Genomic DNA, 53,598 nt, shown 5'->3' with positions numbered 1-53,598 from the left:
AGCCAGAACCACCACGCCACGATGCCGGACAGCTTGAGCTTGCCTACGTGCACGATGGCCGCCATGCGCCCGATGGTGGCCAGGTTGCCGAAGTCCTGGTACCGGAACGCGGCTGCCGCCTGGCCGCGCTGACGTGCACGGATCGCCTTGGCGATGTGCTTGCCCATCTGCTTGGCCGCCGGCGCCACGCCCGGCACCGGCCGTCCGTCCTGCTGCACCGAGGCGAGGTCGCCGCCGACGAAGATGTCCGGATGGCCGGGCACGCTCAGGTCCGGCTCCACCAGCACCCGGCCGGCGCGGTCCAGCGGCACGCCGAGCGTGCGCGCCAGCGGCGAGGCCGCCACGCCCGCGGCCCACACCACGGTGCGCGCGGGCACGAAGGTCTCGCCGAGCTGGTAGCCCAGCGCATCGATACGGGTGACCGGGGTGCCGGTGTGCACTTCCACGCCCAGGCGCTCCAACTGCTTGCGCGCCTTGGCGGTGAGGTCGTCCGGGAACGAGGGCAGCACGCGCGGTCCGGCTTCGACCAGGCGCACCCGCGCCTGGCGCGGGTCGATGTGGCGGAATTCGTTCTTGAGCGTGTGGCGGGCGATTTCGGCCAGGGTGCCGGCCAGTTCCACGCCGGTGGGGCCACCGCCGACCACCGCAAAGCTGAGCCATGCGGCGCGTGCGGCGGGATCGGTTTCGGCTTCGGCGCGCTCGAAGGCCAGTAGCAGCTTGCGGCGCAGCACCAGCGCGTCGTACAGCGTCTTCAACCCGGGCGCGTGCTCGGCCCACTGGTCGTTGCCGAAGTAGGCATGCGTGGCCCCGGTGGCGAGCAGCAGCAGGTCGTAACCGACCGTCTTGCCGTCGGCCAGAACCACCTCGCGGCGGCCGGGCGCGATTTCGACCACATCGCCGAGTTGTACTTCGACATTGCGCTGCTCGCGCAGGATGTGCCGCAACGGCGCGGCGATGTCCGGCGCCGACAGGCCGGCGGTGGCCACCTGGTACAGCAGCGGCTGGAACAGATGGTGGTTCTGGCGATCGATCAGGGTGATGCGGATGCCGGGATCGTCGAGCGCGCGGGTCGCCCACAAACCGGCAAAACCGCCACCTACCACGACCAGATGCAGCGGAGCGGGGGAGGGGGAAGAGGTCATCGTAGAAGTCCGATGGAACGCGACGCGGGCTCGACAGCATGCCAATGTGCCAATGAACATGACGCGTGGGCGCAGCGCGCCTGCGGCATCATGTCGCATCATCTTCGACGGTCTTCGCATGTCTTCGTTCCCACCGCCCCTGCTCCCGCTGCCAACTGCGCCAGCGCCTGCTGCAGCACCGATCGCCCCTGCGGCACCTGCGGCCCGGAAGCCGCTCAGCGGCGTGGCTATCGGCTTGATCGGCATCCTGGCCTGCGCGAGTCTGTTCGGGGTGGTGGTGCTGGCCGCGGCCATGTGGCTGGTCGACACGGGCTGGTCGGTATTTACCGGCCAGGCGCGCAGCGCGCTGCAGGACGATGCGGTGGTGCAGGAACATATCGGCCAGATCCGCAGCATGCGGGTGGATCTGCTGCGCACGGGAATGGCACCGGGCGGCGAAGAGTTCGTGTTCGATGTGGAAGGCGACCGGGGCGCCGGGCGCGTCAAGGCGACCTGGGTCAGTGCCGGCGCCGATCAGGAGATCCTGAGCGATGGGGTGCTGACCCTGCGCGATGGCACCGAGTCCACCTTGCCGGCTGCAGAGACGGCAGAAGAGGCCACGCTCGATGCCGATGCCGAAACAGATCCGGAAATGGACATCGAGACCGCAACCGAAATGGAAACCGTCACCGACGCTGCAGTGGAGCATTGAGCATGACCGACAATCCCGACAAGCGGATCGCCTTGCTGATCGACGCCGACAACGCGCCTGCCGGCAAGATCGATGTGGTGCTGGCGGAAGTGGCGCGCTACGGCGTGGCCAATGTGCGCCGCGCCTACGGCAACTGGAAGAGCCCGCACCTGAAGGGCTGGGAAGCGGCGCTGCACGATTATGCAATTCGGCCGATCCAGCAATTTGCCTATAGCTCGGGCAAGAACGCCTCGGACATGGCCATGGTGATCGACGCGATGGACCTGTTGTACGCGCGCAACCTCGACGGGTTTGCCATCGTCTCCAGCGATGCGGACTTCACCCCGTTGGTGATGCGCCTGCTGACCGATGGCATGAAGGTGTATGGCTTTGGCGAGAAAAAGACGCCGGCACCGTTCGTCAATGCCTGCTCCAAATTCACCTACGTGGAAGCGCTGGGCGAGCAGGCCGCCGCAGCCAGCGACACTGCCGCCGGGCGCAAGGACGCGACCGCATTGCGCAGCGACACGCGGCTGGTGCAGATGCTGCGCAATGCTATCGTCAGCGCCTGCGAAGACGATGGCTGGGCGCTGTTGAGCGCGGTGGGCAAGCAGGTGGCCAACCAGGCCTCGTTCGATCCGCGCAACTACGGCTATCGCAAGCTCAGCGATCTGGTGCGCGCGATTGGCTTGTTCGAGATCAAGCAGGACGAGCAGGCATTGTGGGTGCGCGACATGCCCAAGGGTGGGCGTGGCAAGCCGGCGCAGCCCACTGCTGCGACGACACGCCCCGCGGCTGCCAAGCGCTCGGCACGTGCGCCAGCCAAGCCTGCAGCAGGGAGCTGAGCATGACGCAAGACGCAAATGTGCCCATTACAGCAACGCCCGCCATCACGCTATGGGGCCGGCGCAATTCCAGCAATGTACGCAAGGTGTTGTGGTGCGCCGAAGAAGCCGGCGTGGCCTATGCCTCGATCGAGGTGGGGGGCGCGTTCGGTGGCAACACCACGCCGGACTATCGCGCGCTGAACCCGAACGGGCTGGTGCCGACGCTGCAGGATGGCGCGCTGGTGCTGTGGGAATCCAATGCGATTGTGCGGTATCTGGCTGCGCAGTACGCACCGGCGCTGTATCCGACATCGCCGGCCGAGCGCGCGCTGGGCGATCGCTGGATGGACTGGACCACATCGACGTTTGCCGGTGTCTTTCGCGATCTGTTCTGGGGCGTGCTGCGCACACCGGAGGCCGAGCGCGATCATGTACGCATTGCCGCTGCGCTGGCGCAGTCGGGCGAGCTGCTGGCACGCGTGGATGCGGCCTTGGCGCAGCAGCCGTATCTGTCCGGCGAGCAATTCGCGATGGGCGATGTTCCGCTCGGAAGTTTCATCTACGCCTGGTTCGAAATGCCGATCGACCGGCCCGGGCTGCCGCATTTGCACCAGTGGTATCAGCGCTTGTGCGCGCGGCCGGCGTACCGGCGTGGCGTGATGACGGCGCTGACCTGAGTGTCGTGCCTGCGCTGAGGCCTGCGTGATGCATTGCAGGCACATGCGCGCCGCGACTGCAAATCAATGGGCCAGCACACCGCGCGGCCCGATGGATCGCGTCTGCTGTAGGAGCGCACCCGGGCGCGAGGGCAGTGCCGGTAATGCCACGTCGCGCCCAGGTGCGCTCCTGCAAAACCCGGAGAGATCGCGCACCGTGGATCCGGCTGCTGCCGGTGCGCGAGACGCACCGGCCTTAATACAGATCGATCGGATCCACATCCAGCGACCAGCGCACGCGCCGCGCCTGCGGCAGCGCGTAGATGGCCGGCAGTTGGGTGTCGAGCAGGCGATGCAATGCCACGCGTTGTTGCGCCGACAACAGCAGTTGGGTGCGCTGGAAGCCGGCGCGGCGCGGCATCGGCGCCGGCATCGGGCCATAGCATTCGACTGCCGCCACGGCGTGCGTGGGCACGCCGTCGTCTGCGCTGGTCAGGCTGCGCACCGCCTGCAGGAACTGGTTGGCCGCCGCCACGTCCTTGGCCTCGGCGCGGAACAGTGCCAGGTGGGCGAACGGCGGGAAGCCGGCGGCCTGGCGTTGCTGCAACTCGGCATCGGCAAAGGCGTGATAGCCGCCGTTGACCAGGGTCTGCAGCAGGGGATGGTCGGGATGGTGCGTCTGCAGCCACACCTCGCCGGGGCGATCGGCGCGCCCGGCGCGTCCTGCCACCTGGATCAGCTGCTGGGAGAGTTTTTCGGCCGCGCGGAAGTCTGCAGAGAACAGGCCCTCGTCGATGCCCACCACCACCACCATGGTCAGCCGTGGCAGGTCGTGGCCCTTGGCCAGGATCTGGGTACCGACCAGGATGCCGGCCGCGTTGCCGAGCCGGGCGAGTTGGGTTTCCAGGGCGTCGCGGCGCTGGGTGGTGCTGCGGTCGATGCGCACCACCGGCACGTCCGGGAAGGCCTCGCTGAGGCGTTCTTCCAGCCGCTCGGTGCCGATGCCCTGCGGCTGCAGCGCCAGGCTGGCGCAGGCCGGGCAGGCCAACGGCGCGGGCTGGCGCGCGCCGCAGTGATGGCATTGCAGGCGGCGGCCGCCGGCATGCACGGTCATCGGGGTCTGGTGCAACGGCGTGCTGCAGCGTTGGCAGGCCGCGGTCCAGCCGCAGTCGTGGCACAGCAGCACCGGCGCGTAACCGCGGCGGTTCTTGAATACCAGCACCTGTTCGCCGCGGGCCAGGGTGGCGCCGATGCCGGCCAGCACCTCCGGCGAGAGCCCGTCCTTGAGCGGGCGCTTGCGCACGTCCAGCACGCGCACGCGCGGCGGGCGCGCTTCGCCGGCCCGGCGCGACAGGCGCAGGTGCCGGTAGCGACCGGCGTAGGCGTTGTGCAGGCTTTCCAGCGAGGGCGTGGCGCTGCCCAGGATCACCGGCACGTCCAGCGCCTTGCCGCGCACCAAGGCGAAGTCGCGGGCGTGATAGCGGATGCCGTCCTGTTGCTTGTAGCTGCCGTCGTGCTCCTCGTCGATCACGATCAGCCCGGCCCTGGGCAGCGGCGTGAACACCGCCGAGCGGGTGCCGACGATCAACTGGGCTTCGCCGCGCCAGGCCGCGGCCCAGACGCGGGCGCGCTCGCCATCGGACAGGCCCGAGTGCAGTGCATGCACCGGCACCCCCAGGCGCGCGCGGAAACGGCCCAATGTTTGCGGGGTTAGCCCGATCTCCGGGACCAGCACCAGCGCCTGGCGGCCGGCGGCCAGGCAGTCGGCGATCGCCTGCAGATAGACCTCGGTCTTGCCGCTGCCGGTGACGCCATCGAGCAGATAGGTGGCAAAGCCGCTGCGCGCACGAATCGCCACGGCTGCGGCCTGTTGCTCGTCGTTGAGCGCCGGGCCGCTGCCGGGACGGGGCGGGAGGGCATCGGCAGCCACCGCCACGCGTTCGGCATGGCCACGCTTGGTCAGGCTGCGCGCGGCCTGCCGCCACTGCGGCAGCAGCGGGTCCAACTGGTCTTCGCTCAGTGCGCCGGCCTGCAGCAGGCCAGCCAGCAAGGCGGGGCGGCTGCCGGCGCGCAGGCTGCTCGCACCGGTGTGCCCGGCCTCAGTGAGCTGCCAGGCCCAGGCGTGGGTGTCGGCCAGCGGCTCGCCGCGGCGCAGCGGGCCGGGCAGGGCGCTGGCCTGGGCCTCGCCCAGCGGCGCATGCGTGTAGCGGGCCAGCCATTGCAACGAGCGGGCCAGTTCATCCACCAGCAGCGGCGCCGCATCGCACCACTCCAGCGCCGGGCGCAGCCCGTCGGCCGACGGCAGCTGGCCGATCTCCACCACCACCCCGACCAGCTCGCGCGGGCCGAACGGCACCCGCACCCGGCAGCCCACCCGCCCTTGACCGGGCTGCGCGGCATCGGCGGGGGGCAGGTAATCGAACAATTGCGGCAGCGGCACCGGCAGGGCGACGCGCAGCGTGGTGACAGTCGAAGGCATTCGCCCAGTCTACCGATACTGTCCAGCGGGCCCGAGCAGGCCGGTTTGTGCGCGTGAAAGCGGTGTGATCAGTTGCAGCGCTTTTCTGTGACCGAAGTGATAAATACGACGTAAACCTATGTGAGGGCTCAGGAAACCGGTTTATCCACACTGCCTGTGGATAAACCTGTGAATTACGCGCGTGCTCCACGCCGTGAAGGCGGATTCACTTGCCTTGGCAACCTCTTGGACATTTTTTCGCCATCTGGTGAAAATGCTTATAGATCAATCGGTTGGGCGTGAAACACGAATGCAACAAAGAAAAAAAACCAGTTGACAGACGGGGGCGTATCGGTATGTCTGCCGCTGTGCACAACGTGCGCGGACAGCGGTCGGGAGCGGAGCAACGACGTGGCGATCTGTCAAGCGGTCGGCGCGGCCGATCTGCGTCGGTATCATGCCGGCCGATGCTGGAGTTCACATGACCGTAGTCCCCGACGCCCCCGTTACCCCCGCCGCGCTGTCAGCCTTCCTGCGGGGCGTCGAACGCCGGGGCCTGGTGCTCGCACAGCTGCAGGGCGGCGACGGGGCAGCGGCCGAGCGGGCCCTGGCGGCGGCGCTGCGTGCCTTCAGTAGCCAGGCGGCCGGGCGGCCGATGGCTGGCTGGCCGATGCGCTTCTGGAGCCTGCTGGCGGCGGCGCCGCCACTGCGGCGCGACCCCATGCCGGGCACCTGGTTGCCGCCCTTCACGGCACTGGGCCGGATGCAGACCTCCGACCGGCTGGCGCTGCTGCTGCGGATCGTGGCCGGGCTGGAGGAGGATGCCGCCAGCGAGGTCCAGGGCGTGGCCGTGGCGGATTATCGCCAGGCGCTGGCACGCGCCTGCCCACGCGATGCGGCAGGCAACCCGGACGCCCAGGCGTGGCGGGTGCTGGCCGAGGCGGCGCAGCAGGAGTTGCGCGACCTCAACCCGTCCCAGCTCAGCCGGTTGAGTCAGCTGCGCGATGCGGCGCTGGCCGGCATGCCGTTGCAGCCGGCCACCCCGGCAGAGCCCTCGCCGTCGCCGGTGCGGCAGCGTCCTGCGCGCGTGCGCAGCAGGCGGCAATGGCAATGGCCCCGGGTCGATCGCCGCCAGGCCGGCATCGCGCTGGGCGTGCTGGCACTGGCGATGGTGGTGGCGGTGTTGGCCTGGTGGTGGACGCATCGCCGGCCGGTATTGCCGCCGGAGCCGGTGTCGCAGGCCCCGGCGGGCGTGCTGCATGTGACCGATGCCGCCCCGGTCCTGGTGGAAGAACTGCCGGCGGCCGACCTGCCGGATCAGCCCGCCGCCCCCGCGCTGGATGCACGCGACCAGACGATGCTGGCCGACCCCGACCTGGAACTGGCGCGTTCGGCCGATTTCTACGCCTGGTATGCGGCCGGGCATCCGATCCCGGCCGACGAATCCGGCGCACACGCCACCGCAGCCGAACAGTCGTCGGCGCCACTGGAGACTGTCGATGACGAAAACTAACTGGGCAGCACTATTGCTGTGCGCCGTCATCGGCAGCGCCGGTGCGCAGGCCCTGCCGGCCGCGCTGGATGAAGGTGGCGCCACGGCGTCCGCTGCGACGTCGTCGGCCGCGCCCAGCGCCGCGCAGCAACGCGCGCGCTGGGCCGCACTGACGCCCGTGCAGCAGGCCGACCTGCGCGCCCGCTACGCCGCCTGGAAGGACCTGACCGCCACCGACCGGGTGGTGCTGCGCCAGGCTCGCGAGCGCCTGCAGGGGCTGCCCGAGGACCAGCAGCGCGCCCTGCGCACCCAGTTCACCGCACTGGATCGCCTGCACCGGGACGGTTGGCGCCTGGGCTCGCAGCTGGGCAACTTCTATCCGCAGCTGCAGCCGCTGGTTGGCTATGTGCCGGTGGCGCAGCGCGAGCAGGTGTTGGCCGTGCTGCGTAGCCTGGATGCCGGCCAGCTGGCGCAGCTGGCGGTCCTGGCGCAACGCACGCCGCCACAGGAGCGCGATGGTCTGCGTGAGGCACTGCTGGCGCAGGCGCCGGCCACGCGCGGCAGCTGGTTGAGCCGTCAGCTGGCGCGTTGATGGCCCGCGCCGCGGCGGTGGGTAAGCGCTGACACGCCGCACCTTCGATGGCAACTGCGCACACCGCCGCAACGCAAGCCTGATCGCAGCCAGCGCTGAAGCGGTGCTCCATGCCTGCTTGAATCTGCAAGGCCTGATTAAAGACGCGCCAGGCTGGCCACCATCAGCAGCGCAGCGGCCACGGTGACGACGACCAGATAGATGCCGCCCAGGCCAACGTACTTCAGCACCGTCAGCGGCCAGCCCTGCCCATACACACGCCGCTGCATCCACAGCAGGTACAGCGGCATCCACAGCGTCAGCCCGAACTGGACCAGCCCGATGCTCCAGGCGATCGGGCTGGCGATCTGCACCAGCGCCTCGGCCAGCAGCGACAACAGCAGCATGGCCAGCAGATTCAGGCACAGGAACGCGTGGCTGTAGAGCGCGACCACCAGATGTTCCAGATACACCCGGCCGCTGCGCAGGTAGAACACGCGCAACAGCAACGCAAACAGCGGTACCAGCACCAGCAACGTGGACGGCACCGCGGCGAAGAAGGCGTTGTAGAGCAGTTGCGGGTTGCTGCGCAGGCGCGGCAGGCTGTCGCGGATATGGCGGAGCTGCACGTTGAGCCAGCGGTTGGCGAACGCCGGCAGCGGCGCCCATGTCAGCGGATTGCTGACCGGATCCCAGGGCTTGCCGGCCACCGAAAAGAACGTGGCGTTGTCGGGTGCATCCACCGCCGGCGCGGCACTTTCCAGGCGCGCGCCCTGATGCAGTTGCGCCAGCCGTTCACGCGCTTCGTTCTCGGCGCGGGCGATGCCGGCATCCACGCCGTCGCGGGCAATGCCCGCCGGAACCACCTTGCGGGTCTGCAGCAGCGCGCCGACCAACTGCGCGCGAACCGCTTCCACCTGTGCCGGTGTGCGTGCATGCGCAAAGTCCTTGGGTACCGACGTCTGGGTGACGTCGGCCCCGGTGACCGCGTGCGCGTCGTCTGACGCATGCACCGCCAGCCGGGCGATGAAGAATGTCAGCAGGTTCAGCACCAGGAACAGCCGCATCGGCGCGACGTAGCGCACGCGATGGCCGCCCAGGAACCGCTGCGCCACGCGGCCGGGCACCAGCAGGTCGCGCAAGGTGCGGAGGATTCGTCCATCCAGGTGCCAGAACGATTCGAAGACCTCTTCCACCGCATGCGCAACGCTGCGCACCGGGTTGTGCGCGCTCTGGCCGCAGGCGTGGCAGAACGCGCCCTGCAGGGCAGTGGCGCAGTTCTCGCAGTCCGAAGGATGCGCGGTGGGCGGGTGCAGGAACATGGCCGGATCCGGTTGGCGGTGAGGGACGCTGCGTGCCGGGCCGAGCCGCCTCACGGCCGTGCCTGGCAGGCCATGCAGCGTATCGTGCGGCGCGGGCCCACACCATTGGCGATGACGGTGTGTGGCCACCGCAATCGCCGTGCGCTGCCGGGTGCCAGCCCCCTGTCGAGAAGTGCGGGTAAAATGGCGGCCCCGCGCGACCCGGTGCCAGCGCCTCCCGGCACGGCCGCAGTCCGCGCGGCGATCGGTGTGTCATGTCTGTCTCTGCTACACCCGCGTCCACGACGCCAGGCGTCGTCTCGGAAGTGCGCACCACCGGCCTGCTGGCCCTGCCGCTGGTACTCGGTCACGTCTCCACCGGCTTGATCGGCTTCGTCGATAACGTCATCGCCGGCCACCACGGCACTGCCACGCTGGCGGCGGTGACCATCGGCACCTCGCTGCTGTGGTTGCCGATGCTGGTGCCGATCGGCACCCTGATTTCGTTGACCGCCTCGGTGTCGCAACTGCTCGGCGCCGGGCGCGAGCGCGAGATCGGGCCGCTGTTCCGTCAGGCCCTGTGGTTGTCGCTGGGGCTGAGCGCGCTGATGTTCGCGTTCCTGAGCGTGGTGCCGCCACTGCTGCCGACCTTCGGCATTGCGCCGGACATCGTGCCCGGCGCCACCGACTTCCTGCATGCGGTGCGCTGGGGCGTGCCCGCGCTGACGTTCTACTTCTGCATGCGCTATCTCAGCGAGGGCATGCACTGGACGTTGCCGACCATGCTGCTGGGCTTCGGCGGGCTGCTGGTGCTGGCGCCACTGGGCTATGCGCTGACCTACGGCCGATTCGGGTTTGCCGAACATGGCGCGCAGGGGCTGGGCATGGCGTCGGCGATCACCATGTGGGTGCAGGCCAGCGTGTTTGCGCTGTACCTGTGGCGCGCGCGGCGGTTTGCGCATCTGGAGTTGTTCACTCACCTGGAAGGGCCGCGCTGGCGGGCGATCGGCGATCTGCTGCGCACGGGCCTTCCGATCGGCATCACCGTGTTGATGGAAGGTGGGTTGTTCATCGTCACCGCGCTGCTGATCGGCCGGCTGGGCGCGACCGAGGCGGCCGCGCACCAGATCGCCGTCAACGTCGCGCAGCTGTGCTTCATGATCCCGATGGGCGTGGCCGAGGCCACCACCGTGCGCGTGGGCCACGCGGTCGGCCGCGGCGACCCGCTGGCGATGCGTCGCGCCACCTGGGCCGGTTACGCCATCGTGCTGGGCACCCAGGCGCTGTCGGCCAGCGCGCTGTTGCTGGGGCACGACGTCATCGTGAGCGTGTATACCGACGATGCGGCGGTGGCCGCGCTGGCCTCGCTGCTGCTGCTGTTTGCCGCCACCTTCCAGTTTCCCGATGGCATCCAGGTGTTGTCGGCCGGCGCGCTGCGCGGGCTCAAGGACACGTGTGTGCCGATGTTTCTGGCCATGGTCTCGTATTGGGGCGTGGGCATGCCGATCGGCGCCGGGCTCGGACTGGGGCTTGGTTGGGGGCCGCAAGGCATGTGGGTTGGCCTGATCCTGGGCCTGACCGTGGCGTCGGTCCTGATGGGATTGCGCTTCCGTCAGACCAGCCGGCGGCTGACCGCCACTGCGGCACCCTGACTTTCAGCGCATGCCGCATGCACGGCGCAGCCGGTATGCTGGGCGCCACGATCTGTCCGCAACGTCTTTTCGACGGAGTTTTCCATGAATCACCCCGTGCGTCGCAGTCCCATCGCCAGCTTCTTCGTCGGCCTGTGGGATGTGATGAATTTCACCCGGCGCCTGATCTTCAACCTGGTGTTCTTCGGTGTTCTGTTCCTGTTGCTGCTGGTGTTGGTGGTGGCGATGGCGCGCGGCGACGGCACCAAGCCGCTGGCCGAGCGCACCACGCTGGTGATCAATCCCGAAGGCACGCTGGTGGAGCAATTCAGCGCCGACCCGGTGAGCCGGTCGCTGGCCAAGGCGGTGGGCGACAAGAGCGCCGAAGAAGTGCAGCTGCGCGACCTGGTGCGGGTGATCGAAGCCGCCGGCAAGGACCGCAAGATCGAGCGGGTGGTGTTGAACCTGGACAAGCTGCAGCCGTCCGGCTTCGCCTCGCAGCGCGAGGTGGCCGCTGCGCTGCAGAAGCTGCGCGCGTCCGGCAAGCAGATCGTGGCCTTCAGCGAGAGCATGAGCCAGGGTCAGTACCTGCTCGCCGCGCAGGCCAACGAGGTGTACCTGGATCCGATGGGCAGCGTGCTGCTGGAAGGGCTTGGCCGTTATCGCCAGTACTTCCGCGAAGGCCTGCAGGACAAGCTCGGCGTGGACGTGCACCTGTTCCGCGTCGGCGAGTACAAGTCCGCCGCCGAGCCGTACATCCTCGACGCGGCCTCGGCCGACGCCAAGGAAGCGGACCTGTTCTGGATGAACGACGTGTGGCAGCGCTACCTGGCCGACGTGGGCACCGCGCGCAAGCTCACGCCTGCGCAGCTGACCGCCGGCATCGATACCTTGCCCGAAGGCGTGGTGGCCGCCGGCGGCGACCTGGCCAAGTTCGCGCTGCAGCAGAAGCTGGTGGACGGGCTCAAGACCCGCGAAGAAGTCGATGCGCTGCTGACCAAGCGCGGCGTCGCCGACAGCGATGCCGACAGTGGCTTCCGCAATATCGGCTTCAACGATTACCTGAGCCAGTTGCAGGCGCAGCGCTCGCCGATGGACAGCCGCCCGCAGGTGGCCGTGATCGTGGCAGCCGGCGAGATCAGCGGTGGCGAGCAGCCGGCCGGCCGCATCGGTGGCGAGTCCACTGCCGCGCTGCTGCGTCAGGCGCGCGACGACGAGCAGGTCAAGGCGGTGGTGCTGCGGGTGGATTCGCCCGGCGGCGAAGTGTTCGCCTCGGAACTGATCCGGCGAGAAGTGGTCGCGCTCAAGCAGGCCGGCAAGCCGGTGGTGGTATCGATGGGCGACCTGGCCGCCTCGGGCGGGTACTGGATCAGCATGAATGCTGATCGCATCTACGCCGACCCGTCCACGATCAGCGGTTCGATCGGCATCTTCGGCATGGTGCCCAACCTGACCCGCGCGCTGGACAAGATCGGCGTGCATACCGACGGCGTGGGCACCACGCGCTTTGCCGGCGCCTTCGATATCACTCGCCCGCTGGATCCGGTCGCCGGCCAGGTGATCCAGTCGGTGATCAACAAGGGCTATGCCGATTTCACCGGCAAGGTGGCGCAGGCGCGGCACCAGTCGGTGGAGGCGATCGACAAGGTGGCGCGTGGTCGGGTGTGGAGCGGTGCGCAGGCCAGGCAGCACGGTCTGGTGGATGCCTTCGGCGGCATGCAGGAAGCGGTGGCCGACGCGGCCGACCGCGCCAAGCTGGGCCGCGGCAAGTTCCGCGTCCGCTATGTGGAAAAGCCGGCCACCCCGTTCTCGCAGTTCATGAGCGGCTTTGCCGGCAGCCGCATGGGCGCCTGGATGCTGGGCGATTCGGGCGTGGCCCGCGCAGTGCTGGCGCGCTCGCTGCCGGAAGTGGACACGCAGTTGCGCTTCGTCGAAGACGCCGTGCATGACGGCAAGGCCGGCGGCACGCCGGTGAAGGCGCTGGCGTACTGCTTCTGCGGGTTCTGACCCGGCAGGTGTGTCGATGTACTGCAGCGACGACGCCGGCCATGTGCCGGCGTTGTGGTTTTGCGGCATGAGGCGACGGCGCGTCCCTGCCGGGTGCCGACTGACAGCGGTGCCGCCGTGTTGGGTGCGGCTAGTCGGCGCCGCGCCGCTTACTGCGTGGCGGCATCGATGGCCTTGCGCTGATCTTCGGCCGCCTGGTCGCTGGCGGCCTGCACGGCGTGCGCCTGGTTCAGCGGCGCCTGGATGTGGTCGCGCAAGGCAGTTGCCTGCGGATCGGGCTTTTGATCGGTGGGCGCCGGTTGCGGGCGCTGGCAGGCCGCAACCGGCAACGCCAGAACGGCGGCAAGCATCCAGTGCAGTTTCATCGTCGTGACCTCGCTCGGTGTGGCGGTATCCTAACGCCGCTGCCGTCGCGCCGCGTCAACTGCGCTGCAGCGGCTGTTTCCCGCGTCTTGAAAGAGGATCACGCACGTGACAACGCACCGCTGGCGGCTGGACGGACAGACCGCGCTCATCACCGGCGCCAGCGCCGGTATTGGTCTGGCCATTGCCCGCGAACTGCTCGGCTTCGGTGCGGATCTGCTGCTGGTGGCGCGCGATGCCGATGCATTGGCGCAGGCGCGCGACGAGCTGGCCGAAGAGTTCCCGGAGCGCGAACTGCACGGCCTGGCCGCCGATGTCTCCGACGACGAGGAGCGCCGCGCGATCCTGGACTGGGTGGAAGACCATGCCGACGGCCTGCACCTGTTGATCAACAATGCCGGCGGCAACATTACCCGCGCCGCGATCGACTACACCGAAGACCAATGGCGCGGCATCTTCGAAACCAACGTGTTTTCCGCGTTCGAACTGTCGCGTTACGCGCACCCGCTGCTGACCCGGCACGCGGCCTCGGCCATCGTCAATGTCGGCAGCGTCTCGGGCATCACGCATGTGCGCAGCGGCGCGCCCTACGGCATGACCAAGGCCGCGCTGCAGCAGATGACGCGCAACCTGGCGGTGGAGTGGGCCGAAGACGGCATTCGCGTCAATGCGGTGGCGCCGTGGTACATCCGCACGCGGCGTACCTCCGGGCCGTTGTCGGATCCGGACTACTACGAGCAGGTGATCGAGCGCACCCCGATGCGCCGCATTGGCGAACCCGAAGAGGTTGCCGCCGCGGTCGGTTTTCTGTGCTTGCCGGCTGCCAGCTACATCACCGGCGAATGCATCGCGGTCGATGGCGGCTTCCTGCGTTACGGGTTCTGAGCACGACGCCACGGCAGGACGACGTCGCCGGTCATCGGACTGCCGGGCAAGGGCGCAGCGTTGTAGTGCTGCTTGCGTAACGCCTTGCAGCCGGTGATCAGGCCACGCGTTTACGGTGTGGCAGCGGGATTGGCGCAGCGGCTTTCCTCCAGCACACGCCGCATCTGGTCGTAGCGCTGTTTGCGTTCGGCCGATTGCGCTTCATCGGAGAAACGCCAGGTTGATTCGGCCTGCTCGGCGCGTTTGCGCCAGGCCTCGCACAGGCTCTGGTCCGGCACCGGTGCGCAACGGTCGGTGACCACTTCGCAGGCGCTGCCGCCACCGGTGGCCGGGCCGCCGCCCAGGTTGGTCGTCTGCATCGGCAGGCAGCGCGTGGCCGGTTCGCGGTCTTCGGTGAAGTAGCGGCCGTTGTCGTGCGCGGTGCACTCGAACAGCGGTGGTGGGGGCAGGGTGGAGGTCGATGTCAGTAGGGCCGGCGCTGCCACGGGCGCAGCGGCAGGCACCGGGGCAGGCGGCGCTGGCGCAACCGGTGCCGTGCGCACGGGCGCTGGCGCAGGGGGCGTGCCAGGCACAAATGGCACCGAGGCCGGTGCGGTCATCAACTTCTTCTGTTGCTGCATGCCCTTCGGGCACGGCATGTTCTGCACCGTGAGCGCGCCGCTGGGATCGGTGCAGCGATAGATGGCCACTTCCTGGGCATTGCTACCCGAGACCCAGCCCATCATCACCAAGGCGATCAGGCGCATGCGGCTCATACGCCGCCGCAATCGCGTTGCTGGCGCGCTTCGATGCCGCGCTGTTCGCGGCTGAGGTCCACCCGTTCGCTCTGCAGGGCGCTGTTGTAGCGACGGATCAGCTCCCAGCGCCGGTCGGCCAGGCGCGCGCACACTTCCTGCTCGGGCAGCGCATGGCATTCGTCGCGGATCTGCACATTGCCGTAGGGCACGATCACCGTGCCGCCGTAACCGCCCTGATAGTTGCCTTGATAGCGACCCTGGTAGGCGTCGGTGCCGAAGCTGGCGCTGCCGCGGATGCTGCCGCCCCGTCCGGAGGAGCCACCCTGCACCGCGATCGCGGGGCGCGGGCTGACCGGCAGCGGTGGGCGCAGGGTGCCGGCAGGTGGCGGAGGCGGAGCGATGGCATTGCCCACATAGGCCGGGCCCCAGGTCGGCACCCAGCGCGGATGTCCTTCCGGGCTGTCGCTGGTATAGCGGTTGCCGTCTTCGGTGGTGCACTCGTACATCGGCTGCGGAGGCTGCACGGTGACGATGCGGACCTCGTGCGCCGGCGGCGCGGCAGCCGGTGCCGGTGCATCCAGGCGCTGCGGACGCGCTGGCGGATCCTGCGGGCGCTGCATGTCCAGCACCTGCTGGCGACCGCTGCTGCACGGCGCGTCCTGCAGCGCAACCGTGCCGGTGCTGCTGACGCAGCGGTAGACCCGCACGTTCGGGTCGGGCTTGGTGGCCGTGTTCGCTGCCGAGGCGGGCAGCGCACAGGCCAGCAACAACAGAGTCGGGAAAGTGCGCATGGCTGGAGTGTGCGCGCTCGGCCGCCGCGCCGCAAAGTGGGGTGACTGGCTGCCAGGGCGCACTGCGGATGCCGGTCGTGTGCTGCGGGGCGGTGCCGCTTCAGCGTGTGGTGGCCTGGCTTGAACACCTGGACAGAACCTGGAACTTGGCGCGACAGTTGCATGACTGGTCGCCACAGAACGCGGACGTAAAAATGCGCCACCGAGACCGGCTGCACTCACTGCCTGTGGGGGAGATGGCGTGGATACCAGCTGGCCGCGCTAGCGGTGATCGGCCAGACGGATCGGGCGCGTTGACAGGACTGCCTGCAACGCTGACGGGAGGCGGCTACCGTTGAGTCTGCGAGAGAGGGGGGCACTTCATGCGTTGTCTTGCCCGCCAGGCCGTGCCAGAGGCGATTGGTCCTGGCAGCGCGTGCCCATCGTCATCCAGACACTGCAACGTGATTTGTCGCGTCGGCTTGGCCGGCGCGGCCTCAGTCGCGCAAGATCTGACCGGTACGCGCATCGCGGATGGTGGTGGGCTGGGCGTGGCCGCCGACGTCGCCGGCCAGCACGCCGTCGATGCTGGCCAGCAGGACCGGGTCCAGCGCCTCGCGGCAGCGCGCCGGCGGCTGCCCGGCCAGGTTGGCGCTGGTGGACACCAGCGGCGCACCCCAGGCCGTGCACAGCGCCGCCACGAGCGGATGGGCGCTGATGCGTACCGCCAACCCGTCATGCGTGCCGGTGACCCAGCGCGGCGCGCGGTCGGTGATCGGCAGGATCCAGGTGTTCGGGCCGGGCCAGCTGGCCAGCACGGCCTGTCTGCGGGCCGATTCCAGCACGTCCAGGTCGACCCAATCGCGCAGCAGCGCCACATCGGAGGCCACCACGATCACACCCTTGTCCACCGGCCGCCGCTTGATCTCCAGCAGCCGCAACACGGCCGCTTCCCGGGCCGGGTCGCAGCCCAAGCCCCACACTGCCTCGGTGGGGTAGGCGATCACGCCACCCTGGCGCAGGGCGGCGACAGCGCCATCCAGGCTGAGTGCGTGATCCATGGCGTGGCTCAGCCTGCGGCCTTGCTCGCGGTCTTCTTGACCACGCGCTTGGTCGCCTTCTTGGCGGCGGCCTTTTTGGCCGGTGCCTTCTTCGCGGCCGTCTTGGTGGCAGCGGTCTTGGTGGCGGTCTTGTTGACGGCTGTCTTCTTCGGCGCCGAATCCTTCACCGCATTCTTCTTGAGCGTGGCCTTCTTGGCACCGAAGCCCTTGCGCACCGGCTTGCCGGTGTCGGCCAGCAGTTGCTGCACTTCCTCGAAGGTCAGCGAGGCCGGCTCGCGGTCCTTGGGGATCTTGCCATTGAGCTTGCCATCGCTGATGTACGGGCCGAAGCGGCCGTTGAGCACCTGGATGTCGCTGCCGTCGAAGTCCTTGATGACGCGGTTACGCGCGATCTCTTCCTTCTCTTCGATCAGGAACACCGCCCGCGCCAGGTCGATGGTGTACGGATCGTCTTCTTTCTTCAGCGATGCATACACGCTGCCGCGGCGCGCAAACGGCCCGAAGCGGCCGATGCCGACGCTGACATCCTGGTCCTTGTCCTGGCCGAGCGCGCGCGGCATCTTGAACAGTTCCAGCGCGTCTTCGATCGAGATCGAATAGATGCTCTGGCCCGGACGCAACGAGGCGAAGGTCGGCTTTTCTTCGTCATCCACGGTGCCGATCTGCACCATCGGGCCGAAGCGCCCGATGCGCGCGCTCACTTCCTTGCCGCTCACCGGGTCGGTGCCGAGCACGCGCACGCTGCCGGCGTCGGTCTTGTCCAGCGAATCCTTCTTGTCCTCGACCAGTTCCTTGAACGGGCCCCAGAACTTCTCCATCAACGGGATCCACTCTTCCTCGCCACGCGAGACCGCATCCAGGTCGTCTTCGAGCTTGGCGGTGAAGTCGTAATCGACGTAGCGGGTGAAATGCCCGGACAGGAACTTGGAGACCGCACGGCCCACGTCGGTGGGACGGAAACTGCGGCCTTCCATTTCCACGTATTTGCGGAACTGCAGGGTCTGGATGATCGAGGCATAGGTGGACGGACGGCCGATGCCGTATTCCTCCAGCGCCTTGACCAGCGCCGCTTCGGTGAAGCGCGGCGGCGGCTGGGTGAAATGCTGATCGGTGACGATGCGGTCCAGCGGGACGTTGTCGCCGGCCTTCATCAGCGGCAGCTTGCGGCCTTCATCCTCGTCCTCGCTGCTCTTGGTGTCCTTGCCTTCCTCATAGACGGCCAGGAAGCCCGGGACCACCACGGTGGTGCCGCTGGCGCGGAATACATGTGCGCTGCCGGCCGACAGATCCACGCTGACGGTGTTGAGCGTGGCCGGAATCATCTGGCAGGCCACAGCGCGGCGCCAGATCAGCTCGTACAGCCGGCGCTCGTCGTCGGACAAAAAGCGTGCCACCTGTGCGGGGGTGCGCAGTGCCGAGGTCGGACGTACCGCCTCATGCGCTTCCTGCGCGTTCTTGGATTTGGTGGTGTAGGCGTTGGGCTGGTCCGGCAGCGAGGCCGTGCCGAAATCGCGCGCGATCACGTCGCGGATTTCCGCCAGGGCGTCCTGCGACAGGTTCACCGAGTCGGTACGCATGTAGCTGATCAAGCCGACCGAGCCTTCGTCGCCCAGCGCCACGCCTTCGTACAACTTCTGCGCCACCTGCATGGTCTTGCGGGTGGTGAAGCCGAGCTTGCGCGAGGCTTCCTGCTGCAGCGTGGAGGTGGTGAACGGTGGGGCCGGGCGGCGCTTGCGCTCCTTGCTGGCCACGTCGGTGACGTGCAGCACGCCTTGCGCGGCCTGCTGGATGCGCAACCGCGCCGCCTCGGCGGTATCGCCATCGGTGACGGTGAACTGCTCGAACTTCTGTCCGTCCAGCTTGATCAGCCGTGCATTGAAGGCCTGCGAGGGATGCCGGCAATGCGCATCGATGGACCAGTACTCGCGCGCGATGAAGGCTTCGATCTCTTCCTCGCGCTCGACGATCATGCGCAGCGCCGGCGACTGCACGCGGCCGGCCGACAACCCGCGCTGCACCTTGCGCCACAACACCGGCGACAGGTTGAAGCCGACCAGGTAGTCCAGCGCACGGCGCGCCTGCTGCGCATCCACCAGGTCGGCAGCGATCGCGCGCGGCTTGAGCATGGCTTCCTTGATCGCGCGCGGGGTGATTTCGGTGAATACCACCCGCTGCATCGGCTTGTCCTTGAGCAGGCCGCGCTCTTTCAGGATCTCGGCGATGTGCCAGCTGATCGCCTCGCCCTCGCGGTCCGGGTCGGTCGCCAGAAAGATGTCGTCGGCGCCCTTGGCCGCGCGCGCGATGGCTTCGACATGCTTCTCGTTCTTCTCGATCAGGTCGTAGCGCATCGTGAACCCGTTGTCCGGATCGACTGCGCCCTCCTTGGGGACCAAGTCGCGCACGTGCCCATACGAGGCCAGGACGGTGAAGTCCTTGCCGAGGTATTTATTGATCGTCTTGGCCTTGGCGGGCGATTCGACGATGAGCAGGTGCTTGGGCATGGTGGCAACTTCTTGGGGCGGAGCCCGGGGGGCGGGTAGCGTGGCCTAATTGGCCGGTCGAGGGAAGCAGATCGGCCGTTTCCCACACGTTAACGCCCGGGAAGTAGCCCGGGCGTTCAGTTCTCTTCAGAAAAATCACGGCGGACGCCGCCGTGTCAAGTGGCCAGCGCCGCGAACCGCTAGCTGTGGCGCATCCCGATCGCCGCCAGCATGAAGCCCACCACCACGATCGAGACCACCAGCAGCAGCCCGTAGAGGGCCAGGACCACGATCGAGACCGTGTCCAACCCCCTGGACTGCAGCTCCGGATGGTCGGTGAAGGCCCAGCGGTCCACCACCAGGGTGTTGCAGACCTTGTCGTGCGGGGCCTGCTTGCGCGCGCTCATGCCGGCCATGAAGGCGGCCACCACCACACCGATGCCCAGGGTGAGCACGCTGATCAGCATGTAGGCCAGGTAGCGCAGCAGGTTGCGCCAGAAGCCGACGCGCGCGCCATGGCTGTCGGCGCGGACCACCTTGATCCCGCAGGCGAGCTTGCCCAGGCTGGCCTGGAGCCGGCTGGACTGCATCCAGGCGAAATACAGGGTGGGGATGGCCAGCCCGATGCCGTAGGACAGCACCAGCAGCGCAATACCGAGCGCGCTGCCATCGTCCAGCGCGGAGCCGGCATCGCTCAGCCCGGCGCCGAACGCAAGCACGAACACCAGCGGGATCACGATCAGGTAGACCGCGAAGGTGGTCACCAGGCTGTCCAGGATGCTGGCCGCCACGCGGCGCCACAGACCGGCGTAGACGACCGGTGCGTCGGGCGCTGCGATGCCGGCGGCCGGTCCGGGCCCGGCCGGGGTGTCCCAGGCGGTCGGCAACGGCGTGGCGGGCGGAGGCGGTTGGAGTGGGGATGCGGCTGCTGCTGCAGGTGGCTGCACGGCGGCGTCCGCTGCGCTCGGTGAAGTGGGCCGCGACCGGTCGCCTTCCGGCGCGGCCAGCTCGCTGGCGGACGGGTAAGGCTGCGCCGCTGCCGGGTGCGAGCCCGCCTGCAGTGGGTCCTGCGCGGATGAGCCGGGCAGCGCCGATGCGGTTGCCGGCGCCGGCGGTGTGCTGGTGGCAGCTTGAGCGGGCTCGGCCGGCACATCCGGATCGGCGACGGCAGGGGCGGCCGGCCGCGACCACTCCTGAGCTGGGGCATCGGCAGCCGATGTGTCCGCTGGCGGTGCGGCCTGCTTCGTCAACGCGACTGCAGGCGCATCGGCGGCCGGCGCTGCTGGCGCCGGTATCGGCGTATCCAGGCCCAGTTCGGCCGCGACCTCGCCCAGCGTTACCCACTGCGGCAGACCCTCGCGCCAGACCAGGCTGCTACGGTCGATAAGCCTCTGCGACAGACGCGCGACCAGCGTGTCGGTGTCCACCGGCCCCTGGCGTTGCCGCTGTGCGTCGGCGTAGTACCACTGCGTCATTGATGTCCCCCTTGGTGGTGCGAAGTACGTTTGCGTGCAGCGGCGGCTCAGCCGCGGCACTGCTGCGGAAGTTGCTGGTCGTCGATCTCGGAACTGCAGTGCCAGCGGCCGGCATCGGCATCGAAGTCCAGCTATAGCGCCTTGCCGTCGATCCTGGGCGAATCCGGGGACCGCAGCAGCGCTTCGACACCGCAATCGGTGGTATCGAAGCGGCCGATCTGCACGCTGGCCAGCACATCGGTCGCGTAATGCTCCGGGGCCTGGAAGCCGGTGTCGCCATTGACCGGGCAGCGGCCTTCGCGGGCGAGAAATTCGGCAATCTGCGGCTTCAGCGGTGCCAGTGCGGCCACCGCTTCGGTGACCTTGGCGCGGCTCAGGTAGTCCTTGTAGGCGGGCACGGCGATCGCGGCCAGCATGCCGGCCACGGCCACGACAACAAAGCCGCCAATGATTGCAATCAACGTCAACACCAGCGGCCAGCCTGAGGCTCTCGACTGGTGGGGTGTCGTAGCAGCAGGGCGGGCATGCCAGGCATCAGGTGTCGCCATCGGTAGTGGCGGTGGCACTGGTGCAGCGTGCAGATCGGTGGACACCGGCGGGCCGAGTTCGTCGGCGCAGGCGGAGAGCGGCCGCCACTGGTGGTCCAGCCCTTCGCGCCAGACCAGCGTATCCAGGGCGATCTGGCGATCGCGATACAGGCCGCGCAGGACCTCGTCGGTCACCGGGCCACGCCGCTGGCGGTTGCCCTCGGCGTAATACCAACTGCTCATCCCCGTCCCCTCGCGCGCACGTCCGTGGCGGCTTCAGCCTTCAGTGTACGGGTTCGGGCTCGTCCAGGAACATCTGGGTCTCCATCCAGGCATAGGCCGCTTCTGCGCCCGGCTGGTTGAACAACACCATCAAGACCACCCATTTGAGGTCGTCCAGGTCCAGTTCGTCCTGATCCAGCGCCATGGCGCGATCTAGCACCAGTTCGCGCTGGTCGGCGTCGAGGATGCGGTGTTGCTCCAGGAACAGCAGGAATCCACGGCAATCCACATCGAGCTTGTCCAGCTCCGGGCCATGGTAGATCCGCACCGGCCCATCGACATGCGGGCGCGCCACGCTTGGCCGCTGCTCGGAGAGTGCGTCCAGCCAGTCGAAGGCCGTGCTGATTTCTGCGGGACTGAAGCCGGCCTGGATCAGGCCATTCTGAAGCGAGTCACGGTCACGGACCAGGTCCGCGTCTTCACTGAAATAATGTTCGAACAGGTACAGCAGTACATCGAGAATGCTCTCTTTCATTGCCCCTCGGCCTGCGTCGCGCGACGCTGTGGAGGTGAAGAAACTAGGGATTGCGGGTATAGCGACCGTGCTCGGTGACCACGTCTCCCTCCAGTTCCATGATGAGCAGCATGGAGGACAGCGCGGCGGCCGTCAATCCGGTGCGTTCGACCAGGCAATCCATAGGGGTTGGGTCGTGGCCCAGCGCCTGCCACAAGCGCTGGTAGTCGGGATCCGGACGGGTGGGCGTGGCGCGCCATGTCGTGCCCGACAATGGAGTGGGGGCGGCCAGGCGCTCGCGCAAGGCGGTGGCCAACTCGTCCGACAGCAGTTGCAGGCCCTCGATGACCTGGGCCGGGTCCTGCGCCAGCGTGGCGCCCTGGCGGATCAGGTGATGGCAGCCGCGCGCCAGCGGATTGTGCAGCGAGCCGGGCAGGGCGAACACCTCGCGTCCGGCCTCCGCGGCCAGTCGCGCGGTGATCAACGCGCCCGAGCGCATTGCTGCCTCGACCACCAGGGTGCCCAGCGCCAGCCCGGCAATGATGCGGTTGCGGGCCGGGAAGTGCGCGGCCACCGCGCCGGTGCCCGGCAGGTATTCGCTGACCACTGCGCCGCGTGCAGCGATGCAGTCGCGCAATGCCCGGTGATGCGCGGGGTAGGCCACGTCGGCCCCGGTGCCCACCACCGCCACCGTGATGCCGTCCGGCTGCGCAAGTGCGGTTTCATGCGCGATCGCGTCGACGCCGGCGGCCATCCCGCTGACGATGCCCAGCCCTGCAGCCGCCAGGCTCGATGCGAAGGCGCGGGTATGATCGCGTCCGCCGGCGGTGGCGGAGCGGCTGCCGACCACGGCCACGCCTGGATGCCACAGCGCATTGGGATTGCCGTCCACGAACAGCGCCAGCGGCGGGTTGACGATGTGGCGCAGCAGCGCCGGGTAGTCCGGCTCGTGCCAGCCGATCAGATGGTGATCTGAGTGTTCGCACCAGCACAGCGCGGCATCCAGCGCGTGCGGGTCAGGCGACTGCAGCCGTTCCGATTGCAGCGCGTCGCAGCCGGCCGCCCGCCAGGCGCCAGGCCCGGCAGCCAGGATGCCGGACGGGCTGGCATGGGCGCTCAGCAGTGCGCGACGGGGCGGGCTGCGGCCGCCGGCCAGCAGCAGGATCAGCAATGCGCGGAGGTCGGAATCGGTCTGGGCCATGCGCACAGCCTGGGCCGCAAACGACGACGGCGCCCTCAGGCGCCGTCGCGTTACCGCATCGGAATCGACGCTTACTGCGCGTCGGGATGCTTGACGAAATACCCCAGGCCGGTCGGCTTGACGCTTTCCATCACCAGCGCATAGCTGACCTTGTCATAGGTGCGGAACACCATCGCGTGCGAGGCGTACTCGTCCGGCAGGCCGACGGTGGAGCCGGCCGGGCCGCTGAAGTCGTCGTCGGTGCGCGAGAAGCGCGAGTGCTTGACGCGGTCGCTGACCGTGCGGCCCTTGCGCCAGATCGAGAACACCGTGCCGTTGTTGATGCCTTCGCGGGCGCCGCCGGAAATGGCGATCACATCGCGGGTACCGCCGACGATGAAGGCGTCGGAGATGGCCAGCACGCGCAGTTCGGTCTGCAGCGCCTGTTCGGACGGCGGGTGCGGAATGAACTGCAGGTCGTAGGGCTGCGCTTCCACCGCCACGATCCGGTCGCCGGCGCGCACCTCGCGGCCGCTGTCCTGCAATAGCAGAGTCGCCGCCTTGGAGTTGCCGCCCGCCGCGCTGCGGGTGATGGTGCCGACGTTGACCTGTGCCAGTTCGTAGCCCAGCGATTCACGGCGCGTGCTCGGCGCAATGAAGCTCTTCCAGATGTTGCCGGCGCCGGCGGTGGTGTTGCCGGCCGCATCCAGGTCTTCATTGTGCTTGGGCAGGCTGAACTTCACGGTCGGGCGGACCACCGCAAAGCGTTGGCCCGGCTGTGCGTCTTCCAGGCCAACCACGTAGGCCACCTGTCCGGTGGTGGCGCGCGAGCGACCGCCTTCCAGGCCGACCACGTAAGGCAGCGCGTCGAAGTCCTCGACCACGCGCAGGTTCTTCAGGAACGGCTCGACATCGGCCAGCGGAATGGCGTTGATCGGTGCGTCCTGGCGCGGGCCGGGTTGGATCGTGCCTTTGCCGACGCGGTCCAGGTAGGCCAGGCTGATCACGTCACCCGGGTAGATCAGGTGCGGATTCTGGATCTGTGGATTGGCTTGCCAGATTTCCGGCCACAGCCACGGTTTTTGCAGGAAACGCCCAGCGATGTCCCACAAGGTATCCCCCTTGCGGACCACATAGGTGTCTGGATGTTCGCCCGCCGCTTGCGCGGCAGCGTAGGTCGCGACGGTCAGCATCGCCGCAGCGACGACCGTACGAAGTCGGTTCAACATGAGTGCCTTCTTGCCTGATTCCCCAACAGGTCCGCGCACTATAGTCCAGAAACCGGGGCGCCACGCAAGCATTGCGCTAGAATGACACCGTCTTGCCGGCGCAGCGCCGGTATTCCCAGACGGGTAATCGCATGGCTTTGCTCCCTATTCTCGAATTTCCGGACCCGCGGCTGCGCACCAAGGCCGTGCCGGTCGACGCCGCCGACGTCGTCAGCCCGGCGTTCCAGACGTTGCTCGATGACATGTTCCAGACCATGTACGAGGCGCCCGGCATCGGCCTGGCCGCCAGTCAGGTGGACGTGCACAAGCGCTTCATGGTGATCGACGTCAGCGAGGAAAAGCACGCCCCGCAGGTGTTCATCAATCCCGAAATCGTCGCCAGGCAGGGCGAGCAGGTCTACCAGGAAGGCTGCCTGTCGGTGCCGGGCATCTTTGCCGACGTCAGCCGCGCCGACGCGATCACCGTGCGCTACCTCGACCGCCAGGGGAAGGCCCAGGAGCTGAACACCGACGGCCTGCTGGCGGTCTGCATCCAGCACGAGATGGACCACCTGGACGGCAAGCTGTTCGTGGATTACCTGTCGCCGCTCAAGCGCGAGATGGTGCGCAAGAAGCTGGCCAAGATGCGCAAGCATGTGGCTTGAGGGCGGGGATTGGGGAGTCGGGATTCGGGATTGGCAGACGCGGCTCAGCTTGCGCTGTTGAATGTCTGAGCCTGGCTCCGAGCTTGTCTGCGGTGCGGCGGCGGATGCGCGCGCCGTGGTGCCGCAGTGCTTTCCTGGTCGCCCGCCCGCCCGCCCGCGTGCAGCGGCGTTCGCCGGCGGGCGACCAAACGCGGCACTGGCTACTGGCTACCCCGCGTGCACCAAGGTGGTTTCCCGCCGCACCGGTATCCAGGCCGCGCGTCCGCGCATGGCCGCACCCGTTTTCCGCCCTTGATCCCGACTTCCGTATCCAATCCGCACCAGCACCCCGGCCCGGCCTCCGTCCGCGACCAACGCCGTTGCCAATCCCCACTCCCGAATCCCGAATCCCCTTATGAGAATCGTCTTCGCCGGTACGCCGGAGTTCGCTGTCGCCTCGTTGCGCGCCGCCGCGCAGCGGCATGAAGTGGTGGCGGTCTACACCCAGCCCGATCGCCCGGCCGGGCGCGGGCGCGGGCTGACGCCGTCGCCGGTCAAGCTGGAAGCGATCGCACGCGGCATTCCGGTCTACCAGCCTCAGACCCTGCGTTCGCCCGGGGCCCTGGCCACGCTGCGCGGTCTTGATGCCGACCTGATGGTGGTGGTGGCCTACGGGCTGATCCTGCCCAAGGCGGTGCTGGCCGCGCCCACCCATGGCTGCTGGAACGTGCATGCCTCGCTGCTGCCGCGCTGGCGTGGCGCCGCACCGATCCAGCGCGCGATCGAAGCCGGCGACCGCGACACCGGGGTGTGCCTGATGCAGATGGAAGCAGGGCTGGATACCGGCCCGGTGCTGCTGTCGCAGCGCATCGAGATCGGCGAGGAGCAGGAAACCGGCGGGCAGCTGCACGATCGCCTGGCCGCGCTGGGCGCGCAGGTGCTGTCCGATGGCCTGGGCCTGTTGCGCGCCGGCATCCGCCCGGTGGCGCAACCGCAGCCGGAACACGGCGTGACCTATGCGCACAAGCTGGACAAGGCGCAGGCGCGGCTGGACTGGGCGCAGCCGGCGCAGGCGCTGGCGCGGCGCGTGCGGGCGTTCAATCCGTGGCCGGTGGCCGAAGCGATCCTGGCCGGCGAGCGCGTGCGCCTGCATGGCGCCGTGGCGCTGGAACTGGCGCATCAACAGCCGCCAGGCACGCTGCTGGCTGCCAGCAAGCAGGGCATCGACATCGCCTGCGGCCAGGGCGCATTGCGGGTGCGCGTCCTGCAGCGTGAGGGCGGCAAGGCGATCACCGCTGCCGACTACCTCAACGCGCGTCGCGACCTGCCGGCGCTGCGCTGATGGCGACCGACACGGTGGCGGCCGGCGTCGCCTCGCGCCTGGTGGCGGCGCGGGTGCTGACGGCCGTGTTCGATCAGGGGCGTTCGCTGAAAGCCGAGCTGGCCACGGCGCTGCCCGGCCTGGCCGACCCGCGCGACCGCGCGTTGGTGGAGGCGATCTGTTTCGCGGTGCTGCGGCGCCGGCCTGCCTACGACGTGGCGCTGCGGCAATGGCTGGAGCGCCCGCTGCCGCCGCGCGACGCCGAACTCAAGGCCTTGCTGATGGCCGGCTTGGCCCAGCTCGATGTATTGCAATTGCCCGCGCACGCGGCGCTGTCGGCCACCGTGGATGCCTGCCGCGCGCTGGGCCGGCCGCGCCAGGCCGGCTTGGTCAACGCACTCCTGCGACGTGCGCAACGCGAAGGGTTCCCCGTGGTGGCCGACGATGCCGGCTGGCCGTCGTGGTTGCGCAAGCAGCTGCGCGCGGACTGGGGCGAGTGTGCCGAGGCCATCTTCGTGGCGAGCGCGCAGATGGCGCCGATGTGGTTGCGCGTGCATCGCGGGCAGACCGATCCGGCGGCCTACGCGGCGGGGCTGGCCGAGGCCGGTATCGCTGCACACACCGACCCGGTGTTGCCGGATGCGCTGCGGCTGGAGGGTGCCGTGCCGGTGAGCCAGCTGCCTGGCTTCGCCGACGGCGTGGTGTCGGTGCAGGACGGCGCTGCGCAGCAGGTGGCCGATGCACTGGTGCTGGACCCCTCGGCCCGCGTGCTCGATGCCTGCGCCGCGCCCGGCGGCAAGGCGGCGCATCTGCTGGAACGTCACCCCGCCGTGCAGCTCACCGCGCTGGATGTGGATGCGCGCCGCCTGGAGCGCGTGCAGCAGACCCTGCAGCGCACCGTGCCGACGGCGCAGGTCAGCCTGCATGCGGCCGATGCTGCCGACCCGGCGGCGTGGTGGGACGGCCAGCCCTTCGACGCAGTGCTGCTGGATGCACCGTGCTCGGCCACCGGCGTAGTGCGTCGGCAACCGGACGTGCTGCTGCACCGCCGGGCCGACGACATCGATGCGCTGTGTGCGCTGCAGGCGCGCCTGCTGGACGCGACCTGGCGCACCCTGCGTCCCGGCGGGCAGTTGCTCTACACCACCTGCTCGCTGCTGGCGCGCGAAAACCAGGCGCAGATCGCCGCATTCCTGCAGCGCACGCCCGATGCCCGGGCGCAGCCGCTGGGTGCGCCGTTCGGCCATGTGGCGGGCCCGGGGCGGCAGCGCTTCCCCGGTGAGCAGCACTGCGACGGGTTCTTCTACGCGCTTTTGCTAAAAGCCTCCTGACCGCACTCCCCTCTCGCGTCCCATTGCCGCCCGTCATGCTCAAAACCCGTGCCTCGAAGGATTTTTGGTTGCTGGCCATCACCGCGCTACTGGTGATCGGTGCCGGGCTGGGGTTGCGCGACCCGTGGCCGTCGGACGAGCCGCGCTTTGCGCTGGTGGCCAAGCAGATGGTACTGAGCGGGGACTGGCTGTTCCCGCATCGCGGCAACGAGCTGTATTCGGACAAGCCGCCGATGCTGATGTGGTTGCAGGCGCTGTTCTACACGCTGCTGGGCAACTGGCGGGTGGCGTTCCTGCTGCCGTCGCTGCTGGCAGCGCTGGGGACGCTGGCCTGCGTCTACGACCTGGGACGGCGGCTGTGGACCCGGCGCGTTGGCGCCTATGCGGCGTGGATGCTGCTGTTCACGCTGCACTTCACCTTCCAGGCCAAGAAGGCGCAGATCGACCCGCTGGTGGTGTTCTGGATCACCCTGGCCAACTACGGGCTGCTGCGTCACCTGTTACTGGGGCCGGCCTGGCGCTGGTGGGCACTGGGCTGGTTCGCTGCCGGGCTCGGCGTGATCACCAAGGGCGTGGGCATCATCGCGTTGTTGATGCTGATCCCGGCCGGCATTGCCGCGGCGCGCGGCTGGCCGGGCGTGCGCGTGCATGTGCGCGACCGGCGCTTCTGGTTGGGACCGCTGTTCTTCTTCGTGGCGATCGCGTTGTGGTTCGTGCCGATGATGGTGACCGCGCTGACTGCCGGCCAGCCTGAATACCGCGTCTACCTCAACGACATCCTGCTGCGCCAGACCGCCAAGCGCTACGCCAGTTCGTGGGATCACGCGCAGCCGGTGTGGTACCACCTGCAAAGCATGGCGACGATGTGGTTGCCGACCATCCTGCTGCTGCCGTGGGCGATTCCGGCGTGGCGTCGGCGGCTGCGACGGCGCGATGCACGCTACCTGCTGCCGCTGGCCTGGTGGCTGCTGGTGCTGGTGTTCTTCACCATTCCCAGCGGCAAGCGCGATGTCTACATCCTGCCGGCGTTGCCGATGTTCTGCCTGGCGTTGGCGCCACTGGCCGCGGGTCTGCTGCGCCGGGCCGGAGTGCAGCGGCTGCTGTTCGGCTTCGTGCTGCTGCTGACGGTGGCCTTCGCCGCCGGCGGGGCCGCGATGCTGATCGGACATCCGGGCTTCGAGCAGAAGATCATGGATAGCCGCGGGGTCGGCAGCGAGGCAACCGACCCGCTGGGCTGGGTGCTGCTGGCGGTGGGCAGCTGGGGTGTGGCCAGCCTGCTGTGGTTGCGGGTCCGGCGCTCGCCGCTGGCCGTGGTCTCGCTGCTGGGCGCCTGGTGGGTGGCGTTCGGCCTGATCTGCTACCCGATCTTCAACGATTCCAGCTCGGCCGGCGCAGTGATGCGCGAAGCCGGGCGCCGCATCGGCCCGGATGCCCAGCTCGGCCTGGTGGCCTGGAAGGAGCAGAACCTGCTGATGGCCGACCGGCCTGCGCAGACCTTCGGCTTCAAGGTGCCGTGGGAGGAGCAGCTGCGTCGTGGCGTGGCCTGGCAGGCCGCGCAGCCACGGCAGCGTTGGCTGATGGCGCAGGAGACGGCACTGCTGGGCTGCGTGGACCGCAGCCGCAGCCAGCTGGTGGGCGTGGCCAACCGGCGGCGCTGGTGGCTGGTGCCGGCCGATGCCGTCCAGGGCGACTGCGTGGCCAGTTCCACCGAGAAGGCGGTGGAGGAAAAGGAGCAGGGCAACCTGGATGTCGAATGAGCCAGTCGCCTGCCGCCGCTGGTCTCTGGCGCCCGCCACCAATGCATGCAGCGCCCCTTGTCTAACAAGGATTCATGCCCGGCATCGTTAGCTTGGCCGGCGTTTGAACCCGACCCGTTCGTTTCTTCACCCCTTGACCGATGTCTCGATGAATTCCCTGCGCACCCAGCCTGCTTCGCTTCCTCACTCCGCTCCGGTGACATCGCGGGCAGGCGTGAGCATTGCCGAACTGGGGGTGTTCGCGCTGACGGCGCTGGTCGTGAGCATGCCCAGCGGGCTGCTGCCGTTTGGCCTGTGCCTGCTGCTTGGTTCGCTGGTCGGCTGGCGCAGCCTGCGCGCCGGCATTGCGCAGCGCAGCTGGTCGCTGCGGACGCTGGGCTGGCTGACGGTGGCGGTGATCGCCATGTCGCTGCTGTCGATCGCCCTGTTCGAGCACGGCCTGCGCGATGTGGACAACCGCTCGCGCTTCCTGGTGCTGCCGTGGGCAGCGCTGTGGGCCTACGCGCTGCAGCCACGCCAGGCCTGGCTGTGGCGGGGCGCGCTGGTTGGCGTGTTTGCGGCCATGTTGATCGCGATGCTGCAGGTGATGAACGGCGCCGATCGCGCGGAGGGCTGGACCAATGCAATTGTCTTTGCCGATATCGTGATGATGCTGCTGGTGGTGGTGGCGTTCTGCCGGCCGGTGGGTGCGGTGCGCTGGCTGGTGGGTGCGGCGATCGCGGCGATCGTGGTGATCGTGCTCAGCGGCAGCCGCGGCGTCTGGCTGGCCTTGCTGGTCACGTTAGGCGTGTTGGTGTGGGGCGCACCCTGGCAAAACGCACGCATGCGCCTGCTGACCATCGTGGGCGGCGCGGTGCTGGCGGTGGGCGTGGTTGCCAGCGTGCCTGCGTTGACCGATCAGATGCGCCTGGGCGAGTTGCAGAGCGATCTGAAACGCTATGAGGTCGGCGACAGCGATTCGTCCGCCGGTGCCCGGATCGAGCGCCTGCAGGTGGCCTGGGACACCCTGCGTGCGCATCCGCTGACCGGCGTCGGCGTGGGCCGTTTCGACGACGCGATGCATGAACTGCCGGTCTGTGCGGGCGATACCTGGTTGCTGCGCTGTCATCTGGGCCATGCGCACAACGATCTGGCCGAGTGGGGCGCCACCCAGGGCGTTCCTGGCTTGTTCCTGCTGATTGCGGTGTACGGTGTGCCGTTATGGATCTTCGTGCGCCTGCACCGGCGCAGCGGGCACGCGCAGTTTCGCGGCCCGGCCGCAGCCGGGGTGATGTTCGTGATCAGCTATGCGCTGTGCGGGCTGACCCAGTCGATGTTCGCGCACCAGGTGGCGGCCAGTTTCTATACCGCCATGGTGGGCGTGCTGGTGGGGCTGGCGGCGCGTCAGGCGCAGCAGCAGGCAATGCCGGGGGCGGCCAGCAACCCATAGCAGGCGCAATCTGGCTGGTGCGTAGGGCGCAGGACACGCGGATCTGGTGCGTACGAGCGGGTGGCCGTCTTCAGGCCTGTACAGATATCACTGCCACACCACGACGGACGCGCTTTCGTACATCGGCCGTCGCTGATCGGCGGCCGCATTGCCGGCGCATCGGCGCGCTCAGTCGCTGTGCCGATCCGGTGCGCGCGGTGGATCCTGTACGGGCTGGTCGTGCTGCAACAGCCACAGCATGATGGTCTTCTGGCGCACGTAGTTGGCGCGCACGTAGGCGTAGATCAGCCCGTGCCAGCCATCGCGAAATCCGCCACGCAGCAGATAGCCGCGCCAGAAGCGCCAGGCCGGCGCCAGCACCAGCTTGCTCCAGGTGGCGCGCTTGCCGCGTGCGTGATCGTGTTCGGCCATCATCTGCGCATAGCGCTGGGTCTTGGCCAGTTGTTGCGCCAGCGAGCGGTAGGGATAGTGGATCAGGTCGCCGGACAGGGTGAGCACCGTGCCATCGACACTGGCCGCCTCGTGGATCTCGCGCTTGCCGCGCCAGCCGCCACGGCGTCGGTCGAACAGGCGCAGCACGCGGTCGGGATAGGCATTGCCGTGACGCAGGAAGCGACCGAAATACTCCGACAGCCGCGCGAACCGGTAGCCGGCCGCACTGGCGAAGCCGGCGTCGCGCGCAGCGAGGATGGCGTTGCGCAAGGGATCGCTGATGCGTTCGTCCGCATCCAGGCACAGCACCCAGTCGTGGCTGGCCTGTGCGACGCAGTACGCCTTCTGGCTGCGGTAACCGTCGAAGGCGCGTTGCAGCACGCGCGCGCCGTGCGCAGCGGCGATCGCTGCAGTGGCGTCGGTGGAGCCGGAGTCCACCACCACGATCTCGTCGCAGAATGCCAGCGAGGTCAGGCAATCGCGTAGGCGATCGGCCTCGTTGAACGCGATAATGCAGGCGCTGATGCGCGGCCGTTGGTCGGGTGCGGTCGAAGAGGACATGTGATGGCCGATTACCTGCTGTTCGCAACGGAACGTTACGCCTTGCCTATTCTGGCGCCATTGGCGCAGGCATTACAGGCCCGCGGCGATGCGGTAGCCGCCTGGTACGAAGGCGGCGCGCGTGGCCTGGTGCTGCCGGGCGTGCGCGAAGTCGGCCTGCGCGAAGCGCTGGCCTTGCGTCCGCGTGCGGTGTTCGGCGCGGCCAACTGGGTGGCGCCCTTCGTGTCCGGCGCAAAGGTGCAGCTGTTCCACGGATTCAACGTGCAAAAGCGCGAAGACAACCGCGGCCATTTCCGCGTGCGTGGGCTGTTCGATCTGTACTGCACGCAAGGCCCGGCCACCACCGCACCGTTCCGTGCGCTGGCCGCGCGCGAAGGACATTTTGCGGTGGCCGAAACCGGCTGGCCCAAGCTCGACCCGGTGTTCCGCGACGATGGCGGGCACAGCGCCGCACTGCGCGCGCCGGCCAACGGACGCCCGACGCTCCTGTTCGGTTCCACCTTCACCGAGCGGCTGAGCGCGGCACCGGTGCTGTTTGATCAGCTTGCCGCCGACATCGCGCGCGGAGCGCATTACTGGCTGCTCACGCTGCACCCCAAGTGCGCGCCGGAATTGTTCGATCGTTATCGCGCGCTGGCCGGCGCCAATGCACGCTTCGTCGAACCGGAAGAGGTGATGGCCGCGCAGCGTGCGGCCGATGTGCTGGTGTCGGACACCTCGTCGATCGTGTCCGAATTCGTGGTGCAACACAAACCGGTGGTGACCTTCCGCAACCGCGTGCCGCAGCCGCATATGCTCAACTTCGAGCAGCCCGGGCAGCTGCCGCAACAGCTGGCGCGCGCGCTGGCACCGGATGCCGAGTTGCGCAGCGCACTGGCCGCCTATGCCGATGCGATCCATCCCTACCGCGATGGGCATTCGTCGGAGCGGGTGATTGCCGCCACCGATGACTTCATCGCCGGCAGGCTCGGTACGCTACGGCGCAAACCGCTGGGTGCGTTATGGCGAGGGCTGCAGATCCGGCGCGAACTTGGCTACTGGGGTCCGGCGCGGCATTGATGGCCGCTGGTCGATCGCTGACGAGATGGCGCTGCCAACAGCTACGTCCACTCAATCCCGAATCCCCCAATCCCGATTCCCGATCACCAGCGCAGCCTGCGACGTGCCAGGGCGGTGCCGAGTTGCGCCTGCAGCGCCTGCGCCTGCGCCAGCGGCACGAAGCGCAGCCGCAAGGCCGGGCCGGTGGCGCTGGCACCGGCGGTATCCAGCCACAGCGTGGCGGTGCCGGTCAGGCGATCCAGCGGCGAGCGTTGCACCTGCAGTGCCTGCAGCTTGTCCAGTTCGGCCAGTCGCCACCAGCGCGTCCACCAGCCGCCGCGCACTGCCACGTAGCGCGCATCCACCGCATACCCCATGCGCTGTACCTGCCGATGCGCCTTGAACGCGCTCCACGGCAGCCAGAGCAGCAGCCATGCGACCTGACTTCCGAACTGCCACGCCAGCCCGGCCACCAGCGGCAGCAACAGCAAGACCGTCGGCAGGCTCAGGCGCCACCAGCACCGCGTGGCAATGCCCTGCCACTGCGGCGGCGGCCAGGCGATACCGGGCAGCAGGCGTTGCAACAGGGCATCGCAGCGCTGCGGCTCGGCGATCGGCGCCAGCTCCTTCAGCGCGCTGCCGTGGGTGTCGCCGGTGCCGGCCACGGCGGTGTCCACGCGCAACTGGCGACGGCCGAACAGACGGTGCAGGCGGCCTTCGTACACCGTCCACGACTGGATGCGCCGTAGTGCGACGCTGCTGCGGATGCGCGTCAGCAAGCCGCGCTCCACGGTGAGGCGGCGTTCGGATTCGCTGAGATGGAAGCCGTGGTATTGCGCCAGCGCCAGCGCCACCGAGAGCGCGCGCATCGCCAGCAGCACTGCCACGGTGGCGAGCACCGCCAGCGTGGCGGCCACTGCGGCGCCGGGATGGACCTGGTTGACGTAGCGGTATGCGATTTCACCGTTGATCTCGATGAAGTTGGAGGCCACGTGGCGCGGAATCATCTGGTAGATCACGCCAACGCTGGCGGCCACCACCACCATGCCGCGGTTGAAGATCAGGCCGAGCCGGATCACTTCGCCCATCGGCAGGCGCAGCAAGGTATTGCTGTCGTCGGCCTGCACCGGCGCCGCATCGGCAGACTGCACGCGGCGCCGGATCAGGTCTTCCAGCGCCAGCGCCTGGTCCAGCCGCAGCACGCGCATTTCCGCCTCCGGCTTGTGCCCGCCGGCCGATTCCAGCCGCACTTCGGCCACGCCGGCCAGCCGATGCAGCAGCGATTGGTGTACCACCACGTTGTGGATGCGCGCGAACGGGATATCGCGCCGGCTGCGTTCCAGCAGCCCGCTGCGGATCGCCACCCCATCAGTGCCGATGCGGTAGCGATAGGTGAAATAGCGCAGCACCGAGATTGCCACCAGCACTGCCATCACCGCGCCGGTGGCGATGTGGTCGGCCGAGTCGCGGCTGCCATCGCGGCTGCCGAACAGGACCAAGGCCGCCAGCGGAATCAGGAACTGGCGGATCTGCTGCAACAACACGAACACCCACGACAGCGGATGCAGGCGCTGCTCGTCCTGGCCGGGGTGTTCGAGCGCGCTCACAGCGCGTCGTCGTGGTGGTCGAGCTGGCGCGCCAGCCGGTCGCGCAGTTGCTCGGCATCGGCCCGATCCAGCCCGGACACGGCCACCGCATTGAGCCGGCTGCCGGCGGTATGCACCACCAGCGTGGTCAGGCCGGTCGCGCGTTCGATCGGCCCGCGGCGCAGGTCCACGTGCTGCACGCGCGAGATCGGAATCCGCGTATCGCTCTGCCACAGATGACCGCGTTGCAGCGCCAGGCCGTGCTGATCGAGTTTCCAGTGGGTGAGCCGATGCCGTTTGACCGCGAACCACGCACCCAGCAGCGCGGCAACCACGGTCACGCCCAGCACTACCGGCCAGTCATGCCAGGCGTGCAGCACGGTGACGGTCACGCCGGCCGCGATCAGCCCGGCACATCCACCGCCCAGCGCGCCGTTGACGCCGGCCACATACGCACCGCGTTGCGGCAGCGGTTGCCACTGGGTGTGGTCCACCGCCGCAACCTGTGCCGACGCGGCAGCAACGATGACCTCGGGGTGCGGCGGTGGAGCGTCGTGCACAAGGCTGGCCTGCAGGAGCGGTGCGCAAGCATAGCCGGGCGCCGCGGGCGGGCGCATCCGGCGCAGGCGGTGCTTACTGCGCGGCCAGGATCAGCGCATCCACATCCAGCGCATGGCCGGCACGGGTCGCCTTGGTGCGCAGATAGTGTTCGTTTTCCGGGGTGATGTCGCCGGTGACCGGAATGCGGTCTTCCACCGCAATGCCGGCGGCGCGCAGGCGCTCGGCCTTGGCCGGGTTATTGGTGAGCAGGCGGATCCGGCCGATGCCCAGGCCCTGCAACATCGCCACCGCACTGCCGTAACGGCGCTCGTCCGGCCCGAAGCCCAGTTGCGCATCGGCATCGATGGTGTCCAGGCCGGCATGCTGATACCCATAGGCGCGCATCTTGGCGGCGATGCCGGTGCCGCGGCCTTCCTGGTCCAGATACAGCAGCACGCCGCCGCCCAGCTCCTTCAGCTTGGCCAGCCCATGCCGCAACTGGTCGCCGCAATCGCACTTGAGCGAGCCGAACAGGTCGCCGGTCAGGCACGAGGAATGCACACGCACCGGCACCGCCGCCGACAGGTCGGGCTGGCCGACCACGATCGCCACCTGGTCGCGCTGCGCCACGCCGCCACGGAACACCACGAATTCGCTCATGCCCAGGCCGCGCAGCGGCACCGGGGTGCGGGTGACCAGCTCGTAGCCGGCTGCGGCTGACCTGGCGCACCCGCTGCCCAGGTCGTCCAGTGCCAGCGACTGGCAGCCGGCGAAGGCGGCATGGTCGTGCACGTCGCGCAGGTTCACTGCCAGCAGCGCCGGCAACAGCAGCCCCAGCCGCGCAATCTCCACGCCGCCGGCATCCAGCGCGTCGCCGGCCGCCCAGTGCGCCGGTACCGGGGTGTCGCGCAGATAGGCCAGGGCGGCCAGCTGGTCGTAGCTGTAGTCGGCCAGCGCGACGCGTGCGCCCTGCGGCGCGGTCAGCCCCAGCACCTGCGCGCGCGTGGGCGTGACGAATAGATAGTGGCGGCCCTGCGCCGCACGCGCGAAAGCGGTGTACGACTGTGCCGTGCTGCTATCCAGCGCCAGCACGGCGCGTGACTGCCCGCCCGCGGCGGTGAGCAGCACCGGCCGGCCAGCACGCAACTCGGAGGCGGCGCGCTCACAGCGGATCGCCGCCGGATCGCCGAAGGCCGGTGCGCTGGGGGAGGGGACGGGGCTGCTCATGCACGACTCCAAATGGGGATGGCCACGGCCGCTTCAAGGCGAACGCCGCCGCGCCGTTGCCGGACGCGTGGCGCCATTGTCGCGTGCTTGGCAACCGACGGTTGCCACCGTCAGCTGGAACGCTGCATCCAGCGGCCGCGAATGAGTGACGGCACTGGCGGTGATTGGTTGCGCACCTGGCACGTTGTTCAGCGCCCGGCGATGCTTTCTAATCAGGCGATCTCTCGGTTCAGCAGGTCCCATGCGTCTTATCGACTGCAGTCAAGCACGGCATGCCAGCGCCATTCTGGACATCTTCAACGAGGCGATCGTCCATTCGACCGCCCTCTACGACTACCGGCCGCGGCCCCCGGAGAGCATGGTCGGTTGGTTCGCCGTCAAGCGCGCCGGCGGATTTCCGGTGATCGGCGTGGAAGATGCCGATGGCGCGCTGATGGGCTTCGCCAGCTATGGCACCTTTCGCGCCTGGCCGGCGTTCAAGTACAGCGTCGAACATTCGATCTACGTGCACCGCGACCATCGTGGCAAAGGCCTGGGCCGTCTCTTGCTGCAGGCCTTGATCGCCGCGGCCGAAGCGCGCGGTGTGCATGTGCTGGTCGGCGGGATCGATGCCAGCAATCAGGCCAGCATTGCCTTGCACGAGCAGTTCGGCTTCACCCATGCCGGCACGGTACGCGAGGCTGGCTTCAAGTTCGGGCGCTGGCTGGACCTGGCGTTCTATCAGCGCATCCTGGCCACGCCGGCCGAGCCGCACGACGACTGAGCGTGGTGCGGCTACGGCCCGCTGATGCGGCCAGGGCGGTTCGAAGGAAGGGGCTGCAGGTGCAGGGGCGCAGTCTGCGCCGGGAAGGTGGAACAACGCGACATCCGCCAGTCCCGACCGCAGCGCCTGGTAGTTGGGGGTGCCGCCTTGCGTCTCTGGCACAACGCTGCGATCACCGGCCCGCTGGCAACGCCCCAGCGCGGACAACCCAGGCCGCGCACGCAGCCACTGGGTGCGCGGAGGCCGCACCCGCCGGCCAGGCCACGCGGGGTGTGTTGTTCCTGGCCTAGTGCGGGTGCCGCTCGGTGGCGTACGGGTTGGCCTCGCCGCTGCCCGGCGGGCGCAGTGTGTAGCGCTTGTAGGTCCACTGGTACTGCGCCGGATCGCGCCGGGCGATCTGCTCGATGCCGGCATTGAGCGCGCTGGCCGCGCGTATCGGGTCAGGATCGGCCACCGCCGGGTCGGCCGGCTGCACATGCAGCGCAAACTGCAGATCGTCGCCGGCACGCTCGCACCAGCCGTACAACACGCTGGCGCCGGTGCGCTCGGCCAGCCGGTTGACCAGCGTCATGGTCAGCGCCTGCTTGCCGAAGAACGGCGCAAACACGCCATCGCCCATCTTGGGTTGCTGGTCGGGCAGGATGCCGACCGCACCGCCGTCTTTGAGCACCTTGAACAACTGCCGCACCGCCGGGCCTTCGGCACGCACCTGGCGCACGTTGTCGCCGCCGCGCGCCAGCTGCAGAAACCCGTCCACCGCCTCGGACTCAGGCGGCCGGTACACGATGGCGATGGGGCCACGTTCGGATAGCCACTGGTTGAGCAATTCCCAGTTGCCGAAGTGCGGCGCTGCCACGATCACCCCGCGCCCGGACGCCAGTGCCGCGTCGTAGAGCTCCTGGCCGTTGCGTTGCAGACGGGCCAGGTTTTCCGCCGGCGGGCGGGTCCAGGTGCGCAGCACTTCCAGGGTCTGGCGTGCGGTCGAGCGCAGGATCTGTGCATGCAGCCGCGCGCGCTGGGCATCGCTCAGCTCCGGATAGGCCAGTTCCAGGTTGCGGCGCGCCACGCGCGCTTCGCGCGCATCGAGCTTGCGCCAGCTCCAGGCCAGCGTGTCGGCCATGCGTTTGAGCAGCGGCCATGGCAGGCGGCCCACGGTGGCAGCCGTGGCGTAGAGCAGGCGAGCGCGAAGATCAGGTGTCATCCGCGCAATTCTAAACAGCGTGGCCGGCGAAGACCCGCAGGTGACAGTGCGGGCAGCGCTGGGCATGCTGCGCGACACACTTTGCTGCCCAGGACTCTCCATGCTCGCCTTGATCCAGCGCGTCACCCGGGCCTCGGTCACCGTCGATGACCGGATCGTCGGACAGATCGGCCCCGGGCTGCTGGCGCTGGTTGGCGTGGAGCCCGGCGACAGCGATGCGCAGATCCGACGCCTGGCCGAGCGCCTGCTCAGCTACCGGGTCTTCGGCGACGACGCCGGCAAGATGAACCGCTCACTCACCGATACCGGCGGTGGATTGCTGCTGGTCAGCCAGTTCACCCTGGCGGCCGACACCAGCTCCGGCAACCGGCCGGGCTTCAGCACGGCTGCGCCACCCGAGGAGGCTGAACGGGCGTTCAATCAATTGGTGGGGATCTGCCGCGAAAAACACCGCGGCGGGGTGGAAACCGGGCGTTTTGGTGCCCATATGGTTGTCGACCTGGTCAACGACGGCCCGGTGACCTTCCTTCTCAGACCCTAGATACAGCACGTCTACCAGCGGTCCCGCCTTGATCCCGGCAGACCGGGCTTCACGCTGGTATAATGCTAGGTTCTCTTTCCAATCTCAAAGCCGGTGGCGCGAGCACTCATGGCCAACGAACGTCCTGCCCAGCAATCCGACATCAAGCTACTGATCAGCAAGGGCCTGGAACAGGGCTATCTGACCTACGCCGAAGTCAATGACCACCTGCCCGACGACCTGGTCGACCCGGAGCAGATCGAAGACATCATCAGCATGATCAACGGCATGGGCATCGATGTCCATGAAGTTGCCCCCGATGCCGAAACCCTGCTGCTCAACGATGGCAACACCGGCAACCGCGAGGTTGACGACACTGCCGCCGAAGAAGCCGCCGCCGCGCTGACTGCGCTGGATACCGAAGGTGGCCGCACCACCGACCCGGTGCGCATGTACATGCGCGAAATGGGCACGGTGGAGCTGCTGACCCGCGAAGGCGAAATCGCCATCGCCAAGCGCATCGAAGAAGGCCTGAGCCAGGTCCAGGCAGCACTGGGCGTGTTCCCGCTGTCGACCGAAATGCTGCTGGCCGATTACGAAGCGCACAAGGAAGGCAAGAAGCGTCTGGCCGAGATCGTGGTCGGCTTCAACGATCTGATCGAAGAAGCCGATGCCGCCGCTGCTGCACTGGCCGCTGCCGGCCCGGTCGCCGTGGACGAAGACGCGGTCGATGAAGACGACGACGAAGACGGCGATGACGACGCTGCCGAGGAAGAGGCCGGCCCGACCGGTCCGGACCCGGTGGAAGTGGCCACGCGCATGGAGAACCTGGCCAACGAATACGCCAAGTTCAAGAAGATCCATGCCAAGAACGGTGCCGAGCACAAGCTGGTGGTCAAGGCGCGCGAAGACATGGCCGCCATCTTCACCACGCTCAAGCTGCCGCTGCCGCTGACCGATGCGCTGGTCACCCAGCTGCGTGGCGTGGTCAACGGCATCAAGGATCACGAGCGCAAGGTGCTGCACCTGGCCACCACCGTGGCACGCATGCCGCGCAAGGATTTCATCCGCTCCTGGGAAGGCAACCAGACCAACCTGGAATGGGTGGAAGACGCACTCAAGCGCAAGCAGAAGTGGTCGTCGGCGCTGCGCGACGTCAAGGACCAGATCGTCTCCGAGCAGCAAGGCTCGATCGAGATGGAGAAGGCCAACTACCTGACCCTGGGCGAGATCAAGGAAATCAGCCGTGCGATGGCCTATGGCGAAGCCAAGGCGCGCAAGGCCAAGAAGGAAATGGTCGAGGCCAACCTGCGCCTGGTCATCTCCATCGCCAAGAAGTACACCAACCGCGGCCTGCAGTTCCTCGACCTGATCCAGGAAGGCAACATCGGCCTGATGAAGGCCGTGGACAAGTTCGAGTACCGTCGCGGTTACAAGTTCTCGACGTACGCAACGTGGTGGATCCGTCAGGCCATCACCCGTTCGATCGCCGACCAGGCGCGCACCATCCGTATTCCGGTGCACATGATCGAAACGATCAACAAGTTGAACCGCATTTCCCGCCAGATGCTCCAGCAGTTCGGCCGCGAGGCCACGCCGGAGGAGCTGGCCAAGGAAATGGACATGCCCGAGGACAAGATCCGCAAGGTGATGAAGATCGCCAAGGAGCCGATCTCGATGGAAACCCCGATCGGCGACGACGAGGATTCGCATCTGGGCGACTTCATCGAGGACACCAACGTGGAGTCCCCGATCGACAACACCACCAACATCAATCTCTCCGAGACGGTGCGTGACGTGTTGGCCGGCCTGACTCCGCGCGAGGCAAAGGTACTGCGGATGCGCTTTGGTATCGACATGAACACCGATCACACGCTGGAAGAAGTGGGCAAGCAGTTCGATGTCACCCGCGAGCGGATTCGCCAGATAGAGGCCAAGGCGTTGCGCAAATTGCGTCACCCCAGCCGGTCGGAACAGCTGCGCTCGTTCCTGGACATCGATTGAGTTGTCGGTCGGCATGGTCACCTGATCACACAACAGCCCCGCAGATGCGGGGCTGTTGCGTTATGGGGCCGCTGCGCTGATGCTTGCGGCGTGCGCTGCCGGGGAACAGCGCCGCCCGGACGGAATCGCCTTACGTTCTGGCGACGAAACCGCACCGCAGCGCGTTATTAAGTGGATGTTTCCTTCAATCTCACCTGATGTTCCAACCGTGGCTTCTAGGTTGGCATGCGGATGGAAACGAGACCGTCCCGTGAGTAGGCAAAGCCGCCTCAAGACCACCACTTGCCGCGATCACGAGATCCGCGTACGCGCCGCGTAGGCCTCACCGACGGCCAGGTGGACGCTTTGAGTGGATGTGTACGCCGACAACGGCAACACGCGTCTGCCGCGGATCAGTGACCAACAGACCTGGGACACGTATCAGGACGCCCTCGCGCAGGGCTTCCGCGCAGGCCGCCAGCTGATCGACAGGCAACGACAGACTGCTGATGCGTGAGGAATGGTTGCGTGCCTGACATACAGCAGACAGGCCCGCAGACAGACAGGTAAACTTACCCCACTCCTGTGGGCCCGATGCATGCATGTGGCACCAGCGAGCGCTGTGCAACCGGGCCTATAGCTCAACGGTTAGAGCAGAGGACTCATAATCCTTTGGTTGAAGGTTCGAATCCTTCTGGGCCCACCATAAAATCAAGAGCTTAGCTTCTGCCAAGCGCCCTGATTTGGGCTGCCGGGAAAATTGCCGGGAAAATTAGCTGCGCTTTGGCGGCTTTACCACTGGCAGTGCGTGGTCATAGCGACCTGTCGTTGCTGGTGTTACGTGCCCTGCAGCATCTTGTTTGTCGCCCCGGTTGCCCACTGTGTCGGTAATGCCGCGATGCTTGAGGCCATGCAGAGAAAAGCGCTCCCGCTTCGTGATGATCCCTTCAGTCATTGCGAGCGTAATGAATCGTTGCCAGGCACTATCCAGAGATGACTTAGCCATGGGGCTACCAGTCTGTTCAACGAGTAGCCGCCGATCCTCGGCCTTGATAGGGACTGGAAAGCTTCGGCCTTTCTTATTCCAGATCGCGGTTCGCCGCGCTGCGAGGAAATCCCACGCTTCGATCATCTCAGGATCCCACTCGGTAAGCGTATCGCGTGATCCTTTGCGCCGCTGAGCATGTATGCCTGTTGGCTGCTTATGTGTGTCATTGAGGGTGCACACCTCGATGCCGCGTAGGCGCGCGCTATACGCGAGCACCATGACTGGCGCCAGGTAGCTCGGGCAACTACCCTTTGTGTGTGGTGGACGGGAGCCGCGTTCACGAGCGAAGGTCAACACCTTGTCGAATGCAGCCGGCGTTGGCATACGGTGCTTCTTTGCTTCGCGTGCTTGCCTCACGCCGATGGCTGGATTTGATCTACATAGGCCGACACGCATGCCCCATGCGAGTGTGCGACGTAAGTAGCGGTGAAGGTGATTTGCTTTACTGGGCGTTGCAGGAAGCGCGGGTTGGTGATCGTTGGCAAGCCGTCCCATTGCGAAAACTTCCACGAGTCGCTGGATCACAGGCGTCGTGATGCGATCAACCTGGACCGAGCCCAGTTTCGATCCGTCCTTGCGCAGATAGTCGGCAATGGAGTCGGCATAGCGCTTGTAGTCATCTTGCGTGTCGGTCGCTAGTTCCTTGAACTCCAACGACTCATGGAAGCGATCAAAGAGATAACGCAACGTGCCTCGCATGCCCTTGCCTGCACGTTCCTCAATGATTCCGTGCAGTTCCGATAGACGAGCTCCAGCGTAGGCCACGGTTTGCTTTCGTCTGTTCCCACCTTCGGGATGCGGCTCGACGACGTACCACCGGCCATCCCCCCAATAAAGGCCGCGCGGGAGCGCGGCCTGATCAATGTGAGATGGTATGAGGGGATTGAATTTGCGCTTGCGGCCTCTTGCCATTACATCAGCTCCTGTTCTGTATCCATCTCGATGTCGTTGTGTTGCTGCAATCCCAGCGCGGCGTTGAGCGCGTCTAGCGTTGTCCAGATACCCCCTCGACCGTCGTATTTGTATCGGATGCCCTGATCATTGGCCCAACGCACGACGGTCGCGGTACGGGGGGAGGGTCCAATCGGTGCGCACAGCCGCCGCAGATCCTCAAACGTAAGTACCTCACCGCTCATGCATCTTGCTCCTTGGTCCACTCCCGCCTGTGCCGCCATTGCTCGCGCATTTCCTCCACGAGCAAGTCAGCAGCCGCATAGCCGCGCTGGGCGGCTATGCGGAGCCTCAGTTCTCGCACCCTGACCGCGTCCACGTAGCCCTGCCTTAGCCAGTGGCGCGCCTCGCAAGCCCTGCGAAACCCTTCCATGTTTGCGCCATCGATCATCGCTGACGCGTGCCGGTGAAGCGCAGACCGAGCTGCACGACGTTCTGTGCGCAGGGACGTGACTGACGAGGGGTGCGGATGCGATGAGCACGCCGCCATTCGGTCATGGCCAACTCGAAGCTGGGGTGCTTTTGTGTGCGCCCACATGCGCACTCGATGAAGTGCCCGCCGCCCGCCTCGGGGCGGCGGGCGTCGAGCACATGGCGAGACAAGTGCCCGTTCGTGCAGGGTGGCAAAGGACTATCGTGGTTGACCTGACGTTGCGTCATGGCCCCTCCTGGCGCAATGCGCGCTCGGCATCCCGCTGATGCTGCACGGTGTCGGAGTCGATCCGGTCCAGCGCCTCGGCAATGGTGTAGTCCATCTCCGCCAGCCAATCGGCACGATTCAGCACCAGAGCGGCGGTCAGCGCCTCCCCAGTGGACAAAGGGCCGGGCCCTCCCATACGCGCAGCGGCGCGAGCAACCTCAATCGTGCGTTGCAGGTTCATGGCTGCGTCCTCCATGCGGCGCCGAGCTGGGCGCGTGCTTCCTCAGCACGGATGAGGCGCAACCCCCAGCGTACCGACCAGGTGCGCGCCTGCTGTTCGTCGCAGGTCAGAATCAGTTGCCCGGAAGATTCCAGGCGATCAGCCATGAGCAGCCTCCCGCCGCACAGCCATGCGAGTGCGGCGACGCAGGCGCTGTGGCACCTGTCCAACGGCCAGGCCGGTCTGGGTGAGGCGCGGACGGCGCGTCGACCACAGCTTGTAGACCAGCGCGCCACCGGCCGCCGGCGCCAGGACCACCACCAGGGCAAGCAACTCACCCATTGGCCACCTCCCGTGCGGCCTGCGCTACCGCAGCTGCAGCAGCTGCAGTTGGCCTGCGCGGCAGCATATTGGCCAGATCAAAGGGGAAGTCCAGGCCATCCATGAACTCGGCCAACTCCGTGCTAATGCGATCTTCCGCCGTGGTCCACAGGCGGGGGCCGTCGACGAGCTTCCAGCCAGTACCAGTGCCGCGACGCCGCTCCCAGGACTGACGCACCTGGCGAAGCGGCCCCATGTTCAGGACGGCAGTGACCACGACCGGACCATGTGTGACGTGCGTGGTGATGGTCGCTGAGCAGTCGCCCATGCTGCGATCGTAGGCGACGACGGCCGGCGTGGTAGCCTCCGGGCCGGGTCCGGTGCCCGAAGCCAGCAGACGTGCTGCCGCGGCTGGACGTGTTCCAGTGTGCTGTTGCATATCGACTCTCCAAAGTTGCGTTGGTGGAGGGCCTTGGGGCGGTGTTCGAGCACCGCCCGCCGGCCCGCTGGTGCGGGTTAGATCAGGTCGGCGCCGGATGGCGGGATGCTGGGGTCAGGCTCACGCAGACGCTGCGCGCTGCTGAGGACATCAAGCAATTCGTGGCGAATGTATTCGGCCACTGCCGCCGGTCCGTCGTGATTGATGCCAGCCTCGATCGCGATATCGTTGGTCAGCGCGGCGAGCAATGTGGTCGCGTGGTAGGCGAGCCAAAGCCGGGACTGACCTTCTTCGCTGATCGAGAAGTCAGCGTCCTCTGGCAGCTGTGTGTTCGGGTGAGCGGCGTCCATCAAGCCACCTCCAATGCAGGCATGCGCTCGATGACCCATTCCTGCAGCGCGGCGGCCTCGGCTTCCGGCATGATCACGTGCAACGAGCCGATGATCAGGCCAGTTCCGTCATCGACAAGAAACAACGCGCTCGGCTCGTCAATCGCGCTGCAGGCGAACATCACCGGTGGGCGATCATGCAGACCGTCGGCGTAGAGCTCGGCCAGCACATCGGTCGCCCGGATCTGCACGAGCAGGTAGACGCCGGGAGCGACGCGCAGCGCCTTGTGCATGTCGCGCCGGCTCACTGGCGCACCTCGGCCAGGTCGGCATTGATGCTGGAAATGGCAGCCTCGACATCGGCCAACGTCAGCGCCTCGGGTGCTTTGCCCATGGCCTGCAGCTTCGCCTGCAGGGTGAGCCAGGCGGTGTGGTTCCAGTCGAGGGTGTCGGCGATCAGGCCGAAGTAATGGGCGATCTGACGCGCGGCATTTGCCGGCGCTTCTTGGGCGTCGTAAGACATGCAGGCTCCTAAGTTGTTGGAGTCCGCCACAACGCTGTCAAACGGGGTGGCGGACGATGCGCGGTTGACAGACCGGTAGGAGTCACCGGCAGGCCCGAAGGCCTCCGCACACCGCCCGCCATAGAACTGGCTGGCACGTACCCACGACGACACAGCGGGCATGAAAAAAGCGCCGTGCATCGATCGATGGGCGCTGGTGCGCCTCCTAGTCGGGCTGTCAAACCCGGTCGCCGATTGTGCGGCGACGCAGTAATGGTTGCTCTGCTGCTGAGTGAAAGTCAACGAAAATTTCCAGAAATTTCCAACATGAGAAAGCGCGCTCATTTGGCGAACACCCAGCACTTAACGGTGGTACCGACGCCAGTCAGGTCGTCCTTGAGGACAGCGCTGTTGACGGCCACGTTCGCGCCGATGAACTTGTGCCGGCGCGAGTCTCCGAGCAGCGCACGCAGCACCTTGAGATCGGGCACGGGCTGACTGAACTGCGCGGCCCGTGCCGCGAAGTGATTGAGGTTGATCGCAATGCGCTGCGCGTCGCGGCTGTGGTTGACGACGGCTTTACCGTGGCCGGTGGCTTCGAGGTATTCGTAAACCTCCCAGAACTCGTTGACCATCGCGTGGTCGGCGCTGATCGCCTTCTGCCGTTCCAGCGCCATGTCCAACAGCGCCAGCCGCGTCTGCTCGACCATGTCGTCAGGGATGGTGATGACCAGGCGCAGGCAGTCGAACAGCGCCAGCATCTGGGCGTGGTTCTTGATGACGCGTTCCAGGCGCAGATCCTGCTGCGCGCGTAGCTTGGCCCCAAACACCTTCACCCGCTCGGCGAACAGATCGAGGATGGCGCGCTCCTGGCGGACGGCACGCACAAGGAAGTAGCTGACTTCTTCGACCTGCAGCGCGTTGAGGTTGTCGGCCGCGATGCGGCTTTCGGTGGTGACCTGCGGGCGTTTGAAGTGCAGCTTCACGATGCGCGTGAGGATCGCTTCGCTGGCATCCACCGCAGCGTTCTGGGTGATCACGATCGTGCCGCGAAACGGTGGCTCATAGGTCTCGTTGCCGCCATTGCGCACGCCGCGTGTTGCCAGCGTGCCGCCGCCGAAGAAGTCCTTGGCCGGCCTCCTGCGCACCGTGTGCGGTCTTGAGTTCGCGTGCGGTGCGCACAGCACGCTCGAACTCGGCATCGCAGCGGTGGGCGTGCTGGTGGCCTTGATCTGTTGGGCAAGCGTGCGCACCGATTGCCGCTGCGCATCGAGCGTGGCCTTGGCGCGCTGTGCCAGCGCGACCTGCTCGCGATAGGCGCCGATGTCGCGGTGTTGGCTGTTGAGCTGGCGCAGCGCGTCGCGCTGGTTGCGCAGCGCGGTGGCAACGCCGCGGCTACCGCTCAGCACGCGCCGGAACGGACCGGTGGCGCGGTCGACGGCGCCCAGGATGACCTGCAGGCGCAGATTGTCGGAGGCCGCCATTTAGGCGGCCTCGTGGTTCGGGTAGGGCATCATTCGGCTCCGCTTCGCAGGCGGGCACGCTCGCGCCACGCCGTGAGTTCGTGCAGCGACCAGCCGTCCATCTCAGACGGCGGCCAGTGGAAGATGGCCGCGATGTCGGCCATCGCATCCTCTACGCAGTCGGGGAAACCACTTCCCTCTGTGCCTTCGGCAAAAAAAGCGCCACCTCCTGGCCGACCGCCAACAGATCGGCCGGATCCATCGCGTTGACGTCGGCAGTGGTCAGCGTGGGCGAAGAGATGCGCGGCAGCAGCGTTGCCAGCGCAGTGACATCCATCTGCAGCAGCTCGGCGAGCTTGAGGCCGCGCAACTCACCGGCGCCGGGCTTGCGCACCTTGAGATCGGTGATGGTCTGCTCGCCGCGCGTGATGGGCTGGTCGAGGGGAATGGCTGGGGAAAAGGTCGGGGTCATCGGAAGGTCTCAGGGCTGAGGCCTGGCGGCGCCAGGCCGGAANCCTTGTTGAGCGGGAAGACAGCATCATCCGCATCGGCGGCCGTGGCCACCAGGCCGACGACAGCCGTGGAGACGGTGCGGATGGTGCGCGTGCCGGCGCTGAGTTCGATGACGCGAACACCGTGGTGGTAGGCGGTGGACATGTATTCCTCGATCAGGACGTGCGGAAGCGGAGCGGAATGGTCAGGCGCGAGCGCGCATTGGCTGGGGCAACGTCGGTGCGCTGCCCTTCGATGGTCAGCAGGAAGCTGCCCGGCGCTTCGCCGACGACCAGGTCGACGCGGGTCAGGCGCAAACGCGGCTCCCAGCGCATCAACGCAGTGGCGGTGGCGCCGTAGAGCATCGTGCGTGTGGCGCCGTTGAATGGCTGGTCGATCAGTTCGGGCAGCAGCGAACCGAAGTCGCGGCGGTGCACGCGCGTGCCGATAGGCGTGGTGAGGATGCAGGCGATCGACTGGGCCAGGTGTTCCTCGCCTTCGATCAGCCGACCGGTGTTGGCATCCACACCTATCACTGCGGTCCACCGCTGAGCGCGCTGCCGGCGGTCACGCCGGTGGTCTTGTGGTTCTTGAGGCTGATCCCGCCGCCGAGCACGTCGGTGGTCGCAGTCGCGGTACCGGTGATGCTGGTATCGCCGTTGAGTTGGGTGGTGCCGTTGACGGTCAGCGGACCGTTGAGAGTGATGCCACCATCGGCGGTGATCGTGGCGATACCGCCGCTGGGGAGCGTGGCCTGCAGCGCGTGCGCGTCGGTGTCGTACTGCAGCTGCGCCCCATCGGCAAAGCGCAGCACGTGCAGTGTGTCGGAGGCGGCAGGCGCAGCGAATTGGTCGGAATACAGACCGCGTAGTACCAGGCCATCGGCCAGGTCGCCGGCCGGCGACAGCACCACAACTTGTTCGCCGATTGCCGGCGCCGACCAGATGATGGTGGTGCCGGCCAGCGTGACGACCCAGGGTAGATAGTCGGTCAGCATCTCGCCGACCTGCACGCGGCACCGCGCGTTCACCAGGTTCACCTCGGCGACGGTGCCGAGGCGAATGGCGTTACTCAGTGCGGAGGATGCATTGCCCATGCATCCATGTTCGGTGGCGGCATGCTGTGGCGCACTTGAATCGATTCGTATAACGGTTGGCTACACGGAGTGCAGTCGATTGCATTTGATCAAGCGACGTCGGCGTGCAGCGCTTTATGAGCCAGTATGCGCCGGAGCTGGCGTCAGGCGAAGCCGACTGCCTCTGCAACGAGCGTAATGACCGTGGTTGAAACATAGCCGGTGGCATTGTTACGGATACGAATGGTCAGCCTGCCTTCCCCATAGCACTCGTTGCCTGATCCCGAGAGCGCAGTGGATGTGATGCCGCAGCCATAGTCGCCGGTCAACGGCGAATAGTTCGCAGCTGTGTTGGAAGATGTCCCATTGCGATTGCCGCGCAGCCAGGACACGGCAAAATCTAACTGCACAGAATAGTTGCTCGCCGGTTGACCGCTAGGCAGCCACGTTCCGGAAGTTGGAGAACCGCTAACCCCTTTCCCGGAAAGGCCGAGCGCCCATGTCCCATTCGCTCGAATCCAGAACGATGCGCTTGCCGTCTGGCTGCCGCCTTCGGACGTGGCGGCTTGGCTGCCCGCGTAATAGTGGACGCCATTGTTGGACAGCGTGTAGACCGCGCTGCCCTTTCTCGCCCATCGGTTACTGAGGTCAGAGCCCGCATTGTCACGGTAGCCAACGTCCGCCGCTCTGCTTCCAAATGCCAACGGTGCATACCGACGGTGCAAGTCGTTGCCATCGTTCGAGCGGTAGCCCGATGCGCTGCCAACGTCACCCTGCACGTACAGGTCGAAGACATCATCGAAATCGAGCCCTGCGCCCGTGCGAAATCCCGTTGCCATATTAGGCAATCGCCGGCGGCAGGGCGGCAGCAGCCTCGTTGTGCAGGCGGTCATAGACGGCCTTCAGGTAGACGACGACGCCTGCAGCGCTGACATTTGACAGATCCTGGCCGGTTACAGGATCCGCAAGGCCGGCGGCGAACATGCGCGTCGCGATGGCATCTGAGGTTGTGGTGAGCGGCTCCCGGCCATCCAACATGGCGGTCTCAACTTGCAAGTGCAACACGTGAGTTGAATTGAGCGATCTCTTCTTCCAGCGCCTGGTTCGGCGTCTTCCAGCCAAGCGTCTGCCGTGGCCGGGCGTTCATCAGGTCGGCGACGTTGTTGAGATACTCCTGGCTCGCCTTGGACAAGTCCGCGCCTTTTGGCATGAACTGGCGCAGCAGGCCGTTGGTGTTCTCATTGCTGCCGCGCTGCCAGGGCGCATGTGGATCGGCGAACCAAAGATCGATGTTGAGCCGCTTCATCAGCTCTGGATAACACGTCATCTCGGTTCCGCGGTCATAGGTGAGGCTTCCCAGTAGGAAACGCGGCAGCTTCTTCATCTGTCGCGTGAAGCCCTCCAGCGCATCCTGTGCAGTACAGCCATCCATCTTGCACAGCACCACAAAGCGCGTCTTTCGCTCCACCAGCGTGCCTACGCACGAGCGGTTGAAAGCCCCTTTGATCAGGTCGCCTTCCCAGTGCCCAGGAATCAAGCGCTGCGCCACCTCTTCAGGCCGATGGACGATACGCAGCTCCTCCGGCACCCACGTGCGCTTGGCAGCGGTTGTACGGCGCAAGCCTCGCGTCGGCTTGTGCTGACGAAGCGCCTCCACAAGCTCTTTCTTCAAACCACCACGCGGATGCGCGTAGATAGCGGCGTAGATTGTTTCGTGACTCACGCGTTGACTTGGATCATCCGGATGCATGGCCTTGAGCTTGGCAGCAATTTGCTGGGGCGACCAACGATACAGAACCAAGTCGTCACGCACCTGCTGAAAGAGCGCACTGCCTTCAACAAGCCGGCGCCTTCGAACGCACGCTCTGCGGCGCAGCCGATAGTTGCTGGCTGCGCTGGTTGCCGCATAGACAGGTTCGCCCTGTCGCCTTATCTCGCGCGACAGGGTGGACGCACTGCGATTGAGTCGCCTTGCAATGGAGTTGATGCTCATTCCGTTACCAAGTTCGATTTGAAGCAAAGCGCGTTCTTCGGAACCCAGGTGTCTGTACTGTGTGCCCATGCCGCTACCCTACGTCAAGGCGGGGTGTTGCACTTGGAAGTTGAGTCTAAGCATCTTGTTCACAGCGCCATCCAGCAGCAGAAACTCCATGCCCTGGAAGACTACGTTTGCCACGCCGGTCAGCGGGTCGTAGAAGAAATGGGACTCCACGGCGATTCGCTCAACGTCAACGCCTGGCGCAAGTGTGCGGATTCGAGAATTACTCTGCATGGGATCTACCTGTTGGGTCAGTGACTGGGGCGTAGGTCAGCGAGATCCGCCTGCAACTGTCGAACGGCAGTGGATAGTTGCTTGATGGCGTTGAAGGCGACGGGTAGCAGCTGGTCAATGTGCACTGCCGGGACCAGTTCGCCCTGAAAGCTCACGCCATGTGCATCCACTGTCTCGGGCATCACCTCCAGCAGCTGCTCTGCATCGAAGAACAGACGCACGCGGCCATCCGGGTTGTACTGCTCCTTGTAGCGCCCCAGCAGCGTGGTGACCTGTTCCACCTCGGCCAAGCCGTAGGGCAAAACGCCGATGATGTTTTTCAGCTTGCGGGAAGAGCCGAAGTCAAACCCGCCAACGGCTGATAGCGCGCCAGAAGTAGTCAGCCCCATGCGCTGCTGCAATGCGCCGTTGTAGGTCGCCATGCCGATACGAAGGTGACCGTTTTCGCTCCAAAAGCCGATGTTGTAGGCGCCGTCGATCAGTCCGAAGCCGCCACCGAAGCTGCCGGAGCTCAGATGAGCAAAGCTGTTGACGCCGTTGCCTGGGCTGCTCACGGTCGCCTTCAGCAGTAGGCTTCCTGCGGTGTTCAGTACGGCCTCTGCCGCGCCGTTGAAAGCGCCGTTGGGTCGAAGATAGATACTTGTGCCACCCTCAGCCCCGAGGACAGTGACGTTGCTCTTGTTGATGAAATAGCCCGATGCGGAGCCAAAGCTATCGGCGTGCACGGACCCTCCGAACGAGCCTGCACCTGTGACGGCGAGTTGCGTGGTTTCGAGGTAGAGCGCGTTGGCGCCGGTCCGGATGCGACCTGCGACCCAGGAATTGTTCGCCGTGTTGACGAAATCCATAACAGGCGTGCCGTTGCCATAGTCACGCATGAGTACCCGGCCGGCGGTGGAGACGATCGCGTCGAATGCGCCTTGTGCACCGCCGCTCAGATTGATCCCCAAGCGCGGCACCGTGAGCTGCCCCGTTATGGCGTCGCCACTCTTGAGCACGTAATTGGCGTGCGAATGCTCGGCGAGTGTGAAGGTTTGCGGCTTGTTGCCGACCTGGTCCCACGACGGCCACTGGCTCGCGGTGGCAGGGATGCCGGTCAAGTTTTCCCAAGCCCGGTAGTAGGCGCCATGCTGCCCGTCGAGCTTGTCGGCATCCAAGTTGTTGCCGGCCCCTTCATCCTTGAGGGCAGCTCCCTTCAGTTCCAGGGCGGTACGCAGCAAGGCGGCGCTGGTAATGCCCAGCAGTCCACGCATGAAAGCCGACGGCGCATCGGCTCCCAGGCGGGCATCCAAGATCCTCTTCAACAACCACGTGGTGATGACGCGGATTTTGTCGGTGCCTGCGGTGGCTTCTTCTTCAGTGGCGAGTTCGACGATTCCGGCCATGTCGGTTGTGGCGGCCGGGTCAGTGAAGTTGGTTGCGCCGAAGGCGAGCTGTTTTACATCGATGTCGGCAAAGACCGCATCCACGGCGAGCAACATCATTGCGGCGGCTGCCTTGCCAAGTAGAAGCGTCTGCTGGCTGTACACCGGAAACAGCGTGCCGTTGGACAGGTACATGCCAAAACCGTAGCAGTCATAGACGGCGTCGGATTCATCACGAATGGACACATGAATCGTGTCGTCGGCGGTGACAGCCCCGCCCACAGCCGCTACCCGCTTGATTTCGCTCGGCATCGCGGTTAACGCAGCAGAGACACTGAATGGCGCGCCTGCGATGCCAACATGGCTGATCAGCACCGGATTGGTACCGGTGTTGGGTTCATTGACCAGCGCGGCGCGGCCGGCGGTGGTGACTTGGAGCTTGAGACCGGGCATGTCGGGGTCCAGTTACTGGGCATCCATGAGCAGGCGCCGGTAGACGGCTGGCCGCGCGACGGCGAGTACGCCGATGCGGGCCTCTGCTTGGAATCCCTGGGTGAAGGTGGAGTGGGAACGGACAGGCTTGGTGCGCTCGACCTCGGCGATAACCTCATTGACGAAGCGAGACGTTGCGTTCTGGCCATCGGTCCCGGTCAACGTGAGCGTGAGCTCGAAAGTGTGTGGCGCGCCGCGCGGGTCGGTCTGCCACCACTCGCGGATGGCCACCGCGCCGCCGAACGACTCGACCACCATCCGGACGCTGTTGGCCGTGCCCTTGCGCCGCTGGATAGCCATGGCGCTACGCAAGCGCGAGCGCTTGACCGCATCGCTCCAGTCGGCCCTCCAGTCGTCCACTGATAGCGTCCAGGCCAGCCACGGCAGATGGCCTGCTGGGCACGTGTCAGGATTCCACAGATCCGTGTACGGCAGCGGGATCGCTTCCAGGCGATCGGCGACGGCCGCCAGGGCGCGCTCCATCGGCGTGGCATTGGGTGGCAGCGGTGAACTACTCATCGATGCCGGCGTGCACGATGTCGATCGCGGTGCAGTAGGCGGCCTGCGTGCGGCTGATCCGGATGTCGGCTGCAGGCGAGTCCAGCTCGATGCGCTGCACACCATCGGCGAACAGTTTGGCCTTGATGGCAGATTCCGGTACATCGCGACCGATGCGGTGCGCTTCGGCGAGATAGGCCTGCAGGCTGCGCAGGGCTTCGCGCATGACCACCGCCGAGTCGGGGCCAGCGTAGTGTAGACGCGCCCACGGATGGCATACGGGACGATCTGCGCGCTCTGGACCGCGACTTCATCGGTCAACGGGCGCACGTCGGCATCGGTCAGCACGGCAGTCACTTCGTCGAGCAGCTCCTGCGGCGCGGCGCCATCGCCAGTGCGCGATTGCACAGTGACCAACACTTGACCAGGCGCAGGGCTGGTCGCGCTGGCGTCCATGACATCCGCGGATGCGCTGAGTGCATGGTAGATGTAGGCGCCCTCGGGGCCGGCCACACTGAAGCCCTCGGGCGCCAGCTGGATGCGGCGGCGGAAGTCCACGTCCGACTCACGGGTCGGTGCAATGCCGTTCTCCGGCCGCCCTGGATCGAGCACCAGGCGCGCGACGCCAAACAAGGCGCCCAAGTGATCGAGGTTGTTGCCGGTGGCGAAGGCCAGCATCGTCTGCTGCGCCTTATCGTTGGCACGCTGGCGGAGCAGTAGCTCGCGGGCTGCGAATAGCTGCAGGATCTTGTAGACCGGATCGGCTTCCGAGAACGCGGAGAACTCTGGCAGCAGCTTGCGAAATTGGGCTAGCGCTTCCTCGAATATCGCTTCGAAGCCCAGTACCTCAATTAGATCTGGAGCTTGAAGTTTAGACAGGTCGACTGCAGGGCACCTCGAATAACCATGCCGGAGTCGATGTGGCGCATGCATGGAGGTGACGATGCTTGGAAACATCGCTGACATGGTCGGCCAAGCTCTC

General features: G+C 67.0%; 54 protein-coding genes, 1 tRNA gene and 6 pseudogenes (1 of these 61 only partly in view). 19 read left to right on the top strand and 42 right to left on the bottom strand.

Translation table 11 applies throughout. The annotated features are described in order from the left end of the window. Positions 1-1,142 carry the 5' portion of an NAD(P)/FAD-dependent oxidoreductase gene (locus XCSCFBP4642_RS0120205; protein WP_029221369.1) on the bottom strand. The gene continues 151 nt to the left of window position 1, outside the view, so only the first 1,142 of its 1,293 coding nucleotides appear in the window; its start codon is at positions 1,140-1,142; the stop codon falls past the left edge of the window. Positions 1,143-1,260: 118 nt separating this feature from the next. Here XCSCFBP4642_RS0120205 and XCSCFBP4642_RS0120200 point away from each other — a divergent pair, with 118 nt between their 5' ends. From XCSCFBP4642_RS0120200 to XCSCFBP4642_RS0120190, 3 genes are read left to right on the top strand one after another with little or no spacing between them, the layout of a single operon-like run. After that, positions 1,261-1,833: a hypothetical protein gene (locus XCSCFBP4642_RS0120200; RefSeq protein WP_029221368.1), complete on the top strand. Its 573-nt coding sequence runs from the start codon at positions 1,261-1,263 to the stop codon at positions 1,831-1,833. Beyond that, the gene (locus tag XCSCFBP4642_RS0120195; protein WP_029221367.1) at positions 1,830-2,657 is read left to right on the top strand and encodes an NYN domain-containing protein; all 828 of its coding nucleotides are present in this window, start codon (positions 1,830-1,832) and stop codon (positions 2,655-2,657) included. The genes XCSCFBP4642_RS0120200 and XCSCFBP4642_RS0120195 overlap by 4 nt, the downstream gene beginning before the upstream one ends. 2 nt (positions 2,658-2,659) lie before the next feature. Beyond that, the gene (locus XCSCFBP4642_RS0120190; protein WP_029221366.1) at positions 2,660-3,316 is read left to right on the top strand and encodes a glutathione S-transferase family protein; all 657 of its coding nucleotides are present in this window, start codon (positions 2,660-2,662) and stop codon (positions 3,314-3,316) included. Between the two features lie 235 nt (positions 3,317-3,551). On the opposite strand, the gene XCSCFBP4642_RS0120185 is transcribed toward XCSCFBP4642_RS0120190, so the two are convergent. Further along, positions 3,552-5,774 (bottom strand): primosomal protein N', encoded by a 2,223-nt coding sequence (locus XCSCFBP4642_RS0120185; protein ID WP_029221365.1) that lies wholly within the window; start codon positions 5,772-5,774, stop codon positions 3,552-3,554. 460 nt (positions 5,775-6,234) lie between these two features. On the opposite strand from XCSCFBP4642_RS0120185, the gene XCSCFBP4642_RS0120180 reads away from it, so the two are divergent. Both XCSCFBP4642_RS0120180 and XCSCFBP4642_RS0120175 read left to right on the top strand, forming a co-directional pair. Beyond that, positions 6,235-7,266, top strand: coding sequence for a membrane protein (locus tag XCSCFBP4642_RS0120180; protein WP_029221364.1), 1,032 nt, complete (start codon positions 6,235-6,237; stop codon positions 7,264-7,266). Further along, positions 7,253-7,837 carry a DUF3106 domain-containing protein gene (locus XCSCFBP4642_RS0120175; protein ID WP_029221363.1) on the top strand — a complete coding sequence of 195 codons (585 nt, stop codon included), beginning with the start codon at positions 7,253-7,255 and terminating at the stop codon, positions 7,835-7,837. Before XCSCFBP4642_RS0120180 ends, XCSCFBP4642_RS0120175 begins: the two co-directional genes overlap by 14 nt. Positions 7,838-7,974: 137 nt before the next feature. On the opposite strand, the gene XCSCFBP4642_RS0120170 is transcribed toward XCSCFBP4642_RS0120175, so the two are convergent. Then, entirely contained in the window at positions 7,975-9,138 is a 1,164-nt protein-coding gene (locus tag XCSCFBP4642_RS0120170) for a DUF3667 domain-containing protein (protein WP_029221362.1), read from the bottom strand. A 254-nt stretch (positions 9,139-9,392) separates the two neighbouring features. Here XCSCFBP4642_RS0120170 and XCSCFBP4642_RS0120165 point away from each other — a divergent pair, with 254 nt between their 5' ends. After that, on the top strand, positions 9,393-10,769 hold the full coding sequence (locus XCSCFBP4642_RS0120165) for an MATE family efflux transporter (protein WP_029221361.1): 1,377 nt from the start codon (positions 9,393-9,395) through the stop codon (positions 10,767-10,769). Positions 10,770-10,853: 84 nt separating this feature from the next. Beyond that, entirely contained in the window at positions 10,854-12,755 is a 1,902-nt protein-coding gene (gene sppA / locus XCSCFBP4642_RS0120160; RefSeq protein WP_029221360.1) for a signal peptide peptidase SppA, read from the top strand. Positions 12,756-12,904: 149 nt separating this feature from the next. On the opposite strand, the gene XCSCFBP4642_RS0120155 is transcribed toward sppA, so the two are convergent. After that, positions 12,905-13,120: a hypothetical protein gene (locus XCSCFBP4642_RS0120155; RefSeq protein WP_029221359.1), complete on the bottom strand. Its 216-nt coding sequence runs from the start codon at positions 13,118-13,120 to the stop codon at positions 12,905-12,907. Between the two features lie 106 nt (positions 13,121-13,226). Here XCSCFBP4642_RS0120155 and XCSCFBP4642_RS0120150 point away from each other — a divergent pair, with 106 nt between their 5' ends. Next, positions 13,227-14,003, top strand: coding sequence for an SDR family oxidoreductase (locus XCSCFBP4642_RS0120150; RefSeq protein WP_029221358.1), 777 nt, complete (start codon positions 13,227-13,229; stop codon positions 14,001-14,003). A gap of 110 nt (positions 14,004-14,113) precedes the next feature. Here the strand turns inward: XCSCFBP4642_RS0120150 and XCSCFBP4642_RS0120145 are convergent, their stop codons facing one another. The 9 genes and pseudogenes from XCSCFBP4642_RS0120145 to XCSCFBP4642_RS0120105 all read right to left on the bottom strand — a co-directional run bounded on the left by XCSCFBP4642_RS0120145 (position 14,114) and on the right by XCSCFBP4642_RS0120105 (position 24,198). After that, positions 14,114-14,740: a hypothetical protein gene (locus XCSCFBP4642_RS0120145; protein WP_029221357.1), complete on the bottom strand. Its 627-nt coding sequence runs from the start codon at positions 14,738-14,740 to the stop codon at positions 14,114-14,116. A gap of 14 nt (positions 14,741-14,754) precedes the next feature. After that, positions 14,755-15,531, bottom strand: coding sequence for a hypothetical protein (locus tag XCSCFBP4642_RS0120140; RefSeq protein ID WP_029221356.1), 777 nt, complete (start codon positions 15,529-15,531; stop codon positions 14,755-14,757). Between the two features lie 476 nt (positions 15,532-16,007). Continuing rightward, entirely contained in the window at positions 16,008-16,571 is a 564-nt protein-coding gene (tsaC, locus tag XCSCFBP4642_RS0120135; protein WP_029221355.1) for an L-threonylcarbamoyladenylate synthase type 1 TsaC, read from the bottom strand. 8 nt (positions 16,572-16,579) lie between these two features. Continuing rightward, positions 16,580-19,072 carry a DNA topoisomerase I gene (locus XCSCFBP4642_RS0120130; protein WP_029221354.1) on the bottom strand — a complete coding sequence of 831 codons (2,493 nt, stop codon included), beginning with the start codon at positions 19,070-19,072 and terminating at the stop codon, positions 16,580-16,582. Positions 19,073-19,251: 179 nt separating this feature from the next. Then, a complete protein-coding gene (locus tag XCSCFBP4642_RS0120125; RefSeq protein WP_029221353.1) occupies positions 19,252-20,526 on the bottom strand; it encodes an RDD family protein in 1,275 nt (424 codons plus the stop codon). A gap of 47 nt (positions 20,527-20,573) precedes the next feature. Next, positions 20,574-21,296: pseudogene (locus tag XCSCFBP4642_RS25410) on the bottom strand (pilin). 40 nt (positions 21,297-21,336) lie between these two features. Continuing rightward, positions 21,337-21,810, bottom strand: a complete 474-nt coding sequence (locus XCSCFBP4642_RS0120115) for a DUF494 family protein (protein ID WP_029221352.1) — start codon at positions 21,808-21,810, stop codon at positions 21,337-21,339. A gap of 43 nt (positions 21,811-21,853) precedes the next feature. After that, the gene (dprA, locus tag XCSCFBP4642_RS0120110; RefSeq protein WP_029221351.1) at positions 21,854-22,990 is read right to left on the bottom strand and encodes a DNA-processing protein DprA; all 1,137 of its coding nucleotides are present in this window, start codon (positions 22,988-22,990) and stop codon (positions 21,854-21,856) included. A gap of 71 nt (positions 22,991-23,061) precedes the next feature. Continuing rightward, positions 23,062-24,198: a LysM peptidoglycan-binding domain-containing protein gene (locus XCSCFBP4642_RS0120105; RefSeq protein ID WP_029221350.1), complete on the bottom strand. Its 1,137-nt coding sequence runs from the start codon at positions 24,196-24,198 to the stop codon at positions 23,062-23,064. A gap of 131 nt (positions 24,199-24,329) precedes the next feature. Between XCSCFBP4642_RS0120105 and def the strand changes: the two genes are divergently transcribed. From def to XCSCFBP4642_RS0120080, 5 genes are all read left to right on the top strand, one after another. Next, on the top strand, positions 24,330-24,842 hold the full coding sequence (gene def, locus XCSCFBP4642_RS0120100; RefSeq protein WP_029221349.1) for a peptide deformylase: 513 nt from the start codon (positions 24,330-24,332) through the stop codon (positions 24,840-24,842). Positions 24,843-25,236: 394 nt separating this feature from the next. After that, positions 25,237-26,163, top strand: coding sequence for a methionyl-tRNA formyltransferase (gene fmt, locus XCSCFBP4642_RS0120095; protein ID WP_029221348.1), 927 nt, complete (start codon positions 25,237-25,239; stop codon positions 26,161-26,163). Beyond that, positions 26,163-27,473 (top strand): 16S rRNA (cytosine(967)-C(5))-methyltransferase RsmB, encoded by a 1,311-nt coding sequence (gene rsmB, locus XCSCFBP4642_RS0120090; RefSeq protein ID WP_029221347.1) that lies wholly within the window; start codon positions 26,163-26,165, stop codon positions 27,471-27,473. The genes fmt and rsmB overlap by 1 nt, the downstream gene beginning before the upstream one ends. 35 nt (positions 27,474-27,508) lie before the next feature. Further along, the gene (locus XCSCFBP4642_RS0120085) at positions 27,509-29,230 is read left to right on the top strand and encodes an ArnT family glycosyltransferase (RefSeq protein WP_029221346.1); all 1,722 of its coding nucleotides are present in this window, start codon (positions 27,509-27,511) and stop codon (positions 29,228-29,230) included. 148 nt (positions 29,231-29,378) lie between these two features. Further along, a complete protein-coding gene (locus tag XCSCFBP4642_RS0120080) occupies positions 29,379-30,659 on the top strand; it encodes an O-antigen ligase family protein (RefSeq protein ID WP_029221345.1) in 1,281 nt (426 codons plus the stop codon). Positions 30,660-30,827: 168 nt separating this feature from the next. On the opposite strand, the gene XCSCFBP4642_RS0120075 is transcribed toward XCSCFBP4642_RS0120080, so the two are convergent. Next, on the bottom strand, positions 30,828-31,652 hold the full coding sequence (locus tag XCSCFBP4642_RS0120075) for a glycosyltransferase family 2 protein (RefSeq protein WP_029221344.1): 825 nt from the start codon (positions 31,650-31,652) through the stop codon (positions 30,828-30,830). On the opposite strand from XCSCFBP4642_RS0120075, the gene XCSCFBP4642_RS0120070 reads away from it, so the two are divergent. Continuing rightward, positions 31,653-32,711 carry a CDP-glycerol glycerophosphotransferase family protein gene (locus XCSCFBP4642_RS0120070; RefSeq protein WP_029221343.1) on the top strand — a complete coding sequence of 353 codons (1,059 nt, stop codon included), beginning with the start codon at positions 31,653-31,655 and terminating at the stop codon, positions 32,709-32,711. Positions 32,712-32,794: 83 nt separating this feature from the next. Here the strand turns inward: XCSCFBP4642_RS0120070 and XCSCFBP4642_RS0120065 are convergent, their stop codons facing one another. The 3 genes from XCSCFBP4642_RS0120065 to ribA all read right to left on the bottom strand — a co-directional run bounded on the left by XCSCFBP4642_RS0120065 (position 32,795) and on the right by ribA (position 36,043). Beyond that, positions 32,795-34,297, bottom strand: coding sequence for a PH domain-containing protein (locus tag XCSCFBP4642_RS0120065; protein ID WP_029221342.1), 1,503 nt, complete (start codon positions 34,295-34,297; stop codon positions 32,795-32,797). After that, positions 34,294-34,770 carry a PH domain-containing protein gene (locus tag XCSCFBP4642_RS0120060; RefSeq protein ID WP_029221341.1) on the bottom strand — a complete coding sequence of 159 codons (477 nt, stop codon included), beginning with the start codon at positions 34,768-34,770 and terminating at the stop codon, positions 34,294-34,296. The genes XCSCFBP4642_RS0120065 and XCSCFBP4642_RS0120060 overlap by 4 nt, the downstream gene beginning before the upstream one ends. A gap of 139 nt (positions 34,771-34,909) precedes the next feature. After that, complete coding sequence (gene ribA / locus XCSCFBP4642_RS0120055) at positions 34,910-36,043, bottom strand: GTP cyclohydrolase II RibA (protein WP_029221340.1); 1,134 nt, start codon at positions 36,041-36,043, stop codon at positions 34,910-34,912. Positions 36,044-36,284: 241 nt separating this feature from the next. On the opposite strand from ribA, the gene XCSCFBP4642_RS0120050 reads away from it, so the two are divergent. After that, positions 36,285-36,806, top strand: a complete 522-nt coding sequence (locus XCSCFBP4642_RS0120050; protein ID WP_029221339.1) for a GNAT family N-acetyltransferase — start codon at positions 36,285-36,287, stop codon at positions 36,804-36,806. Between the two features lie 286 nt (positions 36,807-37,092). Here the strand turns inward: XCSCFBP4642_RS0120050 and XCSCFBP4642_RS0120045 are convergent, their stop codons facing one another. Further along, a complete protein-coding gene (locus tag XCSCFBP4642_RS0120045) occupies positions 37,093-38,007 on the bottom strand; it encodes a lauroyl acyltransferase (RefSeq protein WP_033898598.1) in 915 nt (304 codons plus the stop codon). Positions 38,008-38,107: 100 nt separating this feature from the next. On the opposite strand from XCSCFBP4642_RS0120045, the gene dtd reads away from it, so the two are divergent. The 4 genes and pseudogenes from dtd to XCSCFBP4642_RS0120025 all read left to right on the top strand — a co-directional run bounded on the left by dtd (position 38,108) and on the right by XCSCFBP4642_RS0120025 (position 41,216). Continuing rightward, positions 38,108-38,548 (top strand): D-aminoacyl-tRNA deacylase, encoded by a 441-nt coding sequence (dtd, locus tag XCSCFBP4642_RS0120040; RefSeq protein ID WP_029221337.1) that lies wholly within the window; start codon positions 38,108-38,110, stop codon positions 38,546-38,548. A 108-nt stretch (positions 38,549-38,656) separates the two neighbouring features. Beyond that, on the top strand, positions 38,657-40,531 hold the full coding sequence (rpoD, locus tag XCSCFBP4642_RS0120035) for an RNA polymerase sigma factor RpoD (protein WP_029221336.1): 1,875 nt from the start codon (positions 38,657-38,659) through the stop codon (positions 40,529-40,531). 175 nt (positions 40,532-40,706) lie between these two features. Further along, positions 40,707-41,027, top strand: a pseudogene (locus XCSCFBP4642_RS25405) (hypothetical protein). A gap of 113 nt (positions 41,028-41,140) precedes the next feature. Continuing rightward, positions 41,141-41,216: transfer RNA gene (locus XCSCFBP4642_RS0120025), tRNA-Ile, on the top strand. A gap of 66 nt (positions 41,217-41,282) precedes the next feature. On the opposite strand, the gene XCSCFBP4642_RS27685 is transcribed toward XCSCFBP4642_RS0120025, so the two are convergent. The 24 genes and pseudogenes from XCSCFBP4642_RS27685 to XCSCFBP4642_RS27660 form a co-directional block, all read right to left on the bottom strand. After that, positions 41,283-42,470: a site-specific integrase gene (locus tag XCSCFBP4642_RS27685; protein ID WP_084624604.1), complete on the bottom strand. Its 1,188-nt coding sequence runs from the start codon at positions 42,468-42,470 to the stop codon at positions 41,283-41,285. Beyond that, positions 42,470-42,694 (bottom strand): hypothetical protein, encoded by a 225-nt coding sequence (locus XCSCFBP4642_RS0120020; protein ID WP_016849275.1) that lies wholly within the window; start codon positions 42,692-42,694, stop codon positions 42,470-42,472. Before XCSCFBP4642_RS0120020 ends, XCSCFBP4642_RS27685 begins: the two co-directional genes overlap by 1 nt. Then, positions 42,691-42,900 (bottom strand): DUF7696 family protein, encoded by a 210-nt coding sequence (locus XCSCFBP4642_RS30215; protein WP_029221335.1) that lies wholly within the window; start codon positions 42,898-42,900, stop codon positions 42,691-42,693. The genes XCSCFBP4642_RS0120020 and XCSCFBP4642_RS30215 overlap by 4 nt, the downstream gene beginning before the upstream one ends. Continuing rightward, entirely contained in the window at positions 42,897-43,169 is a 273-nt protein-coding gene (locus tag XCSCFBP4642_RS27680) for a hypothetical protein (protein WP_167331399.1), read from the bottom strand. The genes XCSCFBP4642_RS30215 and XCSCFBP4642_RS27680 overlap by 4 nt, the downstream gene beginning before the upstream one ends. Further along, positions 43,166-43,390 carry a hypothetical protein gene (locus XCSCFBP4642_RS0120010; RefSeq protein ID WP_029221334.1) on the bottom strand — a complete coding sequence of 75 codons (225 nt, stop codon included), beginning with the start codon at positions 43,388-43,390 and terminating at the stop codon, positions 43,166-43,168. The genes XCSCFBP4642_RS27680 and XCSCFBP4642_RS0120010 overlap by 4 nt, the downstream gene beginning before the upstream one ends. Next, entirely contained in the window at positions 43,387-43,536 is a 150-nt protein-coding gene (locus tag XCSCFBP4642_RS29290) for a hypothetical protein (RefSeq protein ID WP_160170396.1), read from the bottom strand. Before XCSCFBP4642_RS29290 ends, XCSCFBP4642_RS0120010 begins: the two co-directional genes overlap by 4 nt. Then, a complete protein-coding gene (locus tag XCSCFBP4642_RS0120005; RefSeq protein ID WP_029221333.1) occupies positions 43,529-43,711 on the bottom strand; it encodes a hypothetical protein in 183 nt (60 codons plus the stop codon). Before XCSCFBP4642_RS0120005 ends, XCSCFBP4642_RS29290 begins: the two co-directional genes overlap by 8 nt. Next, positions 43,704-44,129, bottom strand: a complete 426-nt coding sequence (locus XCSCFBP4642_RS0120000; RefSeq protein ID WP_029221332.1) for a hypothetical protein — start codon at positions 44,127-44,129, stop codon at positions 43,704-43,706. The genes XCSCFBP4642_RS0120005 and XCSCFBP4642_RS0120000 overlap by 8 nt, the downstream gene beginning before the upstream one ends. 77 nt (positions 44,130-44,206) lie before the next feature. Continuing rightward, positions 44,207-44,479: a hypothetical protein gene (locus XCSCFBP4642_RS0119995; RefSeq protein WP_029221331.1), complete on the bottom strand. Its 273-nt coding sequence runs from the start codon at positions 44,477-44,479 to the stop codon at positions 44,207-44,209. Then, positions 44,479-44,766 carry a hypothetical protein gene (locus tag XCSCFBP4642_RS0119990; protein WP_029221330.1) on the bottom strand — a complete coding sequence of 96 codons (288 nt, stop codon included), beginning with the start codon at positions 44,764-44,766 and terminating at the stop codon, positions 44,479-44,481. Before XCSCFBP4642_RS0119990 ends, XCSCFBP4642_RS0119995 begins: the two co-directional genes overlap by 1 nt. Further along, positions 44,763-44,981, bottom strand: coding sequence for a hypothetical protein (locus XCSCFBP4642_RS0119985; RefSeq protein WP_029221329.1), 219 nt, complete (start codon positions 44,979-44,981; stop codon positions 44,763-44,765). Before XCSCFBP4642_RS0119985 ends, XCSCFBP4642_RS0119990 begins: the two co-directional genes overlap by 4 nt. A gap of 320 nt (positions 44,982-45,301) precedes the next feature. Next, positions 45,302-46,090: pseudogene (locus tag XCSCFBP4642_RS0119980) on the bottom strand (bifunctional DNA primase/helicase); the annotation flags it as partial. A 383-nt stretch (positions 46,091-46,473) separates the two neighbouring features. Next, complete coding sequence (locus XCSCFBP4642_RS27670; RefSeq protein ID WP_005922203.1) at positions 46,474-46,587, bottom strand: GpE family phage tail protein; 114 nt, start codon at positions 46,585-46,587, stop codon at positions 46,474-46,476. An 8-nt stretch (positions 46,588-46,595) separates the two neighbouring features. After that, the gene (locus XCSCFBP4642_RS0119970) at positions 46,596-46,895 is read right to left on the bottom strand and encodes a phage tail assembly protein (protein ID WP_029221327.1); all 300 of its coding nucleotides are present in this window, start codon (positions 46,893-46,895) and stop codon (positions 46,596-46,598) included. 44 nt (positions 46,896-46,939) lie between these two features. Continuing rightward, positions 46,940-47,080, bottom strand: a pseudogene (locus XCSCFBP4642_RS25995) (phage tail protein); the annotation flags it as partial. Between the two features lie 11 nt (positions 47,081-47,091). Further along, positions 47,092-47,451: a GPW/gp25 family protein gene (locus XCSCFBP4642_RS0119960; protein ID WP_029221326.1), complete on the bottom strand. Its 360-nt coding sequence runs from the start codon at positions 47,449-47,451 to the stop codon at positions 47,092-47,094. Then, complete coding sequence (locus XCSCFBP4642_RS0119955) at positions 47,448-48,011, bottom strand: phage baseplate assembly protein V (RefSeq protein WP_029221325.1); 564 nt, start codon at positions 48,009-48,011, stop codon at positions 47,448-47,450. The genes XCSCFBP4642_RS0119960 and XCSCFBP4642_RS0119955 overlap by 4 nt, the downstream gene beginning before the upstream one ends. Before the next feature lie 143 nt (positions 48,012-48,154). After that, positions 48,155-48,829, bottom strand: a complete 675-nt coding sequence (locus XCSCFBP4642_RS27665; RefSeq protein WP_084624600.1) for a hypothetical protein — start codon at positions 48,827-48,829, stop codon at positions 48,155-48,157. A 1-nt stretch (position 48,830) separates the two neighbouring features. Further along, a pseudogene (locus XCSCFBP4642_RS0119950) lies at positions 48,831-49,028 on the bottom strand (hypothetical protein); the annotation flags it as partial. A 7-nt stretch (positions 49,029-49,035) separates the two neighbouring features. Then, positions 49,036-50,052, bottom strand: a complete 1,017-nt coding sequence (locus tag XCSCFBP4642_RS0119945) for an IS30 family transposase (protein WP_029218148.1) — start codon at positions 50,050-50,052, stop codon at positions 49,036-49,038. 9 nt (positions 50,053-50,061) lie between these two features. Next, complete coding sequence (locus tag XCSCFBP4642_RS25400) at positions 50,062-50,262, bottom strand: hypothetical protein (protein WP_033898593.1); 201 nt, start codon at positions 50,260-50,262, stop codon at positions 50,062-50,064. Between the two features lie 17 nt (positions 50,263-50,279). Continuing rightward, on the bottom strand, positions 50,280-52,079 hold the full coding sequence (locus XCSCFBP4642_RS0119935; RefSeq protein WP_029221323.1) for a hypothetical protein: 1,800 nt from the start codon (positions 52,077-52,079) through the stop codon (positions 50,280-50,282). Positions 52,080-52,091: 12 nt separating this feature from the next. Next, entirely contained in the window at positions 52,092-52,637 is a 546-nt protein-coding gene (locus XCSCFBP4642_RS0119930) for a phage tail protein I (protein WP_029221322.1), read from the bottom strand. Continuing rightward, positions 52,630-53,549: pseudogene (locus XCSCFBP4642_RS27660) on the bottom strand (baseplate assembly protein). Before XCSCFBP4642_RS27660 ends, XCSCFBP4642_RS0119930 begins: the two are co-directional and overlap by 8 nt. Positions 53,550-53,598: the final 49 nt, after the last annotated feature.

It is taken from the genome of Xanthomonas cassavae CFBP 4642 (assembly GCF_000454545.1).
In the GTDB taxonomy this organism is placed as follows: domain Bacteria; phylum Pseudomonadota; class Gammaproteobacteria; order Xanthomonadales; family Xanthomonadaceae; genus Xanthomonas; species Xanthomonas cassavae.
Note: the sequence above shows the minus strand (reverse complement) of the source record. Positions and strands in the feature narration are given on the sequence as shown.

Coding starts and splice junctions, on each gene's coding strand:
- XCSCFBP4642_RS0120200 (WP_029221368.1), top strand. CDS start 1,261: ATGTCTTCGTTCCCACCGCCCCTGCTCCCGCTGCCAACTGCGCCAGCG.
- XCSCFBP4642_RS0120190 (WP_029221366.1), top strand. CDS start 2,660: ATGACGCAAGACGCAAATGTGCCCATTACAGCAACGCCCGCCATCACG.
- XCSCFBP4642_RS0120185 (WP_029221365.1), bottom strand. CDS start 5,774: ATGCCTTCGACTGTCACCACGCTGCGCGTCGCCCTGCCGGTGCCGCTG.
- XCSCFBP4642_RS0120180 (WP_029221364.1), top strand. CDS start 6,235: ATGACCGTAGTCCCCGACGCCCCCGTTACCCCCGCCGCGCTGTCAGCC.
- XCSCFBP4642_RS0120175 (WP_029221363.1), top strand. CDS start 7,253: ATGACGAAAACTAACTGGGCAGCACTATTGCTGTGCGCCGTCATCGGC.
- XCSCFBP4642_RS0120170 (WP_029221362.1), bottom strand. CDS start 9,138: ATGTTCCTGCACCCGCCCACCGCGCATCCTTCGGACTGCGAGAACTGC.
- XCSCFBP4642_RS0120165 (WP_029221361.1), top strand. CDS start 9,393: ATGTCTGTCTCTGCTACACCCGCGTCCACGACGCCAGGCGTCGTCTCG.
- sppA (WP_029221360.1), top strand. CDS start 10,854: ATGAATCACCCCGTGCGTCGCAGTCCCATCGCCAGCTTCTTCGTCGGC.
- XCSCFBP4642_RS0120155 (WP_029221359.1), bottom strand. CDS start 13,120: ATGAAACTGCACTGGATGCTTGCCGCCGTTCTGGCGTTGCCGGTTGCG.
- XCSCFBP4642_RS0120140 (WP_029221356.1), bottom strand. CDS start 15,531: ATGCGCACTTTCCCGACTCTGTTGTTGCTGGCCTGTGCGCTGCCCGCC.
- tsaC (WP_029221355.1), bottom strand. CDS start 16,571: ATGGATCACGCACTCAGCCTGGATGGCGCTGTCGCCGCCCTGCGCCAG.
- XCSCFBP4642_RS0120130 (WP_029221354.1), bottom strand. CDS start 19,072: ATGCCCAAGCACCTGCTCATCGTCGAATCGCCCGCCAAGGCCAAGACG.
- XCSCFBP4642_RS0120125 (WP_029221353.1), bottom strand. CDS start 20,526: ATGACGCAGTGGTACTACGCCGACGCACAGCGGCAACGCCAGGGGCCG.
- XCSCFBP4642_RS0120115 (WP_029221352.1), bottom strand. CDS start 21,810: ATGAAAGAGAGCATTCTCGATGTACTGCTGTACCTGTTCGAACATTAT.
- dprA (WP_029221351.1), bottom strand. CDS start 22,990: ATGGCCCAGACCGATTCCGACCTCCGCGCATTGCTGATCCTGCTGCTG.
- XCSCFBP4642_RS0120105 (WP_029221350.1), bottom strand. CDS start 24,198: ATGTTGAACCGACTTCGTACGGTCGTCGCTGCGGCGATGCTGACCGTC.
- def (WP_029221349.1), top strand. CDS start 24,330: ATGGCTTTGCTCCCTATTCTCGAATTTCCGGACCCGCGGCTGCGCACC.
- fmt (WP_029221348.1), top strand. CDS start 25,237: ATGAGAATCGTCTTCGCCGGTACGCCGGAGTTCGCTGTCGCCTCGTTG.
- rsmB (WP_029221347.1), top strand. CDS start 26,163: ATGGCGACCGACACGGTGGCGGCCGGCGTCGCCTCGCGCCTGGTGGCG.
- XCSCFBP4642_RS0120085 (WP_029221346.1), top strand. CDS start 27,509: ATGCTCAAAACCCGTGCCTCGAAGGATTTTTGGTTGCTGGCCATCACC.
- XCSCFBP4642_RS0120080 (WP_029221345.1), top strand. CDS start 29,379: ATGAATTCCCTGCGCACCCAGCCTGCTTCGCTTCCTCACTCCGCTCCG.
- XCSCFBP4642_RS0120075 (WP_029221344.1), bottom strand. CDS start 31,652: ATGTCCTCTTCGACCGCACCCGACCAACGGCCGCGCATCAGCGCCTGC.
- ribA (WP_029221340.1), bottom strand. CDS start 36,043: ATGAGCAGCCCCGTCCCCTCCCCCAGCGCACCGGCCTTCGGCGATCCG.
- XCSCFBP4642_RS0120050 (WP_029221339.1), top strand. CDS start 36,285: ATGCGTCTTATCGACTGCAGTCAAGCACGGCATGCCAGCGCCATTCTG.
- XCSCFBP4642_RS0120045 (WP_033898598.1), bottom strand. CDS start 38,007: ATGACACCTGATCTTCGCGCTCGCCTGCTCTACGCCACGGCTGCCACC.
- dtd (WP_029221337.1), top strand. CDS start 38,108: ATGCTCGCCTTGATCCAGCGCGTCACCCGGGCCTCGGTCACCGTCGAT.
- rpoD (WP_029221336.1), top strand. CDS start 38,657: ATGGCCAACGAACGTCCTGCCCAGCAATCCGACATCAAGCTACTGATC.
- XCSCFBP4642_RS27685 (WP_084624604.1), bottom strand. CDS start 42,470: ATGGCAAGAGGCCGCAAGCGCAAATTCAATCCCCTCATACCATCTCAC.
- XCSCFBP4642_RS0120020 (WP_016849275.1), bottom strand. CDS start 42,694: ATGAGCGGTGAGGTACTTACGTTTGAGGATCTGCGGCGGCTGTGCGCA.
- XCSCFBP4642_RS30215 (WP_029221335.1), bottom strand. CDS start 42,900: ATGATCGATGGCGCAAACATGGAAGGGTTTCGCAGGGCTTGCGAGGCG.
- XCSCFBP4642_RS27680 (WP_167331399.1), bottom strand. CDS start 43,169: ATGACGCAACGTCAGGTCAACCACGATAGTCCTTTGCCACCCTGCACG.
- XCSCFBP4642_RS0120010 (WP_029221334.1), bottom strand. CDS start 43,390: ATGAACCTGCAACGCACGATTGAGGTTGCTCGCGCCGCTGCGCGTATG.
- XCSCFBP4642_RS29290 (WP_160170396.1), bottom strand. CDS start 43,536: ATGGCTGATCGCCTGGAATCTTCCGGGCAACTGATTCTGACCTGCGAC.
- XCSCFBP4642_RS0120005 (WP_029221333.1), bottom strand. CDS start 43,711: ATGGGTGAGTTGCTTGCCCTGGTGGTGGTCCTGGCGCCGGCGGCCGGT.
- XCSCFBP4642_RS0120000 (WP_029221332.1), bottom strand. CDS start 44,129: ATGCAACAGCACACTGGAACACGTCCAGCCGCGGCAGCACGTCTGCTG.
- XCSCFBP4642_RS0119995 (WP_029221331.1), bottom strand. CDS start 44,479: ATGGACGCCGCTCACCCGAACACACAGCTGCCAGAGGACGCTGACTTC.
- XCSCFBP4642_RS0119985 (WP_029221329.1), bottom strand. CDS start 44,981: ATGTCTTACGACGCCCAAGAAGCGCCGGCAAATGCCGCGCGTCAGATC.
- XCSCFBP4642_RS27670 (WP_005922203.1), bottom strand. CDS start 46,587: ATGGCCGACATCGCGGCCATCTTCCACTGGCCGCCGTCTGAGATGGAC.
- XCSCFBP4642_RS0119970 (WP_029221327.1), bottom strand. CDS start 46,895: ATGACCCCGACCTTTTCCCCAGCCATTCCCCTCGACCAGCCCATCACG.
- XCSCFBP4642_RS0119955 (WP_029221325.1), bottom strand. CDS start 48,011: ATGGGCAATGCATCCTCCGCACTGAGTAACGCCATTCGCCTCGGCACC.
- XCSCFBP4642_RS27665 (WP_084624600.1), bottom strand. CDS start 48,829: ATGGCAACGGGATTTCGCACGGGCGCAGGGCTCGATTTCGATGATGTC.
- XCSCFBP4642_RS0119945 (WP_029218148.1), bottom strand. CDS start 50,052: ATGGGCACACAGTACAGACACCTGGGTTCCGAAGAACGCGCTTTGCTT.
- XCSCFBP4642_RS25400 (WP_033898593.1), bottom strand. CDS start 50,262: ATGCAGAGTAATTCTCGAATCCGCACACTTGCGCCAGGCGTTGACGTT.
- XCSCFBP4642_RS0119935 (WP_029221323.1), bottom strand. CDS start 52,079: ATGCCCGGTCTCAAGCTCCAAGTCACCACCGCCGGCCGCGCCGCGCTG.
- XCSCFBP4642_RS0119930 (WP_029221322.1), bottom strand. CDS start 52,637: ATGAGTAGTTCACCGCTGCCACCCAATGCCACGCCGATGGAGCGCGCC.